This window comes from Epibacterium ulvae, assembly GCF_018678075.1.
Classification (GTDB): Bacteria; Pseudomonadota; Alphaproteobacteria; order Rhodobacterales; family Rhodobacteraceae; genus Epibacterium; species Epibacterium ulvae_A.
Map to the genome: position 1 here is coordinate 115,129 of NZ_JAHHIR010000005.1, position 57,671 is coordinate 172,799.

General features: G+C 58.6%; 48 protein-coding genes and 2 pseudogenes (2 of these 50 only partly in view). 28 read left to right on the plus strand and 22 right to left on the minus strand.

Translation table 11 applies throughout. The annotated features are described in order from the left end of the window. The 3 genes from KMP13_RS00985 to KMP13_RS00995 form a co-directional block, all read right to left on the minus strand. Positions 1-834: the 5' portion of a UDP-N-acetylglucosamine-peptide N-acetylglucosaminyltransferase gene (locus KMP13_RS00985; RefSeq protein WP_215263572.1), read on the minus strand. 465 nt of this gene lie to the left of the window's left edge; 834 of the gene's 1,299 nt are visible here — the first part of the coding sequence; the start codon lies at positions 832-834; the stop codon falls past the left edge of the window. Then, the gene (locus tag KMP13_RS00990; protein WP_215263573.1) at positions 809-1,135 is read right to left on the minus strand and encodes a tetratricopeptide repeat protein; all 327 of its coding nucleotides are present in this window, start codon (positions 1,133-1,135) and stop codon (positions 809-811) included. Before KMP13_RS00990 ends, KMP13_RS00985 begins: the two co-directional genes overlap by 26 nt. A 360-nt stretch (positions 1,136-1,495) precedes the next feature. Next, the gene (locus KMP13_RS00995) at positions 1,496-3,301 is read right to left on the minus strand and encodes a tetratricopeptide repeat protein (RefSeq protein ID WP_215263574.1); all 1,806 of its coding nucleotides are present in this window, start codon (positions 3,299-3,301) and stop codon (positions 1,496-1,498) included. Positions 3,302-3,542: 241 nt separating this feature from the next. Between KMP13_RS00995 and KMP13_RS01000 the strand changes: the two genes are divergently transcribed. The 5 genes from KMP13_RS01000 to KMP13_RS01020 all read left to right on the plus strand — a co-directional run bounded on the left by KMP13_RS01000 (position 3,543) and on the right by KMP13_RS01020 (position 7,616). Beyond that, positions 3,543-4,688: an acyl-CoA dehydrogenase family protein gene (locus KMP13_RS01000; protein ID WP_215263575.1), complete on the plus strand. Its 1,146-nt coding sequence runs from the start codon at positions 3,543-3,545 to the stop codon at positions 4,686-4,688. A gap of 11 nt (positions 4,689-4,699) precedes the next feature. Then, positions 4,700-5,743: an enoyl-CoA hydratase/isomerase family protein gene (locus tag KMP13_RS01005; protein ID WP_215263576.1), complete on the plus strand. Its 1,044-nt coding sequence runs from the start codon at positions 4,700-4,702 to the stop codon at positions 5,741-5,743. A 29-nt stretch (positions 5,744-5,772) separates the two neighbouring features. Then, on the plus strand, positions 5,773-6,645 hold the full coding sequence (gene mmsB / locus KMP13_RS01010) for a 3-hydroxyisobutyrate dehydrogenase (protein ID WP_215263577.1): 873 nt from the start codon (positions 5,773-5,775) through the stop codon (positions 6,643-6,645). Positions 6,646-6,658: 13 nt separating this feature from the next. After that, positions 6,659-7,309: a Crp/Fnr family transcriptional regulator gene (locus KMP13_RS01015; protein ID WP_215263578.1), complete on the plus strand. Its 651-nt coding sequence runs from the start codon at positions 6,659-6,661 to the stop codon at positions 7,307-7,309. A 100-nt stretch (positions 7,310-7,409) separates the two neighbouring features. After that, positions 7,410-7,616: a YgaP family membrane protein gene (locus tag KMP13_RS01020; protein ID WP_215263579.1), complete on the plus strand. Its 207-nt coding sequence runs from the start codon at positions 7,410-7,412 to the stop codon at positions 7,614-7,616. Between the two features lie 49 nt (positions 7,617-7,665). Here the strand turns inward: KMP13_RS01020 and KMP13_RS01025 are convergent, their stop codons facing one another. After that, complete coding sequence (locus KMP13_RS01025; protein WP_215263580.1) at positions 7,666-8,778, minus strand: TauD/TfdA family dioxygenase; 1,113 nt, start codon at positions 8,776-8,778, stop codon at positions 7,666-7,668. A gap of 328 nt (positions 8,779-9,106) precedes the next feature. On the opposite strand from KMP13_RS01025, the gene KMP13_RS01030 reads away from it, so the two are divergent. After that, entirely contained in the window at positions 9,107-9,454 is a 348-nt protein-coding gene (locus KMP13_RS01030; protein ID WP_215263581.1) for a hypothetical protein, read from the plus strand. Positions 9,455-9,762: 308 nt separating this feature from the next. Here the strand turns inward: KMP13_RS01030 and uvrA are convergent, their stop codons facing one another. Beyond that, entirely contained in the window at positions 9,763-12,621 is a 2,859-nt protein-coding gene (uvrA, locus tag KMP13_RS01035) for an excinuclease ABC subunit UvrA (protein ID WP_215263582.1), read from the minus strand. Between the two features lie 118 nt (positions 12,622-12,739). Continuing rightward, a complete protein-coding gene (locus KMP13_RS01040; protein WP_215263583.1) occupies positions 12,740-13,915 on the minus strand; it encodes an MFS transporter in 1,176 nt (391 codons plus the stop codon). Positions 13,916-14,493: 578 nt separating this feature from the next. Between KMP13_RS01040 and KMP13_RS01045 the strand changes: the two genes are divergently transcribed. Next, entirely contained in the window at positions 14,494-15,366 is an 873-nt protein-coding gene (locus KMP13_RS01045; protein WP_215263584.1) for a vWA domain-containing protein, read from the plus strand. A gap of 118 nt (positions 15,367-15,484) precedes the next feature. Here the strand turns inward: KMP13_RS01045 and lpdA are convergent, their stop codons facing one another. From lpdA to KMP13_RS01070, 5 genes are all read right to left on the minus strand, one after another. Then, positions 15,485-16,879 (minus strand): dihydrolipoyl dehydrogenase, encoded by a 1,395-nt coding sequence (lpdA, locus tag KMP13_RS01050; protein ID WP_215263585.1) that lies wholly within the window; start codon positions 16,877-16,879, stop codon positions 15,485-15,487. A 233-nt stretch (positions 16,880-17,112) separates the two neighbouring features. Beyond that, complete coding sequence (locus KMP13_RS01055) at positions 17,113-17,691, minus strand: DUF924 family protein (RefSeq protein ID WP_215263586.1); 579 nt, start codon at positions 17,689-17,691, stop codon at positions 17,113-17,115. A gap of 142 nt (positions 17,692-17,833) precedes the next feature. Beyond that, positions 17,834-19,105 (minus strand): MFS transporter, encoded by a 1,272-nt coding sequence (locus tag KMP13_RS01060; RefSeq protein WP_215263587.1) that lies wholly within the window; start codon positions 19,103-19,105, stop codon positions 17,834-17,836. 181 nt (positions 19,106-19,286) lie between these two features. Further along, positions 19,287-20,336 carry a tRNA preQ1(34) S-adenosylmethionine ribosyltransferase-isomerase QueA gene (gene queA, locus KMP13_RS01065; RefSeq protein ID WP_215263588.1) on the minus strand — a complete coding sequence of 350 codons (1,050 nt, stop codon included), beginning with the start codon at positions 20,334-20,336 and terminating at the stop codon, positions 19,287-19,289. Between the two features lie 27 nt (positions 20,337-20,363). After that, positions 20,364-20,816 (minus strand): winged helix-turn-helix transcriptional regulator, encoded by a 453-nt coding sequence (locus tag KMP13_RS01070; RefSeq protein WP_215263589.1) that lies wholly within the window; start codon positions 20,814-20,816, stop codon positions 20,364-20,366. A 94-nt stretch (positions 20,817-20,910) separates the two neighbouring features. On the opposite strand from KMP13_RS01070, the gene KMP13_RS01075 reads away from it, so the two are divergent. Next, entirely contained in the window at positions 20,911-21,261 is a 351-nt protein-coding gene (locus KMP13_RS01075) for a VOC family protein (RefSeq protein WP_215263590.1), read from the plus strand. Between the two features lie 9 nt (positions 21,262-21,270). Further along, a complete protein-coding gene (locus tag KMP13_RS01080) occupies positions 21,271-21,669 on the plus strand; it encodes a hypothetical protein (protein ID WP_215263591.1) in 399 nt (132 codons plus the stop codon). Positions 21,670-21,704: 35 nt separating this feature from the next. On the opposite strand, the gene KMP13_RS01085 is transcribed toward KMP13_RS01080, so the two are convergent. Continuing rightward, positions 21,705-25,052, minus strand: a complete 3,348-nt coding sequence (locus KMP13_RS01085; protein WP_353055663.1) for a YhdP family protein — start codon at positions 25,050-25,052, stop codon at positions 21,705-21,707. Positions 25,053-25,200: 148 nt separating this feature from the next. On the opposite strand from KMP13_RS01085, the gene KMP13_RS01090 reads away from it, so the two are divergent. The 5 genes from KMP13_RS01090 to KMP13_RS01110 all read left to right on the plus strand — a co-directional run bounded on the left by KMP13_RS01090 (position 25,201) and on the right by KMP13_RS01110 (position 31,006). Further along, a complete protein-coding gene (locus tag KMP13_RS01090) occupies positions 25,201-25,662 on the plus strand; it encodes a peroxiredoxin (protein WP_215263592.1) in 462 nt (153 codons plus the stop codon). 407 nt (positions 25,663-26,069) lie between these two features. Continuing rightward, entirely contained in the window at positions 26,070-26,915 is an 846-nt protein-coding gene (locus KMP13_RS01095) for a ferritin-like domain-containing protein (protein WP_215263593.1), read from the plus strand. 202 nt (positions 26,916-27,117) lie between these two features. Continuing rightward, entirely contained in the window at positions 27,118-28,452 is a 1,335-nt protein-coding gene (locus KMP13_RS01100; protein ID WP_215263594.1) for a M23 family metallopeptidase, read from the plus strand. Further along, the gene (locus KMP13_RS01105; RefSeq protein WP_215263595.1) at positions 28,442-28,948 is read left to right on the plus strand and encodes a bactofilin family protein; all 507 of its coding nucleotides are present in this window, start codon (positions 28,442-28,444) and stop codon (positions 28,946-28,948) included. The genes KMP13_RS01100 and KMP13_RS01105 overlap by 11 nt, the downstream gene beginning before the upstream one ends. 474 nt (positions 28,949-29,422) lie before the next feature. After that, a complete protein-coding gene (locus tag KMP13_RS01110; RefSeq protein ID WP_215263596.1) occupies positions 29,423-31,006 on the plus strand; it encodes a calcium-binding protein in 1,584 nt (527 codons plus the stop codon). Between the two features lie 61 nt (positions 31,007-31,067). Here KMP13_RS01110 and xylB read toward each other — a convergent pair whose 3' ends face one another. From xylB to KMP13_RS01125, 3 genes are all read right to left on the minus strand, one after another. After that, positions 31,068-32,519: a xylulokinase gene (xylB, locus tag KMP13_RS01115; protein ID WP_215263597.1), complete on the minus strand. Its 1,452-nt coding sequence runs from the start codon at positions 32,517-32,519 to the stop codon at positions 31,068-31,070. A 151-nt stretch (positions 32,520-32,670) separates the two neighbouring features. Next, positions 32,671-34,023 carry a VPLPA-CTERM sorting domain-containing protein gene (locus KMP13_RS01120; protein ID WP_215263598.1) on the minus strand — a complete coding sequence of 451 codons (1,353 nt, stop codon included), beginning with the start codon at positions 34,021-34,023 and terminating at the stop codon, positions 32,671-32,673. 331 nt (positions 34,024-34,354) lie between these two features. Then, positions 34,355-34,771, minus strand: coding sequence for a VPLPA-CTERM sorting domain-containing protein (locus tag KMP13_RS01125; RefSeq protein ID WP_215263599.1), 417 nt, complete (start codon positions 34,769-34,771; stop codon positions 34,355-34,357). Between the two features lie 174 nt (positions 34,772-34,945). Here KMP13_RS01125 and KMP13_RS01130 point away from each other — a divergent pair. The 3 genes and pseudogenes from KMP13_RS01130 to KMP13_RS01140 all read left to right on the plus strand — a co-directional run bounded on the left by KMP13_RS01130 (position 34,946) and on the right by KMP13_RS01140 (position 38,142). Then, a pseudogene (locus KMP13_RS01130) lies at positions 34,946-35,860 on the plus strand (tyrosine-type recombinase/integrase). A 10-nt stretch (positions 35,861-35,870) separates the two neighbouring features. After that, a pseudogene (locus tag KMP13_RS01135) lies at positions 35,871-37,184 on the plus strand (IS91 family transposase). Between the two features lie 331 nt (positions 37,185-37,515). Continuing rightward, positions 37,516-38,142 (plus strand): hypothetical protein, encoded by a 627-nt coding sequence (locus tag KMP13_RS01140; RefSeq protein WP_215263600.1) that lies wholly within the window; start codon positions 37,516-37,518, stop codon positions 38,140-38,142. Positions 38,143-38,317: 175 nt separating this feature from the next. On the opposite strand, the gene KMP13_RS01145 is transcribed toward KMP13_RS01140, so the two are convergent. After that, on the minus strand, positions 38,318-38,875 hold the full coding sequence (locus KMP13_RS01145; protein ID WP_215263601.1) for a peptidylprolyl isomerase: 558 nt from the start codon (positions 38,873-38,875) through the stop codon (positions 38,318-38,320). Beyond that, entirely contained in the window at positions 38,868-39,374 is a 507-nt protein-coding gene (locus KMP13_RS01150) for a peptidylprolyl isomerase (protein ID WP_215263602.1), read from the minus strand. The genes KMP13_RS01145 and KMP13_RS01150 overlap by 8 nt, the downstream gene beginning before the upstream one ends. 156 nt (positions 39,375-39,530) lie before the next feature. Between KMP13_RS01150 and KMP13_RS01155 the strand changes: the two genes are divergently transcribed. The 11 genes from KMP13_RS01155 (at position 39,531) to KMP13_RS01190 (ending at position 51,267) form a co-directional block, all read left to right on the plus strand. Then, positions 39,531-40,709: a phosphoglycerate kinase gene (locus KMP13_RS01155; protein ID WP_215263603.1), complete on the plus strand. Its 1,179-nt coding sequence runs from the start codon at positions 39,531-39,533 to the stop codon at positions 40,707-40,709. A gap of 615 nt (positions 40,710-41,324) precedes the next feature. Then, on the plus strand, positions 41,325-42,035 hold the full coding sequence (locus KMP13_RS20295) for an ammonium transporter (RefSeq protein WP_251363626.1): 711 nt from the start codon (positions 41,325-41,327) through the stop codon (positions 42,033-42,035). After that, positions 42,032-42,229: a hypothetical protein gene (locus KMP13_RS20300; RefSeq protein WP_353055664.1), complete on the plus strand. Its 198-nt coding sequence runs from the start codon at positions 42,032-42,034 to the stop codon at positions 42,227-42,229. The genes KMP13_RS20295 and KMP13_RS20300 overlap by 4 nt, the downstream gene beginning before the upstream one ends. Further along, entirely contained in the window at positions 42,184-42,960 is a 777-nt protein-coding gene (locus KMP13_RS20305; protein WP_251363617.1) for a hypothetical protein, read from the plus strand. Before KMP13_RS20300 ends, KMP13_RS20305 begins: the two co-directional genes overlap by 46 nt. Continuing rightward, positions 42,878-43,528, plus strand: coding sequence for a methyl-accepting chemotaxis protein (locus KMP13_RS20310; protein WP_251363628.1), 651 nt, complete (start codon positions 42,878-42,880; stop codon positions 43,526-43,528). Before KMP13_RS20305 ends, KMP13_RS20310 begins: the two co-directional genes overlap by 83 nt. A gap of 170 nt (positions 43,529-43,698) precedes the next feature. Further along, entirely contained in the window at positions 43,699-44,592 is an 894-nt protein-coding gene (locus tag KMP13_RS01165) for an arylamine N-acetyltransferase family protein (RefSeq protein WP_215263604.1), read from the plus strand. A gap of 173 nt (positions 44,593-44,765) precedes the next feature. After that, positions 44,766-45,065: an FtsB family cell division protein gene (locus tag KMP13_RS01170; protein ID WP_215263605.1), complete on the plus strand. Its 300-nt coding sequence runs from the start codon at positions 44,766-44,768 to the stop codon at positions 45,063-45,065. Positions 45,066-45,440: 375 nt separating this feature from the next. Beyond that, a complete protein-coding gene (gene pdhA, locus KMP13_RS01175) occupies positions 45,441-46,430 on the plus strand; it encodes a pyruvate dehydrogenase (acetyl-transferring) E1 component subunit alpha (protein ID WP_215263606.1) in 990 nt (329 codons plus the stop codon). 14 nt (positions 46,431-46,444) lie between these two features. Then, positions 46,445-47,821, plus strand: coding sequence for a pyruvate dehydrogenase complex E1 component subunit beta (locus tag KMP13_RS01180; RefSeq protein WP_215263607.1), 1,377 nt, complete (start codon positions 46,445-46,447; stop codon positions 47,819-47,821). A gap of 165 nt (positions 47,822-47,986) precedes the next feature. Next, a complete protein-coding gene (locus KMP13_RS01185; protein ID WP_215263608.1) occupies positions 47,987-49,294 on the plus strand; it encodes a pyruvate dehydrogenase complex dihydrolipoamide acetyltransferase in 1,308 nt (435 codons plus the stop codon). A 248-nt stretch (positions 49,295-49,542) separates the two neighbouring features. Beyond that, the gene (locus KMP13_RS01190) at positions 49,543-51,267 is read left to right on the plus strand and encodes a methyl-accepting chemotaxis protein (protein ID WP_215263609.1); all 1,725 of its coding nucleotides are present in this window, start codon (positions 49,543-49,545) and stop codon (positions 51,265-51,267) included. Positions 51,268-51,363: 96 nt separating this feature from the next. Here the strand turns inward: KMP13_RS01190 and cysE are convergent, their stop codons facing one another. The 5 genes in view from cysE to KMP13_RS01215 are tightly spaced (at most 28 nt apart) and all read right to left on the minus strand, a layout consistent with a single transcriptional unit that may run on beyond the window. Next, the gene (gene cysE / locus KMP13_RS01195; RefSeq protein ID WP_215263610.1) at positions 51,364-52,182 is read right to left on the minus strand and encodes a serine O-acetyltransferase; all 819 of its coding nucleotides are present in this window, start codon (positions 52,180-52,182) and stop codon (positions 51,364-51,366) included. 28 nt (positions 52,183-52,210) lie between these two features. Beyond that, positions 52,211-52,771 carry a DUF7742 family protein gene (locus tag KMP13_RS20315; RefSeq protein WP_435370324.1) on the minus strand — a complete coding sequence of 187 codons (561 nt, stop codon included), beginning with the start codon at positions 52,769-52,771 and terminating at the stop codon, positions 52,211-52,213. Then, positions 52,771-56,691, minus strand: coding sequence for a baseplate multidomain protein megatron (locus KMP13_RS01205; RefSeq protein ID WP_215263611.1), 3,921 nt, complete (start codon positions 56,689-56,691; stop codon positions 52,771-52,773). The genes KMP13_RS20315 and KMP13_RS01205 overlap by 1 nt, the downstream gene beginning before the upstream one ends. Positions 56,692-56,694: 3 nt before the next feature. Further along, positions 56,695-57,144: an NlpC/P60 family protein gene (locus KMP13_RS01210; RefSeq protein ID WP_215263612.1), complete on the minus strand. Its 450-nt coding sequence runs from the start codon at positions 57,142-57,144 to the stop codon at positions 56,695-56,697. After that, on the minus strand, positions 57,141-57,671 hold the 3' portion of the coding sequence (locus KMP13_RS01215; RefSeq protein WP_215263613.1) for a DUF2163 domain-containing protein. 354 nt of this gene lie beyond the right edge of the window; 531 of the gene's 885 nt are visible here — the last part of the coding sequence; its start codon lies beyond the right edge, outside the window — the gene reads right to left on this strand; the stop codon is at positions 57,141-57,143. Before KMP13_RS01215 ends, KMP13_RS01210 begins: the two co-directional genes overlap by 4 nt.

A 57,671-nucleotide genomic window follows, 5' to 3' on the forward strand; every position in this document is an offset into this window, starting at 1 on the left:
GTCGCGCGCCTCATCATGCAAGTTCCAAAGCCACAGAACGCTGCTTTCAACCTGCGCCATCACGCGCATCCAGATATCAAACTCCTTGGGTGTGATCTTGTAATTTGCGTTGAAACAACAAAACACAACCGCGTCTTTGGGTAGGCCAAGCTCAGCCCGGGTGGGGATCGTGGCGGAGATCTTTCTAGTGTCATCCGTCACCTGATAAGATTCCGGCATATAGATGATTTTCTCGGAATAATGGCGACGCAGGTCTTCCGGAATGACAACGGGATCAGCCACGATATAGTCGATTGTCTTGATGCCAAGCGTTCCCGGATGACCAAGGTAGGACACCGAGGCAGGCGCAGGTTGATACATCAAGATCTGCGGGCGGCCGTTTTTGGTGTGCCCCTTCAGGTCAATGGCGATATCGATTTCCTCTGACCGGGCGAGGTCTGCGATCTCAGTGTTCAACATACCCGCCACGGGATGATGCTTACATGCGGTTGCGTGTATCCTATCTTTCCACGGCTGAACCTGTTCGGCCGTTGTGTAGTCAAACAGATGGACTTGAAACCGGTCCTTGTCGTGCAGTTCCAGCATTCGGATCATCAGACGCATGGTCGCATGACGGTGAAAATCAGAGGAAAAGTAGCCGATGCGGATTTTGTCCGTCTCAGTCCGGTTCCGTGGATATGGACGTTTACTTTTGGGGACATTATAAACCCTGGAGACGTAGCTTTCGCAGACTTTCTTTTGAAGCGACGGATCGTCCGCCAACGCCAGAAAACTGCCTGGTGTAAAGCCGACTTTCAACTTCTTGAAGTCAGGTACGTTTTTTTTCAATGTCATCAAAATCACGCCAGTCACTGCGTGTCAGATCCAGCCGCGCTTTGCGCGCTTTGGCCTCGGTCAAATTCGGTGAAATTTTCAATGCGGTTTCAAACATTGTCGCTGCGTCAGCATGGCGATCCAAAGCTTCCAGCGCGACCCCAATGTTTACAAAGACCTGATAGGCCATGGGACTAAATCGCAAGACATTTTGGTAAGCCGCAATCGCAGCGACATAATCGCCGCGTTGGAATTCGGTCTCGGCGATCAAAGTATCAAATCGGCTGTCGGATTTATAAGTGGCGCGCGCATTGTTGAGCAATTACAGCGACTTCTCAGTTTGCCCTTTTCGGTTTAAGCCCAAGCACTTTATAGACAGGGAGTCCGGCGCTTTGGAGGGTTTGGCTTTTGGCAAAGCGAGGGAGGGTTTGTTTGACTGAAACGAAAAATGCTGCATCGAACATCCATGCAAAGTTTGATGATTGAAGGCCAATCCGAATGTGGAAGGTGCTCTTTAACAGAGGCCACGACTTCTTACCCATTTGCGACGCGTCTGTTGTTTTTCGACCAACACATTTACTTGTTTGCTCTGAACCACCGAATTGACCCACGTCGCGGCAGACCCACGCCGTTGTCCGTTGATACAAAGACGTTACCAACGGACACCAAAAAGGACGTAAATTTACAGCTTCAGATGGGCCGGTTTTAGGCCGTTTTCGCACCGCACCAACGCACGCTCCATGAGCTTTTCCCAATTCCGTGTGAAACGCTCAGTCGCAAACATCGCAGAATTGTATCGTTTGTCTTCGACCTTCGCACGAACCGCCGCAAGTTTGTCCGGATTTTGGGCCAATTCCAGGATAAGAGCTTCGTATTCATCCTTTGAGCGCGTGACCAATTCGGGAAGCTCAGAAGCCTGCAGGATGCTGCTTGCAACGCGTGCCGAAAATTGTTGCCCTTCCATTGTGACCAAGGGAATCCCTGCCCAAATTGCATCCGATGCAGTGGTATGCGCACAATATGCGAAGGTGTCGACAAACAGGTCTGCCTGAGCAATTCTTGCGAGATGTTGCTCTTGTGAGACCGTCGCTGCAAAGATCAGACGGTCTGGCGACACGCCTCTTTCCGCGGCAGCAAGTCGGAGATTTTCACGTATTTTCCCCGATTTACTATAAATCCAAAGAACGCTGTTATCGACTTGTTTTAGAACCCGCATCCAAATCGAGAAGGCATCGGGTGTGATCTTGTGGGTCGCGTTAAACGAGCACAACACCAGCGCATCTTCTGGCAAACCCAATTCCGCGCGGCTCGGTTTTTCAGCAGGAATCGGACGTTTGTCATCCGTTACCTGATAGCAGTCCGGCATGTAGATGATCTTCTCGTTGTAGTGTTTGCGATGCTCTGCCGGGATGACAACTTCGTCTGCCACGATGTAGTCGATATCTTTGGAGCCCAAGGTGCCGGGATAACCAATGTAGGACATATTAACAGGCGCAGGGTTCTTCAGGATGAGACCAACCCGGCTATTTTCTGTATGCCCTTTCAAATCGATCGCAATATCAATTCCATCTGCACGAGCCAAAGCGACGACTTCATCATCCGTCATGTCGGTACAGCGATGGTAGTGATCCACCATCCCTTTGACGCGCTCAGTCATAGCGTCCGGCATAATGGAATAATCGTAAATAGAGATCTCGAATTTATCTCTATCGTGATGTTCGAGCATTCCATTCATCAACCACATGGTGGGATGGAAGTGTATGTCGGACGAGAAGTATCCCAGACGGATCTTGTCCCCCGCACCGCGCACGCGCGGGGTCGGTCGCGCCTGTTTTAAGTCGCCGAATTTATCGTCGTAATATATTTCAGAACGCTTCTTCTGAAGATCAGGATTGTCGAGCATACGTAGAAACAAGCCTACAGAGAAGGACCCATCCGTTTTCTCAGAAATTCCTTCGAAGTCGGCGGTTTCGTCCCAATCTGACCAATCGCACGATTTTAGAGCATGGTCCAAAATATGCGCCTGAGCGGTCCGGTTTGAGGGGTCACATTGCAGCGCTTTCTTAAAGAGTTTTTTAGCCCCTGCGTGGTCGCCCATCTTCTGTAGGATTGCCCCAAAGGTAGAATAGACCGCTGAATTATTGGGATCTTTAGCGAGAATCTGCATGAGCGGCACGAGTGCCTGATCATAGCGGCCTCTCTTAAAATACAGATTCGCTAAAAGTTCTTTGACCACCAAACTGTCGGGAACGAGTTTCTCTGCAGCCTTCATTGCCACTTCTGCACCGTCAAGATCATCGTTTCGGAGCATTTTGTGCGCCAGGACCACAGTCTCATCAAATTTTCTTTGCAAAACCCGGCGATCCAGGTCCGACCACCCTGCATGCAAGGGATTTCCAGGTTGTACGTTCGGCGTCGGGTAGTTTGGCGTCGGGTAGTTTGGCATTGTTGCGCTGGCATTAAAGTTATTGGGTTGAAAATGTGCCACGACGGATTCTCCTGAGACGGTCCAGGCCATTCAGCAGCCCGGTAAGTGCGAATTTGACCCAAGTTTTCCGGCAATCTTCTTAAAATTTCGCCTCTAGGAGTTCGAAAGTTGGCAGTCCCGCACCGTTTGATCTTTCAAAATCGCAAAGCGGTCGTGCAAAACCGCTGCTTGCCTATGCATCGTTGACAGGGTATTAAATAAACGATCGTTCAATTCAACCGAGCCGTCGGGAGGAAAGGCTATGGATTTTGCATTGACCGAGGAGCAAACAGCAATATTTGACCTCGCGTATGATTTTGGCCAAACGCAGATCGCGCCCTTTGCGCGTGATTGGGAGCGTGATGGCACCATTCCGAAATCCCTGTGGCCCGAGCTCGGTGCCTTGGGGTTCGGCGCACTTTATGTCAGCGAAGACAGCGGCGGGTCTGACCTGTCCCGGCTTGATGCGACCCTAGTGTTTGAAGCCTTGTCAATGGCCTGCCCGTCCGTTGCGGCCTTTCTGTCGATCCACAATATGTGTGCCAAGATGATCGACACCTACGGCAGTGCCGCACTGAAACACCGCGTTTTGCCCGGTGTTTTGCAGATGCAAACGGTGCTGTCCTATTGCCTGACGGAACCGGGATCGGGCTCTGATGCCGCCGCGCTCAAGACACGTGCGACCAAGACGCCCCAAGGCTACACCCTCAACGGGACCAAGGCGTTTATCTCGGGCGGTTCCTACTCAGACGCCTATGTCACCATGGTGCGCACCGGCGATGACAGCCCGCGTGGGATTTCATGCGTGCTGGTCGAGGACGGCACGCCCGGCCTGTCCTTTGGTGCGCTGGAGGACAAGATGGGATGGAAAAGCCAGCCTACTGCGCAGGTGCAGTTTGACGATTGCGGCATCGGCGCCAACGCTCTGGTGGGTGAGGAAGGCAAAGGTTTCAAATACGCTATGGCTGGGCTAGATGGCGGACGGCTGAACATCTCGGCCTGCTCCCTTGGCGGCGCACAGCAAGCGCTGACCCAGACTCTACAATATATGTCCGAGCGCAAAGCCTTTGGGCAGACGATAGACCAGTTCCAGGCCCTGCAATTCCGGCTTGCGGATATGGAGATCGAACTGCAGGCGGCGCGGGTCTTCCTGCGACAAGCCGCGTGGAAGCTGGACACCGGTGCCCCCGATGCCAGTAAATTCTGCGCCATGGCCAAGAAATTTGTCACCGAGGCCGGGTCAAATGTTGTGGATCAATGTCTGCAACTGCATGGCGGGTATGGGTATCTGGCCGATTACGGGATCGAGAAGCTGGCCCGCGACTTGCGGGTGCATCAGATCCTTGAAGGCACAAATGAGATTATGCGCGTGATCACCGCCCGCCATTTGTTGGCCGCGAACACCTAAGGGAGCCTGCAATGGCAGACGAACACTGCGATCTTTTGATCCGCGTCATCGGTCACGCTGGCCGCATCACCCTCACCCGGCCTCAGGCGCTGAATGCGCTAACCCATCAGATGTGTCTGGACATAGACGCGGCGCTACAGACTTGGAGCGATGACCCGGCGGTCAAACTGGTGGTGATCGACGCCGAGGGCGACAAGGCGTTTTGTGCAGGCGGCGATGTCGCCGGGATCTATCACGCGGCCAAGGAGGGCGACTTTCAGGCGGCGCGGGACTTTTGGCGCGATGAATACCGGATGAACGCCCGGATCTTTGCCTACCCCAAGCCGGTGATCAGCTTCATGCAGGGGTTTGTTATGGGCGGCGGTGTTGGGCTTGGCTGTCATGGCACCCAACGGGTGGTCTGTGAAAGTTCTCAAGTCACGATGCCCGAGGCGGTAATAGGCCTGATCCCAGACGTCGGCGGCACTCTGTTGCTGGCGCTGGCACCGGGACGGCTGGGCGAATATATCGCCATGACCGCTTACCGGATGACCGCCGCGGACGCGCTTTACGCGGGGTTTGCGGACCACTATATCGCGCATGCCAAATGGCCCGCGCTGATTGCTGCCTTGGAAGAAAGTGGCGACGCGACGCTGTTGGACCAGGGTGCGACCCAACCGGACTTCGCTCCATTAACGGCGTTGAAGGACGATATCGACCGGCTGTTTGACGGCGAAAGCCTGGCCGACATCGTGACCCAGCTTCAGCAAGACAGCAGCGATTTTGCGCGGGACGTGTTGCACCGCATTGCACGACACTCCGGCCTGTCGATGGCCGCAGCGATTGAGATTCTCCACCGTCTGCGCGGCTCGCAACTGTCGATGGAGAAAGCGTTGGAGATGGAATACCGTTTCACCTACCGCGCGCAGGAGATGGCCGATTTCCAAGAAGGGGTGCGGGCCCAGCTGATCGACAAGGACCGCAATCCAAAGTGGAAATACCCCGACCTGCAGGTGCCGCCGGTGGAGGTGTCGAACCTGTTGATGCCTCTGGGCGACAACAAGCTGACGTTTTGAACCACGCGCAAACTTTGGGAGGATAGCAGATGAACATCGCCTTTATCGGATTGGGCAATATGGGTGCGCCGATGGCCGCGAACCTTGTGGCGGCGGGGTACAACATCACTGGGTTTGACCCGGCCGGCGTCGCGATGGATGGCGTGGCTGAGGCCAATACAGCCCTCGCAGCGGTGGCCGGGGCCAAGGTTGTGATCACCATGCTCCCCAATGGCGACATCCTGCGCAGCGTCGCGCAGGAAATTATTCCCGCAATGGACACAGGTGCGCTGTTTCTGGACTGTTCAACGGTGGATGTGGAAAGCGCCCGACAGGTGGCTGAGCACGCAACATCCGCAGGGCTTCTCGCCGTGGATGCGCCGGTGTCGGGTGGCATTGGCGGCGCGGCACAAGGCAGCCTGACCTTCATGGCGGGCGGCAGTGCGCGCGGCTTTGCCCTAGCGAAACCGCTGTTCGACGTCATGGGGCAAAAGGCGGTTCATTGCGGCGATGCGGGCGCAGGCCAAGCGGCCAAGATCTGCAACAATATGATCCTTGGCGTGACCATGGCTGCGACCTGCGAAGCTTTTGCGTTGGCGGATAAACTCGGCTTGGATCGGCAGAAAATGTTCGACGTTGTCTCCACTTCATCCGGTTACAGCTGGTCAATGAACGCCTATTGCCCGGCACCGGGGGTTGGGCCGACCTCTCCGGCGGACAATGATTATTCGCCGGGCTTTGCAGCCGAATTAATGCTCAAAGACCTGCGCTTGTCGCAACAGGCCGCCGAAGGGGCCGACGCCGACACGCCGATGGGGCAATTGGCCACCACGCTTTATACCCAGTTTGTCGAGGACGAAGACGGGCTGGGCCGCGACTTTTCGGCGCTGCTGCCGCGCTTTGAAAACCGCGGTCGGGGTTGATAGCCTTGGCCCCATGTCATGGCTCGATTCCTCAGCGCTGATGCGCGACATGGACGATGCGGCCCGCCGCCGCCTCGCCCAGCTTACGCCCCATAATCTGCCCAACGACCAGGTGCTGTTTCGCCCCGGCGATGCGGTGCAAGGCTATGTGATCGTGCTGGAAGGCTGCGTCGACGTGGGTCTGTCTGGTGTCAACGGACGCGAGATGTTGCTTTATTCGGTCACACCGGGACAAAGCTGCATTCAATCGACACTGGGCCTGTTGGGCGGTGATGACTACTCAGCGGAGGCCCGTACGCGGGGGGCTACCCGCTTGGTTCTGTTGCCAAAATCCGTATTTCTGGAGCTGTTGAACCGATCCGACAGTTTCCGCGCCCTGGTGATGCGTGCCTTTTCTGACCGGATGCAAATGCTGATGCATCTGCTGGAAAAAGTCACCTTTCAACGGGCCGAACATCGTTTGGCCGAACGGTTGTTGGAGCTGGATCACGGCGGTGAGATCACAATCACCCAAGGAGATCTGGCGCGCGAAATCGGCACCGCCCGCGAGGTCGTCTCTCGCCGGCTAGAAGCCTGGGCGAAACGGGGATGGGTTGAAACCGGTCGCGGCCGGTTGCGGGTGCTGGACCGAGCGGCGCTGGTGGCATTCTCCCAGAACGCATAGCCGTGCGAAATCCGCGCGGGCTTTGTGACCCCGTCACAGACCAGCGCGCGCGCCCTGCTCTACGCTCCTCAGCGACATCACAGCAAAAGAGGAGATGACCATGACCAAGAACCTGGCAAGCTGGGACCGTATCGCCCGTATTCTGATCGGGGCCGCGTTGATCGTCGGATATTTCGCAGGCATCGGCGGGGCCTGGATGGTGATCGGTCTGATCGCGGGCGTCGTCTTTGTGGGCACCGCATTTATCAACCACTGCCCGCTTTATCGAATCTTTGGCCTGTCGACCTGCCCGTTGGAACGGAACTAAGACCAGAAAGCGCGTCCACATGAGAACGGGCGCGCCGGTTCTTTAAACATTAGACAGCGCGCGCCAGAACCCGCACGCGACTGTCCAGTTCACCCCGGTCTACATAGCAGCCGTGCAGATGGCGAAAACCGGTTGAAGGGTCAAAGGATCCACGACCGTGCAGCACGCGGCGGTTGTCAAAGACCACCATCTCACCACCGGACAGTTTCAACGCGATGCCATAATCCGCGCTGCGGGTCATCTCCATGAACAGACGATAGGCGCGGTAAAACGGCACCATCTGGTCGGACTCCAAATCCACCAGATCGGCGATATGGGCGTTAAAGCAGACCTCGGACACATTGCCATCGGAATCCAGCGTGATCACTGCCTTGCGAGAGCGAATATCGGTCGTTTCATCCTGGAACCGGAACGGCACGGAGATCGTCGACAGGACCTCAAACGCCTCAGGATCGCGGCTGCGCAGATCTTCGGCCACTGCGGCACCATCGCAGAATGTCGACCCGCCCCCTTGGGCCTCATTGGCCAGACAATGCAGGAATTGGTAGCCCGGCGGCAGCTCCTGGTTGGTCAGATCCGTATGCAGCGGCAACGCTACCGACGTATAGGCCAGATTGTTCGGATCCGGTTTGGAGACCACTTCAAAGGTCAGCCCAAAATTCGTCTCCCGCAGGTGTCCGACCCGCCGGGCCACATCGACGCCAGCGTCCGTGTGATCCGCAAGACCCGTAACAATCGACAGGCCAAAGCGTTTGGTATCCGCCAGCCAATCGGCCAAGGCCGCATCAGATGTCATGATACCACTGCCGTCATGGCGTGGCACCCCGTCGCCGCCCAGCTCACTGCGCCACAGGGTGCGGGCGATATCGGCCGCATCTGCGCGACGTTGACCGGGACGATGAGTTTTCAGCCAGTCCAGATCAAACAGGCTCGGCTCATCCGCGCCGGGCCAGGTGATCAACACATTGGTGCCGCTCTGTTCGACAGAGACCGGCGCAATGTCGAGGGGAACGCTGCTCAGTTCAAAGACCCGTTCACCGGTTTGCGGATGAAACCCGGAAGGATCAGTATCGCGCAGCCAGATATAGGGAAAGGTTCCGCTAGTGCCATCGGCCCAACGCAAGTCGAGGCTGTCCGCCCCGGCAGTAAAAGTGAGTGACATATGTCTCTCCAATAAAATGGTGTGTTTAGACGTTCGAAATCACCCGCCCCGCGGGGGGCGGCCACCATTCCTGGGCCTTTCCATGGGGGTGGCCCTGAGATCTTCCGACAACAACACACATTTCGTTGGATCGTCCTGCGTTCGCGAGGCTGGATTTTGCGGCCAGAGGGCAAGGCTTGTCAATGACCGGTGGTGGTTTGCTGGATCACAGCTCTGCGTTGGCACGTTGGTTGCACAAGGCGTGGCACACAGTTGATGGGTTTTATGCTTCAAAATATGCGCGCTGCGCGTAACATTCCCACCTGCTAAAACGTTTCGGGAGGTCACAATGAAGAATTTCGCCATCGCATCCGCGCTCGCCCTATGTTTGACGAGCCTAAACCCAGCCCCCGGTTTTGCATCCGACGATGCCGCCAAAGCGGCCGTGGCGGGTAAAACCATCACCTCGGGCAAGGCGGTTTTGAAAGTCCGCAAAAATGGCAGGCTCACCGGCAAGGTCGGTCCCAATGGAGATGTGACGTTCGAGGGCGCCTGGGACATCCGCAACGGCAAATGGTGCCGCACCATCACGGAACCCGCCAGTTTTGCCGGGACGGAATGTCAGGCCATGACACTGGGGGATGGGGTCATCACCATCAGCGGTCGCAACGGTCCGGTGGACTGGCAAATCAAGTAAGAAACCGCGCCTCGATCGGCGTGCTCGGGTGACAACAAAGCAGCCAGAAATGGCCGTTTACACTCCGATCCTAAGGAAAACCGTAGCCACCACCGCACTTACGACGCTTAGAAACATGAGTGTTTCAAAGCTTAATCCAAACACCCGTTTTCCTGATCGGAACGGAAGAAGGCAAAGCCACGCAAACGAACACATCACGGAAAGAACGACAAACAAGAGACCAAGCATTCCGCCCACCTTCTCATGCATTTTTGGGAAGCTTCGGCCCCAGCACGAGGCCGCGCTTTGCCGATTTCCAACCGAGTTTGCTACTCCGCCGCGACCTTTTTGGCCTCCAACATCGGCTTCAGATAGTGGCCGGTGTGGCTGCGCGGCTCGGCGGCGACGTCTTCCGGCGTGCCAGCTGCCACGATCTCACCACCGCCGCTGCCGCCTTCGGGGCCGATGTCGATGATCCAGTCGGCGGTTTTGACCACGTCCAGATTGTGTTCGATCACCACCACCGAATTGCCCTGATCGACCAATTCATGCAGCACTTCCAACAGCTTGCGCACGTCTTCAAAATGCAGACCCGTGGTCGGTTCATCCAGGATGTAAAGCGTACGCCCAGTGGAGCGTTTGGCCAGTTCCTTGGACAGCTTCACCCGCTGCGCCTCACCACCCGACAGGGTTGTCGCCTGTTGGCCAACCTTGATATAGCCAAGGCCCACCCGCATCAGCGCGTCCATCTTGTCCCGGATTGTCGGCACCGCCTGGAAGAATTCCTGCGCGTCTTCCACGGTCATATCCAGCACGTCGGCGATGGATTTGCCCTTGAACTTCACCTCCAGCGTTTCGCGATTGTAGCGCGCGCCATTGCAGGTCTCACATGTTACATAGACGTCCGGCAGAAAGTGCATTTCGACTTTTAGAACACCATCACCCTGGCAGGCCTCACAGCGGCCGCCCTTGACGTTGAACGAGAAGCGACCGGGTTTATAGCCGCGCGTTTTGGCTTCGGGCAGACCGGCAAACCATTCGCGGATCGGGGTAAAGGCCCCGGTATAGGTCGCAGGGTTTGACCGCGGCGTCCGTCCGATGGGGCGCTGGTCGATGTCGATCACCTTGTCCAGATGCTCGAGGCCTTTGATGCTCTCGCAGGGCGCCGGGGTCTGGCGGGCACCGTTCAGACGCATCGAGGCCGTTTTGAACAGCGTCTCAATCGTCAGGGTGGATTTTCCGCCCCCCGACACGCCGGTCACACAGACAAATTTGCCCAGCGGGAATTCTGCGGTGACGTCTTTCAGGTTATTGCCAGTCGCCTTGACCACTTTGATCTTTTTCTTGTTGCCCTTGCGCCGGGTTGTCGGCACCGCGATCTCACGGGTGCCGGACAGATATTGCCCGGTCAGCGATTTTTCATCCGCCGTGATCGCATCCGGCGTGCCGTGGCTGACCACCTGCCCGCCGTGCACGCCAGCGCCTGGTCCGATGTCATAGACGTAATCCGCCTGGCGGATCATATCCTCATCATGTTCGACCACGATCACCGTATTGCCCTGATCGCGCAGGTTTTTCAGCGTGGTGATCAGCCGGTCGTTGTCGCGTTGATGCAGGCCAATCGAGGGCTCATCCAACACATATAGAACCCCGGTCAGACCAGAGCCGATCTGGCTCGCCAGACGGATCCGCTGGCTTTCGCCGCCCGACAAGGTGCCGGAATTCCGCGACAGGGTCAGATATTCCAAGCCTACATTGTTCAGGAACCCCAAGCGTTCGCGAATTTCCTTCACGATGGCGCGGGCGATTTCCTGTTTCTGCGGCGTCAGATGGTTGGGAACATCCTCGATCCATTCCAGCGCGCGGCGAATGGATTTCTCCACCACTTGGCCGGCATGCAGGCCGCCGATTTTGACCGCCAGCGCTTCCTCGCGCAGACGATAGCCACCGCAGGCGCCGCAATGGCGGTTGTTCTGATAGTTTTCGAACTCGTCGCGGATCCAATTGCTATCGGTCTCGCGATAGCGGCGCTCCATATTGGGAATGACACCTTCGAACACGCGAGTGACGTTATAGACCCGGCCGCCCTCGTCATAGCGGAACTCGATCTCTTCATCGCCTGACCCATAGAGGAAGACTTTCTGCACTTTCTTCGGCAGATCCTTCCACGGGGTGTTCTTGTCAAACTCGTAATGTTTGGCGATGGCTTCAATGGTCTGCAGGAAATAGGGCGACTTGCCCTTGCGCCAGGGGGCCAACGCGCCGTCGTACACTTTCAGGCTCTGATCCGGGACCACCAGACGTTCGTCAAAGAACAGCTCCACCCCCAGACCATCACAGGACGGGCACGCCCCAAAGGGCGCGTTGAACGAAAACAGCCGCGGCTCGATTTCAGGGATCGTAAATCCGCTTTCGGGACAGGCGAAATTCTCACTAAATGTGATCCGTTCGGGATCCCCCTCACGCGGGGCGGTCTCTAGTACGGCGATGCCATCGGCCAGATCCAGCGCGGTGCGCAGACTGTCGGCAAGCCGGGTTTCCAACCCCTCCTTGACCACCAGACGATCCACGACCACGTCAATGTCGTGGCGGTATTTCTTGTCCAGGGTCGGCGGCGTGTCCAGCTCGTGGAATTCACCGTCTACCTTGACGCGCTGGAAACCCTGCTTGCGCAGCTCCAACATCTCTTTCTTGTATTCACCCTTGCGGTCCCGCACGATCGGGGCCAGCAGATACCCGCGCGTCCCCTCCTCCAGCGTCATGATCCGGTCGACCATATCCTGCACCTGCTGGGCCTCAATCGGCTTGCCGGTGGCCGGGCTATAGGGCGTGCCCGCACGCGCGAACAACAGCCGCAGATAGTCATAGATCTCGGTCACCGTGCCGACGGTGGAACGTGGGTTTTTCGAGGTGGTCTTCTGCTCGATTGAGATCGCAGGCGATAGGCCACTGATGTGATCCACATCGGGCTTTTCCATCATATCGAGGAACTGGCGCGCATAGGCCGACAGGCTCTCCACATAGCGGCGCTGCCCTTCGGCATAGATCGTATCAAACGCCAGCGAGGATTTGCCAGACCCGGACAGCCCCGTGATCACCACCAGCTCGTCGCGCGGAATATCCACGTCGACATTCTTCAGGTTATGCTCGCGCGCGCCGCGCACTTCGATGGTTTTCAACTCAGCCATAGTGCCCTCAGTTCCCGGATCCGCACCCCCCTGGGCACAGTTCTCTTAGAGATAGGCAAAGCGGCGCGAGTCTCCAATAGAAAAAAGTGAACAAAATACGAACAAGCGCCAGATCGCCTCAGCTCTGCGCGTCCGCGCGGCGGCGTGACAGATATTCATGGGCGCCCAGTCCCAACAGATGCAACAGGACCAAAGCGGCGACCATGCCACCCAATCCACCCAGGCTGATCGCAATCACCAACAAGGGCGTGCCGATAAAGTTGCCGAGGTTGCCCGCCTGCGCCATCGCGCCATTGGCCTCAGCCTGCTTGGCAGGCGCGTTGTTCAACTGCGGCACGGCTGCAAAGCTCGCGCCTTGGATCAGGCCCAAGGTCGCCGCCAACAGCAAACACACCGCTGGCGCGGCACCGGTCACCCCCAGCGCCAGGGTACACAGCGCACTCGCGGCAAACCCCAGTTGCACAATCCGGACCGCCGACATCCACCGGGTCAGCCCCACGCCCAAAGTCAGCGAACTTGCAATCGATACAAGCGGAATTGCGACCATCACCGGCTCCCGCCACTGCGGGTCGATGTGGGGCGGCAAGACGGTCAACAGCGCCACAAAGCCCGAGGCATAGAACAACCACCCCACTGCGGGACCCATCTTGAACGGTGAGCGATAGATCTCCCGGTGCAGCGCCACCCACCCCGCCACACTCGGCAAGGGCTGATGCGCTGGCGCAGTGGACCGGCGCAAGAAGGCGGTCAGCGCGAGCGCCAGCGCCCCCAACACCGCCCCATGCGCTGCAAAAAATTGGAAAACCCCAAAGCGCGGTACAATCCCCCCCGCCGCCCAACTGGTCAGAGCAAAGGAGACGCCAAAAAACGTCCCCCAAATCGTCATCGCCAAATTGCGCTGCCGGCTGCCGGCCAACATCGCAATCAACGTTGGTCCCGCCACAACAATCCCCAGATGCGACGCACCTTCAACCGCCCGGCTCACCAAAAAGGCCCAGAACGGCAGGGTCAGCCCCTGCAACATCCCCATCGCCGCACCGATCCACAGCGACAGGATCAGCACCCGCCGATACCCCATCCGCGCCGCCAACAGCCCGGCCACCGTGCCAAGGATGATCCCGCACAGCCCAACCAGCGACACCGTCATGCTGACGCTTGCCCCCACCCCCGGATAGAGCCCGCCGAGCTGGTCAAACACAACCGACACTTTGCCATATTGCGCCGCCGCGCCCAGACCTGCGGCCCAGATCAACAGGATCTCACCCCAAGGTATCGCGCGTTGTGTCGCTTTCATCTGTGCAAACCCTTCTCGGTCCACCGCAGGCAACGGGGCCGTGCGATCGTTTCGGGTTTTATGACCGGGTTTCACTCCGAGCGTAAGCCTCACTTGCCTCAAAGGTGGCCCTTCAAGCGGCACATCTGATTGGCGACAAAAGCCGGTGACGGCTGTGGCGAAAATGAGAAAGATCTCGCGTATTTTAGGAAACAGGCAGCGCTTGGCACCCTCTGCAGACACCCGCAGCTCTGTTTCGTTCATCTCAAAACACTGAACATAAACGAATTTCTTTTGTCCCAGCAGAATCTCTGGCCGCCATCAACCGCGCACACTCTACTTTTGGCTGATTGATTAAACCTTGACCCAACCGGGCGCGAGCAGACCCGTTTCGTGTTACATTCAAGTGGAGCAGCAGGGTGAACGCCAGGTCTGCGAAACCCAACGTCACGTCGTGCGACCAGGCCATGCAAATGGCCCCTAAAGGAACCGAGATTATGTCATATCGCCTGTCTCACCGTTTCAATCTTCGCAAAATGCGGCACGGTCTTTGCGGTCTTGCTGCCTGTCTCTTGTCCGGATTAGTGGCGCCTCAGGCATTGGCAGCCACCTCTGCGGATCTTTCCAACGCTCCGCGCGCAATGCTGGTTGTGGATGGCTCCAATTCCATGTGGGGCCAGATCGATGGCACGGCCAAAATCACCATTGCCCGCGACGTGATCCGCGATCTTCTGGACGATCTGCCAGCCGATATCGCGCTCGGACTCACCGCCTATGGGCACCGCAATACCGGTGACTGTCACGATGTAGAGGTCATGGTGGATCCGGGACAAGGCAATCGCGCGACCATTGCCGAGCAGATCGGTTCAATCAAGCCCACGGGCAAAACCCCCATGGCCGAAGCGGTGCGCCTAGCGGCACAATCGCTGGGCAACAGCCGTGCGCCTGCCACGGTCATTCTGGTCTCTGACGGGGTAGAAACCTGCGCGCCGGATGTCTGCGCGATCGCAGCAGAGCTTGAACGATCCGGTGTGGACTTCACCGCCCATGTCATCGGCTTTGATGTTCACGACGGAGAAGCGCAAAACCAATTTGCCTGCATGGCGCGCGCCACGGGCGGGCGTTACCTTTCGGTCGATACCGCCGAAGAGTTGAGCTCGGCTTTGATCGCCACCACGCAATTCACCACAACCGAAACCAGCCTGCCGTTGATCACGCAGTCCGGACGGCTCTATTTTGTCGCCTCCCACAAGATGCGCGGCAAACTCCAAAACTTGCCCGCCCATTGGCAAGTGGAAGACCAGACCGGTAATCCCGTCATGACCGGTTTTCACAATGCCGGCGGCCATATCGATCTCAAACCCGGCACCTACCGGCTGACGGCCACCGACACCGAAAGCGGCCATACCGAGACACGCCGGATTCAGGTTACCAACGGCGGCAGTATGCAGATCACCTTGATGTTTCCCTAGTGGACAGTCCCGCGCGGCGCCCGTGATAGCCTACACGGCCCGCGCCATCTGAACGAAAACGCCCCAGTCCAGAACGGACCGGGGCGCTTTTTTGTACTTTTGGTGGCTTGGGGCCAGTTTACATGTGGATCACACGATCAAAGGCATCCAGCACGCTTTCGTGCATCATTTCCGACAGGGTTGGGTGCGGGAAGACGGTGTTCATCAGGTCTTCCTCGGTGGTTTCCAGCTGACGCCCCACGACATAGCCCTGGATCATCTCGGTCACCTCGGCACCAACCATATGCGCGCCCAACAGTTCTCCTGTCTTGGCGTCAAAGATGGTCTTGACCATGCCCTCAGGCTCACCCAATGCGATGGCTTTACCGTTGCCGATGAAGGGGAAGCGGCCGACTTTGATGTCAAAGCCCAGCTCTTTGGCCTTGGCTTCGGTGTAGCCGACGCTTGCGACCTGCGGGTGGCAATAGGTGCAGCCTGCGATGCTTTCGGGTTTAACCGGATGGGCGTGTTTGCCTGCGATCAGATCCGCAACCATCACACCTTCATGGGAAGCTTTGTGGGCAAGCCATGGTGCGCCCGCGATGTCACCAATGGCATAAAGACCATCAACACCGGTGCGGCAGAACGCGTCGGTCACAACATGGGTGCGGTCCAGTTTGACACCCAGTGCTTCCAGACCCAGACCTTCTACGTTGCCGACGATGCCCACGGCGGAAATCACGGTATCGAATTCTTGCTTTTCGACCTTGCCGCCAACTTCGATATGGGCGGTGACTTTGCCCTTACCGCGATCCAGCTGTTTGACCATGGCTTTTTCCATGATCTTCATGCCCTGTTTGACAAAGGCTTTCTTGGCAAAGGCCGAGATTTCGGCGTCTTCCACCGGCAACACGCGGTCCATAACTTCGACCACGGTCGTGTCAGCGCCCAGGGTGTTGTAGAAGCTGGCAAATTCGATACCAATCGCGCCGGAGCCGATGACCAGCAGTTTCTTGGGCATGCGCACCGGATCCAGCGCATGCTTGTAGGTCCAGACCAGATCACCGTCGGCCTCAAGACCCGGCAATTCGCGGGCCCGTGCGCCGGTGGCGAGAACGATGTTCTTGGCCGTCAGCTCTTCGGTGCCTTTGGCGGTTTTGACCGAAACCTTGCCCTTGGCTGGGATGGTTGCTTCGCCCATCACCACGGTGACTTTGTTTTTCTTCATCAGATGGCCAATGCCGCCTGACAATTGCTTGGCCACACCGCGGGAGCGTTTGACAACCGCATCCAGATCATAGCCGATTTTGTCGGCTTTCAGACCAAATTCCTTGGCGCGCTCCATCAGATGGAACACTTCCGAGGAGCGCAGCAGCGCCTTGGTTGGGATACAGCCCCAGTTCAAGCAGATGCCGCCCAGGTGCTCACGCTCTACAATACAGGTTTTCAGCCCCAGCTGGGCCGCCCGAATAGCAGCCACATATCCGCCAGGGCCGGCACCAATTACGATCACGTCAAAGTTCTGTCCGGCCATGATGTTTCCTCGCCAAAATCAGGATCCCGAAATTTAGTTTACCATTAAACTACTTTCGAACCCACTGCAACGACAGTGGCACATATCTGCCATGCAGCGATGAAAAATTGCTATACTCCACACGCACAGCAGATTTTTATGTTACAAAGCCACGACTTAAACAAAAAATGGCCGCCCCCTCATCGGGAACGGCCACGCCCCTCATGGGACAATAGATCTGTTTTTGCGAAGATTTATTCCGCCGCCTGCAGGATGCGCACCGTGCTGCCATAGCCGCCGGCCTCGACGTAGTCATGCTCTGCCCCGGTGCTGGGACGCCCCAAAGCGGAGTTGCGATAAGGGAACCGACCAAACAGGCGGATCACTTCGCGATGAGCCCGTGCGTGCAGCAGATTGCTCATCCCGTTCTTGGGCATATGGTCCATGAACATGCGGATACAGCGTTCCTGATCCACCAGGTTCTCAGAATGCATCAACGGCAGGTAAAAGAACTGACGCGCCGGTTCGTCGATCTTCATGTCCCACTTCTTGTCGATCGCCATCTTGGCGACCGCACGCGCCAGATGGTCCGATTCAAATGCGCGCGCATCGCCGCGGAACATGTTGCGCGGCAACTGATCGGTCAGAACGATATAGGCCAAAGCCCCCGTGGGATAGGTCATCCACATGGAAAACTTGCCATCACAGGCGGCCTGCCAGGTGGGAAGAAACTGATCCCTGATCTCCTGATCCAGCGCCTCGTCCTGAATGTACCAACCACTCTCACCGACTTTGTCCAACCAAAATTCCAGGATCTGTTCGGGCCCTTGCATGGGTCTGTCTCCGTATAAATACCTACACTCTAATGTAGGGCTCTTTCACAACACTTTTACAAGACAGACCCGAGTCACGTTTTGCAACGTTGACGGCCCAGGATGAAATAAATGGCATATTTCCTTGAGCTTAGCGCTAGCATTACGCCTCTTGCGCGGTTTCCTGCTCCTCCAGCTCGGTCTCGATAACATATTCCTGCGCCCATTCGGCCGCAACGGCCGTGGATGTTGGCGCCATCACTGCCATTGGCCCGGTGGTTTCCAGATCCACAGTGGGGCGCTGAGTCGCGCGGTAGGCGGCATAAAGCGCGATTGCTGCAAACAAGACGCCCATAAACAGGAAATACCCGGCAGGTCCGAACATCCGGTCCGACATCAACCAACCGGTGATCATCGGCCCGGCGACCGCACCCAATCCATTGATGAACACCAATCCACCAGACGCCGCCGGCATGTCCTCATGCGACAGGAAGTCATTGGAATGCGCGATCAACAGCGAATACAGGGGCGTGGTCAGACCTCCCAGCACGAATCCCGCAACCAACAGCATCGGGTAATATTCCGGCTCCACCATGCCAACAAAGCCCGCCACGGCGGCAACGGCGGCAGTACACACGATGACAAACCGGCGATCCATCCGGTCGGACAACCAGCCGATGGGGAATTGCAAGATGATCGCGCCCACATAAAAGGACGACACAAAGGCCGAGATCTGCACCAGCGACAGCCCCACATTGGCGCCAAAGACCGCCGACATGCCCACCTGCCCCGAGAAAACGCCGCCCAAGAGGAACATCCCAACACAGCCCAAGGGGGAGGCTTTCATCAAATCCCGCAGGCTCATTGGTTTTGCGGTTTCAAACATCGGTGTTGGTGAAATCGACAGCAGGATCGGCGCGAATGAGACTGAAACCGCAATCGAGGCGATCACAAATGGCAAGTAGGATGACGGATCCCCCACCAACAGGAGGGCCTGCGCGCCGACCATGCCCAGCGTCATAACCACCATATAAAGCGACAGCGCTTTGCCTCGGTTTTCATTGTCGGCCGCATCATTCAGCCAGCTTTCCGCCACCACATAAACGCCGGAATAGCAAAAGCCGATGATGACCCGGCCAATGAACCAGACATAGGGGTTCGCCAGTGCCGGATAGACAATCATTACCGCCGAGATCAACGAGCCAAGGGCGGCAAAGACCCGCACATGGCCCACCCGACCGATCATGACCGGAGCCAGACGCGAACCGCCCAGAAATCCGAGAAAGAAGGCGGACATCACCATCGACAAGGCAAAGGGCGTAAACCCTTCCAGCGAGCCGCGCACCCCCAACAATGACCCCTGCAGACCGTTGCCGATCATCAAGAGGCCAACACCCAACAACAGCGCCCAGGCGCTGGACAGCACTTGCAACATCTGCGCAACTCTCCTTCGTGCCCGTTTTAGCAAAAAAACGGGGACCCATCCTGCGGTGAAAATGCCAATTCCTGCCCGGTGTCGGGGTATCCGACTCATACGGAATGGCCCCTTCATCTGGCAGATGACAGAGCTCGCTTGTCTACGTCATTTCACGACATTTCTGTCGGGATTACGGCATTTAGGGAATTAAGAGCGACGCATCGCCATAGGAAAAGAAGCGATACCCTTGCCCGACCGCGTGATCGTAAACCTGTTTCATTCGCTCTTGCCCCACCAGGGCAGAGACCAGCATCAAGAGGGTCGATTTGGGCAGGTGAAAATTGGTCATCAGCGCATCCGTCACGTGGAAGGTGAAACCCGGGTAGATAAAGATATCCGTCTCCCCCTCCCACGGTGCAATGTCGCCGGTGGCGCGCGCGGCACTTTCGATCAGCCGCAGCGCCGTGGTGCCGACGGGAATGATACGTCCGCCTGCGGCTTTGGTCTGCGCGATCTCAGCTGCGGCCTGTGCGCTGACCCGGCCCCATTCGGCGTGCATCTTGTGGGTGGTGACGTCTTCAACCTTCACCGGCAAAAAGGTCCCCGCCCCGACATGTAGGGTCACATGGGTAAAGGTCACGCCTTTTTCACCCAAGGCCGCCAACAGAGCTTTGTCAAAATGGAGCGAGGCCGTGGGGGCGGCAACCGCGCCGCTGTTCTTGGCCCAGACGGTTTGGTAGTCTTCTTTGTCGTGCGCGTCTGCGGGACGTTTTGCAGCGATATAGGGTGGCAATGGCATGGCACCAGCCGCATTCAGCGCCGCATCAAAATCATCACCTGCCAGATTGAACCGCAGATGCCCCTGCCCGTCCTCGACCGCTTCCAATGTGGCGGACAGGTCGTCGGAGAAGTCGATGGTCTCGCCAACCTTCACCTTGCGCAGAGGTTTCAAAAGCCCGGCCCAGCAGCCATCGGCGCGCGGCTCCAACAGGGTGACATCCACCTTGGCCGAAACACGGCCCTGGGCGCTGTCACGAAAGCGCTGACCAAACAGGCGCGCCGGGATGACTTTGGTGTCGTTCAGCACCAGCCGGTCACCGGGGTTCAGCCAGTGCAGCAGATCGCCAACATGCTGGTCATGGGTCACATCCCCCTCAGCCACCAAAAGACGCGCCGAGGAACGCGGGTGCGCCGGACGGGTGGCAATCAGGGTTTCGGGCAGATCAAAATCAAAATCGCTGAGCTTCATGGCCCGCTCTCATAAGGCGGTTTGCCGCTATTGGCCATGGTCAAAACGCGCAAGGATCTCTGCATCGATCCGGTCAATCTCAGCCTCATACCAGTCGATGGCCGCGATGGGGTCTGCCTGATACCCCGCGGCAAAGGACGCCGGTGCCTCAGTGGCCGGGTCGTATTTCGTGGACCAGACCATAATGCTGATGAGGGCGGGCAATACGTCGCGGGCTTTGCGGGTGGGAAAGTAGCAGACACGGCTGGCTTTGCGCGGATCGATTTGGCGATCCAACATATCCGCAGCCTCCAACCGGGCCAGCCGATTGGCTAGGATATTGGTCGATATCCCCTCAGGCCCCTTCAGAAACTCGCTGTAGGTGCGTTTGCCGTGCAGCAGCACATCCCGCAAAATCAGGAAGCACCATTTGTCCCCCACAATCCCTGCGGCATAGCGCGTGGGGCATCCGTCCCAATCTGGTTTTTTGTCCTTGGTCATAGCCATTCAAATACGTCGTCAGAATTTTTCTTGCAATATGCAAGTGATAAATCTAACCATATTTTTACTTGCATTTTAAAAGAGGAATCACCCGATGCCGTCTCCCTTTGTATGGTTTGACAATTTCGCAATCGATCGCAGTGCCACAACTGAATTCCTGCAACGGACTTTTGGCTGGGCCCCCAATGACATCGGCCCGATGACGTTTCTGACGGCAGATGGCCAGGACAAACCCTTTGCCGCCACCACCGAACGGATGGAGGGGCTGTCCGGTTGGGTGCCCTATGTTGAGGTCGACGATCTGCCCAAAGCAGTAGAAGAGGCATGCGCCAACGGGGCCAGTGTGATTGCAGAAAACCTGCAAGGCCCTGCGGGAGATGCCAGCTTTATTCGCGATCCGGGCGGTGCACCGCTCGCCCTGTGGAAACGCGCACCCGGAATGTGAGGTGAGACCATGTTGAAAATACTGCTGTCGGCGATTGCCTATGTCGTCCTTGTGTTTCCACTGGCGCTCGTCTGGCACCTTGGCCTGTTCAAGGAACAATACATGGCTTTTGGCTATTTCAAAGGTGAGCCAAATATTCCAATAGGGCTCGCCACGATGGTTCTGCAAGGGATCGCACTTGCAGTAATCTACCCGCTGTTCATGACCGGCACATCTGGGTTTGGCCGCGCCTTTGCCTTTGCCGGGCTGATGGGCGCCTTCTTCTGGACGTCCCATGTGCTGGCGCTGGTCGCCAAACAGAACGTGCCCAATGCAGGTGCTTTCATTGTGATGGAGACGCTCTATCTGGCGCTGCAATTCGGCCTGTTTGCGGTGGTGCTTGGCCTTCTCTATCGCGCCAAGACCTGACAAGGGCGTGACGACCCGCGTGCAATCACCCTGCCCTAGCGTTCTTCGCGATCCTGGCGGCGGTCTTGAAAACTTTTGCGCGCGGGTTGTTCTTCACCAGGTATGGTTGGCGACTGGCGGCGAAAGATTTCCCGCAGGAACCCAGGCGCCAATCCCGACAACGGGTTCACCGTCACTTTGGGATCATCAGCCGCCCCTTTAAGGTTGAAGGCAAAGCCGATCAACCCCTCACCCTTGCGGGTTAGAACACTGCCAACCACGTTGACCAGATAGATCGGCGACAACACGCCGCGCATATCCAAACGGCCGTTTTCCAGATCGTAGATACCATCCATCGACAGACCTATGGAGGGCCCCACCGCGCTGCTTTTCCATAGTTGCAAATGGGTCGGCCCCAGCTGGAATTGGGCCTCAACCTCGGTGAACAGCACGCCTTGGCCGGCCAGTTCGGTGACCAACCCCACCAGGCTAACAGCGTTGACCAGTGCCAACATGGCCGGGGCTTGCCGGATATAGGTGTTGCGCGCGGTGATCTGGCCGTTGAAATAGCCGGCCTTTTTGGCGGGCACCAATGTCATATCAAAACTGCCGCCAGCGGCATGGCGCAAAATCCCCGAGGACCGAAAGACGCCGCCCGCATCGTCTGAGCGCACCCGGATCCCCATGCCACCGTTTTGCGGCACCAAGACGCCGTTCACCGCGGTCTGCCCATTCAACAAGCCTCGGAATTCACCGTTCACGCCCCCTTGGGTCGAGATCCGACCGCGCATATTGCGCAGCGCGATACTTTCGGTCACCTGAACCCGGTCGAGGGCAAATTCAATCGGTCCAATCCCGCCCGAACTGCCACCAGACCCGGATCCCGTGCCGCCATTGTTGCTGCCAAATGGCGCGGTGCGCAGATCCAGGCTGCCGCCCGACAGCGCCAGCGACGGCGCCGCAGATCCACGCCCGGTAAAGGTCGCGCTGCTGTTCAGCCAATTGCCAATCCGCACCGAGGACAGCACCGCTTGATTGAGGCCACCACCGTCGCGCAAGGACACCCGACCGGTTGCCGTCAACCCCGCCGCCGACACCGACAGCGCATCCACACGGGGGGTCTGAGCCAAAGTCACTTGGGCCTCCAGGCTGCCCGTCGCCGTTTCCCGTTTGCGCCAGCCAAGGGATGCAATGCGCAGCCCGACCCCTTGCAGGTCGGACGTGATTGAAAGTTTCGGAGCCGCGCCCGGCTCAAAACGCAGGTGATATTGGCCACGCCCGGACCCCGAAACCGTGCCTCGGGGCAGTCCGATCTTGAACGTCTCCACCGCTTCGGGCGTCAGCGCCACGGTGCCAATCACCCGATGGGGTTCCGTGTCACGCGCAGCCCCCAACGGCAGACGCCAGTCCACGGTTGCCGCCACGCCGCTCAGCGCGCCATTGCCGGTGACCTGCACATGATCCTGGTCGCCGCTGACCGTCAGCCGGTCCGCCGTCACCACGTGATCGGGCACCAATACGTCGCTTTTTACCCCACGGATGGTGCCGATGTAGTGATAGTCAATCTCGTCCAGCGACAGCTTGTCTTTGAGCGCCAGCGCCATCGTGCCCTGCACCTGCGCGCGCCCCTCCGCCAGTTCGACGGGCAGGTTTGCCTTGTCCATCACGGACAAGGGTTCGCGGTTCAACAGCGACAGCGCCGCCGTGACAGAACCGTCGGCGGCCAATCGGATCACCGCCGGGCTGCCACCTTTGACGCTGGTGTCTGGGATAATGAACGACGTGCCCGCGACATTGAGCGCGCCGCCTGTATCAACCAGCACCTCTCCTTCGGTCGCGGTCGCTACCAAGCGGTTGCCGTGGATCGAAAACTGCCCCGCCGCGCCCTGTAGTTCGGGCATGTGTTTTTGATACCGCAGCTGCATGCCCTCAAACCCGAGCGACAGCGACAGAAATGGTTTTTGCCCAGCCCGACTGCGCAGGGCGATCTGCACATCGCGCCCGATCCCGTCCGAGATATTCTCCCGCACCCATTTGCGCGGTTTGGGCGGCGCGGCGGCCGGCCACAGGGTTTTGACCTGATCAATGGTGACAACATCCGCCGCCCCATCCAGCGCATAGGCCCAGCCCGCGTCATCGGTCCAAACCTCACCTTTCAGATGCACGGTGGTGGCATCCTGGGTCACGGTTGCCTCACCGAGCTTGAGGCGAAACGGGTGCAGCTCCAGTTTAAAATCCGTGGTCACACCGGCAAATTGCTGCACGTCTTCGTATAGGTAAAACGGGTTCAGCTGGAGGTCCGAGAACCGCAATTGCCCGACCAGATCTTGCAGTTGCCCGTTCTCAATCCCGCTGAGCCGTGCAATCCCTTCCATCTGGCCGCTGCCCCAACCGGTGGCAACGCTGAGCCCGTCAAACTGCAACAGCTGTTCGGCCGGGAAATAGGTGAAATAGCTGCTCGCCCCATCAAAGGCTACTGGGCGCGCGGTGTCATCCGGTTGTAGCGCGCCTTCCCCGATCTCAAGGCTGGCGGCAACGGGGAGAAAGCCGCCTTGGCTGTCGACCCCGCCTCGCAAAGTACCAGAGATTGGCGCGCGCAGAATTTCCAACCACCCCAGAGCCGGGTTTTGCACCGCGATGTCCTGACTGTGCAGTTCGGTAAAGGCGATGCCGAACTCCGCCGCCGTATCACCAATGGCGGAGGTATAACTAGCCTCAACAACACCAACCCCATCGCCGCCGCTCAGCACGGAAAACCCGGTCGACAAGGCCACATCTTCGCCGGTCCGGTCCAGCCGGATGTAGCCGCCATCAAAGGTCCAAGCGCGACCAATACGCAGGTCTTCGTATTGAAGCGTGATCGCCTCCACATCAATCGCCGTCAGCGCATCCAGACCCGGCTGATCCAGGTAGAGATCCCATTGTTCGATCAACTCAGGCAGGTTCTGTGCCTGCCGCACGGCATCGGCCCCATCCGCAAGGCTGAGCGCCACGCCGTCACCGCCGCGGCGCAACGTGGCGACCAAGCCGGCAAGGTAGACCGTTTTGGGGCTAATGCGACCATGAAACAGGTTCGACATCGACAGGCTCGCCTGCGCATCGCTGAGCTGCGCGGCAATCGCGCCATCTTCGTAACGCAGCACCACATCGCGCAGCCCCACACGCGGCCGCCAGCCTTGGTTGACAATCACCTGCATGGCGCCGAACTCAATGTCCAGACCGCCCAACTGTGCCTCAATCACGCCTTCAACGCGGTGACGCAACCAGGGTGGCACATCAAACTGTCGCCCCTGGCCAAAATAGACCAAACCGGCCGCCAAAACGCACAACACACTGGTCCAGCGCAGCAAGACCACGCCCATGCGCCGCAGCCCCAAAACCCAAGGGCGCGGCAACACGTCCACCTGCGCATCCGGCACAGGTTCGCCGTCCGGCGCGGGGCCGGTGGTGGCAGAATTATGTGGATCGGGTGCGATGAGTGCTTTTCCCTTGGGAGTTATCGCCTAAGTATAGCGGGAAAACTTTGACACATTCTATCTGGAGACCTGTTCCATGCTCAGCCAATCCGATCTTGCCCCCGACTTCACCCTGCCGCGCGATGGCGGTGATGAGGTCACGCTTTCCGCGCTCAAAGGGCAGACCGTGGTTCTCTTCTTTTATCCTCGTGATGATACGCCAGGCTGCACCAAGGAATCCATCGGATTTTCCGAACATCTGCAAAGCTTTGCCGACGCGGGCGTTCACGTGTTTGGGATCTCCAAAGACACGGTTGCCAAACACGCGAAATTCACAGCCAAACACGCGCTCACCGTGCCGCTGCTGTCAGACGCCGAAAGCGACACCTGCGAACGCTACGGCGTCTGGGTTGAGAAGAACATGTATGGGCGCAAAAGCATGGGCATCCAACGGGCGACTTTTGTGATCGACGCAAAGGGTAAAATCGCCAAGACCTGGCCAAAGGTCAAAGTGCCAGGCCATGTCGACGAAGTGCTTGAAACCATCCGCGCGCTTTAACCCAATCCCTCCCGCCCCTGCAGATGCGCCCCTATCGGGGCACCCCCTGGCAGCGTTGGGCATAGCGCCGCGCAAAGGGGCGCGGCGCACCACCGACCGCCGCGCCCCTCGCGCATCGATCTTTACGCTTTCGCTTCGGAGCCGCCCATCACCTGCCCCCGAAAAGCCGTCGCGCGCACCGTGGTGCAAAGGAAATCGCCGAGGGGCCCCGCCGTGGCGGGGAGACGGTTATTTCCCTTGCGGCGGCGGGGAAGCGGTGGCAGGGGACAGATCAGGTGATGGGTGGGTTTGAAGCTTTCGCTTTGGTGGGCCCTGGATCCGTTGTGCCCGTATCTAGCACTCTTAGACGACCACCCCCAAAGACCCCTCACCCACATACAACAGCCTAAACCGTCCGGAGCACCGCGATGACCGACACGTCCCTCACCCTGGCCCAGATGGCCACCAACGTTCTGACCACTGCGGACGGGCGGGCAAAGACGGCCTTGTCGCATCGCTACGCCGCACAGTGGTTCGCCTATCGCCGCGATGACGCGCCCGAGATCGCGGTTGGCACCGCCGCGCCGCCCCTCCATCCAGCGCGCCCGGACCAGCCGGAACTGCGCAACCCACGCGACGTGCCCAAGCGCAAACCGGGAACCGAGGTCGGCCGTAAGGCGCTACTGCATGCCGTCGCCCATATTGAGCTGAACGCGGTCGATCTTCACTGGGATCTCATCGCCCGGTTTTCCCACGTGCCCATGCCGCTTGGCTTCTTTGATGACTGGGTGCAATCGGCCGACGAGGAGAGCAAGCACTTCAACCTGATGTGCGACTGCCTGGAAAACCTCGGCAGTCATTACGGCGAACTCCCGGCCCATGCGGGCATGTGGCGCGCAGCCGAAGACACAGCCGATGACCTCATGGGACGCCTCGCCGTGGTGCCTATGGTGCTGGAGGCCCGCGGGTTGGATGTGACCCCCGGCATGATCGAAGTTTTCAAAAAAGCAAACCTGACCGAGGCGGTCGAGGCGCTCACCCTCATCTACGCCGAGGAAGTCGGCCACGTGGCTTATGGGGCGAAATGGTTCAACTTCCTTTGTGGGCGCGACGGTCTGGATCCCAAGGAAGAGTTCCACAAACTGGTGCGCAGATATTTCCACGGTGCCCTCAAACCCCCGTTTAACGAGGAAAAACGCGCCGAGGCGGGTATTCCGCCGGACTTCTACTGGCCACTTTCTGACCAGATCAGACCGCTGCCGGGGTGGTCGTAACCGGCTAAAATGCCGTTAATCGGCAAAGAATCGCTCATAAAGCGGTACGAATCCGCGCTGCGACTTTACGTTTGCGTTAGTCGACCCACCAAAAGCTTGCTCAAAGGTTAGCGTCTGGTTAATTCCTTATGGAACTGCCACTTAAACAAGACCCGCGCCCCGACGGCCCGGAGGGCTGAAGGACGAATTGGAACGGAGCGCGATGAAGCGAACACGTCTTGGCATCAAGGTTCACGCCTTTCTAGAGCGCCGCTTTCCCGAGCGCCGCGTCTTTGTAAAGTCTGACAGCGATACACGATTTATTCGTCTGCGCTCGGAAACCCAATTGGTTGCGGCCATCGGTATGACGGCTGTTGTGACATGGTCGATTGTCGCCTCTGCCATCGTTTTGATGGACAGTATTGGCGCCGGCAATTTCCGCGAACAGGCGAAACGCGATCAGGTGACATACCGCGCGCGTCTCAATGCGATCTCGGTCGAGCGTGACGATCGCGCCACCGAGGCGTTGGCCGCACAGCAACGGTTTAACGCCGCCCTGACCCAGATTTCTGCGATGCAGTCCGAGCTTTTGGCTTCGGAAACACGGCGCCGCGAGCTGGAAACGGGGATCGAGGTGATCCAGACCACGCTGCGCAAAACCATGAGCGAACGGGAAAACGCCCGCACCGCACTGGCAGATCTGCGTGCAAGCACCGCCGACAGTGCCGCCAACCAGATCGCCGCTGTCACCCTGCCCGCGCAGATGGATTTTGTCGCCGATGCCTTGGCCGAAACCGCTGAGGAACGCGACCAGATCCTGGCCGATGCCCAAAGCGCGCTGAATGAACGCGATGAGTTGAAGCTGGAAATGCGCCTGATGGAAGAGCGCAACGACCAGATTTTCCGCCAGTTGGAAGAGGCAATGGCCGTCTCAGTTGAACCGCTCGACAAAATGTTCCGCCAGGCCGGCATGCCGCCTGAACGCATTATCGAACAGGTGCGCCGTGGTTATGATGGCCAGGGTGGCCCGCTTGAACCACTTGCCATGTCGACGAGCGGCGAAATCGCCGACCCGGACACATTGCGCGCCAACGAGCTGCTGTCGAAAATGAGCCAGCTGAACCTGTATCGCCTGGCTGCTGAACGCGCGCCCTTTGATGTGCCGGTGAACCTGAACCGCGTGCGTCAAAGCTCTGGCTTTGGGTATCGTCGCGACCCCAAAACTGGCGGTCGGCGTTTGCATAAAGGCGCGGATTTCGCCGGTGCGACCGGCACGGACATCTTTGCGACCGCCGATGGCGTGGTAACCACCGCCGGATGGCAATCCGGCTACGGCCGTCTGGTCGTGATCAAACACGACTTTGGCATCGAAACACGTTACGCCCATAATTCAAACATCCGCGTCAAGGTTGGCCAAAGGGTCTCGCGCGGGGATCATATTGCTGATATGGGTAACACTGGACGGTCAACCGGGACCCACCTCCATTACGAGGTCCGGGTCGATGGCAAACCTGTAAACCCGATGATCTATATCAAGGCTGCAAGAAATGTTTTCTAAAAGCAAAATCAACGAACCCGGCGCAAAGCCCGAAGGTTCTTCACCCGCTCCGGCTGCTCCCTCTTCGGCAGCGCCCGTAGCACCGTCGGCGCCCGCCTCTGATTTCAAGGCAAGCGCCCTCAAGGCGAAACCGCCTGCGTCGATTCTGTCTTCGGATCTACACGTATCCGGCAATATGAAAACCACCGGTGACATCCAGGTCGAAGGCACTGTCGAAGGCGACATCCGCGCCCACCTGCTGACCATCGGCGAAAGCGCCACCATCAAAGGCGAAGTGACCGCCGATGACGTCGTGATCAACGGCCGTATCGTTGGCCGCGTGCGTGGCCTGAAAGTTCGCCTGACCGCCACCGCGCGTGTCGAAGGTGACATCATCCACAAAACAATCGCGATCGAAAGCGGGGCCCATTTCGAAGGCTCAGTACAACGTCAGGACGATCCCCTGAACCCAGGCAAAGCCGCCGCGAAACCAGCTGCTGCGCCCGCGCAGGGCTAACTGCCTTTCCGGTTCAGATCTAAAATTATTTCCAAAACGCTGCGCTATCTCGCAGCGTTTTTTTATTTATGGCACGCCATAAATAACACGAGGAACGAAACGGCAGCTTATTCTGGCAAATTTTGACTCGCATAGCCTTCAATTAACGGCACTCACTGTGCATGTTGTGTGCGCCCACTAGATCACAATCGCGTGCATTTCTACCAAAGATCAGTCACCCATCCTGTTCTTCAAATGAAACAGTCATTCAATACGTTCTGCGCATGTTCGAAAAATTTCATTCTGACATGCACAGGGCATTGAAAAGAAACACTGTTCACTAAATCAACATCACCACACGCCTAATAAATAGATTATACACCCAATATTTAACCAGTATCTTTTTTGTAACACCGTCCAATTTTGGACAAATTGACTTGGTTAAAAACTGGTAACCGCCTTAAAATTAAAAATCCGTTTAACTCAGGACTTAAAATGGCAGACGTAACATTTTCCCCGCCCTTCGATTTGTATGATATTCTGGATGCGGGCACCCCGTTGGAGTTTTTGATCCAAAGCCCCGACGTGACGCTAACCACAACAAACACGACGCTTCGGATAGAGGGCAACAGCAACGGGACCTTCGGTGGGCATTTCTTAACCGCAACGGGCAACTTCACCGCCGAAGACATCTCGAGCTGGACCGTCACAAGCGTGACATATGGTGTAGAGGGCGTCCCCTTCCTTGCTGTTTCCGACATAGACCTGACCGGCGGGCAATTCCTGGAAGCAGCGGACGGCATGGAAATCTTGGAAATACTGTTGGGTGAGGACGACAACATAGTCGTGGATACCAACGCCTCTTTTACAACGGTGGAAGGTTTTCAAGGAAACGACACGATCACATTATCTGATCAGTCAGAAGATGTGTTCGGCGGACAAGGTACAGATCGGGTCATCATCAACGCCTCTTTTGACGACGTGGACTTCGAATCCAGTTTTCCAGGCATCTTAGAAGTCGTTGGGCCCGATGCCGTTTCCGACACATTGGTTAACGTTGAAATCTTGCAGTTTCTGGACCAGACGCTCGCCATCAATGTCAGTGGCAACTCTGATGATGTCCTCGAAGGGAACGCCATTGCCGGAGTTTCAAATGACCTAATCCTGGGGCAGGATGGAGATGACAGTATCAGAGGGTTTTCCGGGAACGATAACCTTGCTGGAGGGAACGGCAACGATATAGTCTTGGGTGACTCCGGAAGAGACCTCATTGCCGGTGGTACAGGCAGCGACCTCATTCAAGGCGGAAATGGCCGTGATACGATATTTGGTCAAGGCGGCAGCGATAGCTTATTCGGTAACTCTGGGAACGATCGCATCTCTGGCGGCGGCGGCGATGATACCGTATTCGGAGGGGCAAACAACGATACTTTACTTGGTGGCTCGGGGGCGGATCAACTTTCGGGAGCACGCGGCAACGACCAAATATTTGGGGGGGGTGGCAATGACCTCTTGTCAGGAGGTGGTGGCAACGATGTTCTGAGAGGCGCACGTGGTCGCGACACGTTGAATGGCGGCAATGGCGACGATGAATTGTCTGGTCAGGCAGGTTCGGACCGCATCCTTGCAGGGAATGGCAACGACGTCGTTAATGGTGGTCAGAACCGTGACGTCTTGTTCGGCGGCAACGGCCAAGACGACGTCTCAGGCGGTAGCGGAAATGACCGACTGTTTGGCGGCCGCGGCGACGACACACTTTCGGGAAACCTGGGCAACGACAACCTGCGTGGCGCAGGTGGCGACGACAGTATCGTAGGCGGCAGAGGCAATGACACTCTGACGGGCGGCAACGGCAACGATACCTTTGCCTTTAACTCGCGTCGGGACGGCGATAACCTGATTACCGACTTTGAGGTTGGTGAGGATCAATTCGACATCAACGCAGGCGCATCTCAACTGTCCGATCTGAGTTTCGCAAACGAGAACGGCGGGACGTTGATTACCTATGCCAACACCTCTATTTTTGTCGAAGGCGTCACATCCTCCGACCTGAATGATTCCGACAACTTCTTGTTCTAAGGTCGCTTTTCCTGCACGCTTAAGCACATCGGCTTTCGCGTGCAGGCACGAATGTATCGCTCTACCTCAAAGTTTTGATCGCGGGGTAAAGCGTGCGAAAATTTTGATAGGCCGCGTCGTACTGCGCGGCCTTTTCTGCGTCCGGGTCAATCACCGCGCGCGCTTTTGGTGGGGTCATCACAGCCTCGGGGTTTGCGCCAGTATCGGCGGCAATTGCCAGTCGCGCGGCCCCCAACGCAGCGCCAAAGGCTCCGCCTTCGGGCAGGGTCAGTGGCACATCCAGGCAGGTGGCAATCAACCGCAACCAATAGGGTGACGCCACGCCGCCCCCCACGGCCATGACCTGATCCAGCTGGGCCCCAGTGGATTGCAGCGCTTCCAGACTGTCGCGCAGACCAAAGGCTACGCCCTCCAGGATCGCCTGTGTCATGTCCAGACGGGTGCTTGCGGCCTCTAACCCCAGAAAACCGCCACGGATATTGGCGTCATTGTGCGGTGTGCGTTCACCGCTGAGGTATGGCAGGAACTGCACGCGAGCGGGATCGCGCAATGTCTCGGGCAGCGCGCCTGTCAACTCCGCCGGTGTGGCACCACAGATACCTGCAAACCAGCCGAGGCTGCTGGCCGCCGACAGCATAACCCCCATTTGATACCACCGCCCCGGCACCGCATGGCAAAATGTATGCAGCGCGGTGTCCGGCGCTGGAAAATAGCCATCCCGCGCGGCCATCAAAACGCCGGACGTACCAAGGGAGACAAACCCCTGCCCCTCACCCAAGGCGCCAATCCCACAGGCGGCGGCCGCATTGTCACCGGCACCGCCAGCCACAACCACAGGACCCGCCAGCCCCCAGTCCCGGCGCAAAATCTCGCGCAATTGGCCGCCCGGCGCGCTGCCCTCAACCACCTCCGCCATCTGATCGCGCCGCATGCCACCTGCGGCCAGCAGATCGGAGGACCAGCATCGCGCGCCCACATCCAACCAGGAGGTGCCGGATGCATCCGACAGGTCCGAGACATAGCCGCCGGTCAGATAGAAATTCAGGTAGGCGGCCGGCAACAAAACCTTGGCCACTTTGGTAAAAGTCTCGGGCTCATGGCGTTCCACCCAGCGCAGCTTGGGCGCGGTAAAACCGGGAAAGACGATATTGCCGGACAATTCGCGCACCCCGGCGGTCTGATCCAGGATTGCAGCCTCAGCCTCAGATCGGGTGTCGTTCCACATGATGCAGGGGCGCAAAACCGCGCCGTCTTGATCCAGCAAAACCGCGCCATGCATATGGCCGGACACCGCAATCCCGCGCAGGCTTTGAAAGGCCGGATGCTTCGCGCGCAGCTCTGCAACCGCGTCCTCAAGCGCTGTGATCCAGTCCTTGGGGTCCTGTTCGGACCAGCCGCGATGGGGATGGGAAAACCCGTAGGCCCGCTCGGTCGTGGCGATCACCGCGCCATCGGCGCCAACCAGCAAGACGCGCAGGCCTGAGCTGCCAAGATCAATCCCCAAATAGGCCATGCCGCCTTCCCCCTTTTGAACTTGGGCGACGCTAGCGCCATGCTGGCCCCAGCCTCAAGCGGGAAAATCAGCCACATGGAAAAAACCGCGCCGGATCTCTCCCACGCGGTCTTGGTCTCATTCTCGCAGGACTTGGGTCACAAACCGCCTTTTAAGCGCGGCGACGACGGCGCAGGACCGTCAGGCCACCCAATCCGCCCAACAACAGCAGACCACCGGCCGGCAACGGCACCGGCGCGATTGCGGCAAAATCGCTAAAGGCAAAAGTGCCATCGTTCAAAAGAATGTTGTCGAAGTCTTCAAAGAACACCCGCGCTCCAAATCCGGCGTCCAGTGAAAATAGATCTTCGGACACGAAATTGATATCGAACAGTTTCGTGAAATCATCCGAAGTAAAGGGATCCGGGTTGAACAGGCTCAGCGTGTCCACCCCAGTGCCGCCGACAAAGGTCGCGCCATTGGTCTGGAACCAGTCGCCGCTGAAAATATTCACCCCATCGCCAAGCAGCGCCAGCGTGTTGTCGCCTTCGCCGAAATAGACATCGCCACCCAGAACCACCTCGGAGGAACGCACCTCAAAAATGTCGTTCATATCGCCAAGGAATACGTCGCCAAAAATACTGGCGCGGTCGTTCAACTGCAGCAGATCCTCACCATCGCCCAAATTGGCCGCTACCCCGGAATGCCCCAGCAAAGACGAGGTATCGTGCAGCGTAACAAATTGCGACGATGTATTGGCCGCATCGGTTTCAATCCCAATCTGGCCCTGGATGATCCCGCTGCCCCGGTTCTGAACAAAGCTGATCTCGGCGGTGTCATCATCCCCGTCCAGCTCAATCGCGTCAAAATCGATGCCATCGCCCAGGTTGGAGAAGATCAATCCGTCCTGGTTGATGATGGTGCCGGAATCCAGGTCAATTGCATCCTGAGGGTCGCCGACGTCAGTACCGGTGTTTTGCAGGAAACCTTCGTTAAAAATCGTGGCCCGACGTCCCGCCTTTACCGCATCGTCACCGGCAAAAATCGATGCGCCCGCGCGGTTGATCACTTCGGCATCGTCGTCTGCATTGATGCCTTCGTCGGTGGCTTGGATCCAGCCGCGGTTGTCAACCAACAGGCCATTGCCGGCCTGGATCGCGTCATCATCTGCTGAGATGAAATGCGAGTTGAAGACTTGCCCGTCATTATCCAGATGAATGGCATCTTCACCCAAAAGACCCAGAACCGAGCCGCCGGCGTTGACCTCGATCACCGCGTCATCATCCAGCTCGATGGTATGCTCACCACTGCTGAGGTTGCTGACAATCGTGCCTGCGTTGACCGTGACGGTCACATCGTCCAGATTGCCTGTGCCCAGAAACTCCTGGCTCACACCGTCGGTATCTATGCCGCTGCAGGTGACCACGTCTCCGTCATCGGGAACGCCTGGCAGGCATTGCGCAAACGCCGGTCCGGACAACATGATCAAGGTAACCGCCGTGCTGGCCCTGAAATACACAGACATCATTCAATTCCTTACAGTCAAATGAATTACTAACGTGGTGGCACGCACATGAAGTGCCAGATATTCGTCACAAATTTATGTCGCATTTTAGAAATTGAGTTGCACAACTAAAAGTGGCAAACGTAGTGAATTCACTATGAATTGATCGCACGACGCCCCTTTGATGGGCATCACCGCCGTAACACAGGGAAACCGCGCCGCGAACCTCTCGACGCGGCTGCTGACAATGCCGGCGTTTTGGTTGCGTGTGTCGGAGTTGCAAGAGGTTACAGCCCCCAACAACCGGCCGTTCAGACGCGCAAACCTGTCCCCCGCGCGCCTGTGGTTTGCTTCAGTCGGCTGTGATCACGCGGCTTGCGTGCGGCGGCGGCGACGTCGCGGAGCCCCCAATCCCGCTAACCAGCATAACGCCTCCTGCCGGCAACGGAACCGGAGCCTCATCCACAAAGTCGCTGACTGTAAAAGCGCCATCGGCAAACAGGAATTGCTCAAACCCGCCAAAAGCGAACTGCTTTTCCCCGTCGATATTCAGGCTGAGGGTATCTTGCGAGAACAGCGTCACACAGCCAAAGGTCGAGAATTCAGCCGCAGTGAAATCCACCAGCTCGAGCGCATCCTCACCATCATCACCCCAAAAGGTGGCCAGATCATCGCTCAACCAACCGCCTTCCGACAGATCAACCAGGTTGTTTCGGTCGAAAACCTGCAAAAGGTCATTGCCTTCGCCAAAAAACACATCGCTGGTCATGGCAACCGGCCCGTACTGAGTTGCGTCCGTGACACTGGGCTCTTGGACGAAGCCGCTCGCGCGGCACTGGCGTTTGTGGCAGTTGTTGATTTCCCCTGATAGACCTGCGGGTTTTGCGATTTGGCTGACCTGTTTGACGATTGAGGTTTCTCAATCGTCAAACAGGAGGATTTCATGGTCAACGAGAGAACTACACCGCTTCGCGAGCGGATGATCGAGGACATGCGCATTTGGGTTCTGGGGCACTAATCCCAGAGATCGCATATCCGGGCGGTAGAGGATTTTGCTTCGTTTCTGGGGCATTCACCGGATACGGCCACGCGTGAGGAACTTCGCGCCTATCAACTTCACATGACGAACACCCAGGTCACTCCCTCAGCCTGCAACGCCCGCTTCACTGCTTTGCGTTTCTTTTTCTCGATGCCCTGCGGGCGTGATGAGGTGAAGACGTACATGCAATTTCGCACCGAGCCGCGCAAGCTACCAACAGTGCTGAGTTTCGAGGAGGTCTCCGAACTTCTGACCCTAGCTCCGGGTCCCGGGCTCAAGTATCGCGCGGCACTCAGTATCTCTTATGGCGCGGGACTGCGCGCCTCCGAGGTTTGCAACCTCACGACTGGCGATATCGACAGCAATCGGATGTTGATCCACGTCGACCAGGGCAAGGGGCGCAAGGATCGCAAGGTCATGCTGTCACCGGGCTCGCTCGACCTGTTGCGTGACTACTGGTGTGAGGCACGGCCCAAAGGGTGGATGTTCCCAGGTAAACCCAAGATCAATCCGATCTCACCGCGTCAATGCAACCGGGCATTTACATCAGCCAAGCACCCTCTCACCGCTGCAAGCAGCGACTACTGGGCAGGGATCACCAAGCCCGCAACACTTCACACGTTGCGGCACAGCTTTGCCACCCATCTGCTGGAAGCAGGGACGGATGTGCGGGCCATTCAGGTGCTGCTTGGCCATGCCAAGCTGACGACCACAGCCCAATACACCAAAGTCGCCACAAAGATGATCCGGGGTACGACCAGCCCGTTTGAAGCCCTCAAACAGTTGAACCTCCAGACCCGCAAAAAGCGACCGGAGTGACGGACAGGGATTGCCGCGCGCAAGGCTGGAGGTCGCTGACATATTTCGCAAGCATGGTCCCGCGTGGCGGCAGGCCAATGAAGGGCATATCAGCCTGTCCCAGCTCAAAGTGATGTCCGCGATAGAAGCCTGCCGGACCGAGGCGCTCGGCGGGCATGTGGCAGCCTGCACCAAATGCGACCACCAGCACATCGCGTACAATTCCTGCAAGAAACGGCATTGCCCGAAATGTCAGGGACCTGCGGCGCGCGACTGGATGGCGGCGCGGGCCAAAGGCTTGCTGCCCGTGGAGTATTTCCATGTGGTCTTAACCCTGCCAGCCGTCCCTCTCATCGTTTGCAATCAAACGACTGCCAGTCAGTGAATTGCCCGCATCGCCCTCTGGAATAAGCGGGCGGTCTACGGCCTGCTGTTTAGGGCGTCCGCCGAGAACCGTGATCACCATCGCCGCTGATCCCAAGCGCATGGGTGCTCGTATCGGCATGACCAGCGTGCTGCAGACTTGGGGATCTGCGCTGACGCACCATCCCCACATTCACATGATCGTCCCGGGCGGCGGCCTGTCACCGGGTGGCATTCGGTGGATCGCCGGCCAGCCGGGCTTCTTCCTGCATGTGCGGGTGCTGTCACGGCTGTTCCGCCGCCTGTTCATCGAAGGGTTGATGGCGTTGCATTGCTCGGGTGATCTGGCGTTCTATAGTGACCCAAAAGGGCTGGCTGAGACCTGTGAATGTGCAAACTGGTTGGCCCCGTTACGCAAAATTGAATGGGTGGTCTATGCCAAACCACCGTTCGGCGGACCCGAGGCAGTTCTAGCCTACCTCAGTCGTGACACGCACCGTGTCGCGATCTCGAACCTGCGCCTCTTCAGCGCCAATGCAAACACCGTAGCCTTCCGATGGAAGGACTATCGCATCAAGAGCGGTGCACCACTGCCTAGCAGTGGTTTGCGCAGCACAACCACGAGAGGGCGGCAAAAAGGTGATGCACCTGACAAAGGACGAATTCATCCGCCGTTTCCTGATGCATGTTCGACCCCCTTCTCGGGCATCTAAACATGCCCTGCCAGACAATGGGCGGATTCCACCGGATCCGGCACTATGGCCTGCTGGCGTCCGCGCAACGCAAGGTCAATATTGCCAAGGTCCGAGCCCTGATTGGGGCGAGCGCACCAGAGCAAAAAACTCTGCCCGAGGATGATCCCACATCACTCACATTGCGGTAACCATGTCCCTGTTGTGGTGGCTCGATGCTGATCATCGAAACGTTCAAGCGCGGCCAGGCTTCCCGATCCCGCGCTCAACCAAGGAAACAGGCCGCATGACAAAACACCTGATCATACTGCATATTCCTGACCGGTTGGCTCAGCCACACCGGCCAAAGTCCCTTGTACTTAGCGATCCGGGAGGTCGCGCAAAAGCAGCAAATCGACAGCGACCCCGGCCAATTCTAGGGCAAGCCCGCTTGCCGAATGCCGAAACAGCCACCTTCCTATCTAAAGAACAACGCATCCGCAGCAGCTTCAAACCCAGCCCACAGTGCTCTTTCCCCATAGATACCGCCCAGCCCCAGCGGCTTCCAACTTGGGAGACTTTCCAACACGAGCCACAGTCGAGCAAAGAAGAGAAGCTGCGCGCTGGCCCAGGTTTGCAGCAATGCCACCTGTTCCGGTCAGCGTCCCAAGCGTCGAAACGTCGACGTTCCGGTTGCCCGCATTGTCCGATCCGACATGGACACCGACCACACCTTTGATCAACGCGGTCGCACCAGTGGTACTGAGGTCGGTTGAAGCGGCAGATCCGCCGCTGATAAATACGCCGGCACGGGCAATGCGCCCGAACCGTCCCGGTGTTCACAAACCTGTCGCCGGACGTCTCAACCGCATTGCCCGTGCCGCCCGCGACGGTGCCCAGGCTTTCGATATGGCCATCTCCGTTGAAAATGAACGCATTCTCACCGGTGCGAAGGGCGACATCCCCCGCCGTCACCGACTCCGCGCCCGGCGCGCCGCCGTTTTCCAGCGCAACAAATGCATCCGCGCTGAGGTCAAGACCCACGCCACTGGCGGCGATATGTCCTTCGCTGTCGACTGCGATGAAATGGCCGTCGACAGCGACAATGGCATCTCCATCTACGATCACATCATCCGTAAAGGTAAAGTCATCCCCATTGCCCAATGTCAGCGTGCCGCTGTTGGGCACCGCACAGGTATCGGTTCCCGAAATATAGACCTCTCCCGCAGCGCAGGCCGCATGTGCGGCGCGCGACAAAAAAGGCGCTGACAGAACCAATGCTGACAGCGCCGTTGTTGTTATGAAACTCTTTGACATCCCAACATCTTCTGGTGGTTTTATTAACGCACCACAACCACTCAAGGCATAGTTGAGAAGGCGTAAATACACGAAAAAAGCGCGACCTAAATCGCGCTTCTTCCTAACATTTCAAGTTCTTAATAGGTTATTCCGTCACAGAAACCTTGGACATTTGATCAGGCTGGCCGATCACTGCGCCATTGGGGCCATCGCCGCGTTTGATGGCGTCGACTACATCCATGCCCTCGGTCACTTTGCCCACAACGGTATATTGCCCGTTCAGGAAATAGCCCGCGTCGAACATGATGAAGAACTGCGAATTGGCGCTGTTGGGGTTTTGCGACCGCGCCATACCAACAACACCGCGATCAAAGGGCACGTCCGAGAATTCGGCAGGCAGATCCGGGCGATCCGAACCACCGGTGCCCGCCCGGCGCAGATCTTCGCCGAACTTGCCGAACTGAACATCACCGGTCTGGGCCATGAAGCCTTCGATCACGCGGTGAAACACCACGCCGTCGTATTTTCCTTCGCCTGCCAATGTGGTGATCTGTTCGACGTGACCCGGCGCCACATCTTCGAACAGGTCGATGGTGATGGTGCCATTGGCGCCTTCACCGGCCACATCGATGGTCAGACCTGTGGCCAGCGCCGGGCTTGCACCCAGGGCCGCCAGTGCCGCCGCTGCGACCAGCTTACGCATCTGCTGCCACCTTGACGCTGATCATCCGGTCGGGGTTTGCGGGCGGCTCACCTTTGGTGATCGCATCCACATGTTCCATACCTTCGATGACACGACCGTAAACGGTGTATTGACCGTTCAGGAAGTGGTTGTCTTTGAAGTTGATAAAAAACTGAGAGTTCGCAGAGTTCGGGTTGGCCGAACGCGCCGCGCCCAATGTGCCACGGTCATGCGGCAGTTTGGAGAATTCCGCAGGCACATCAGGCATGCTGGAGCCACCGGTGCCCGCCATACGCAGGTTGAACCCGTCTTCCATATCACCATTGGCCACGTCGCCGGTCTGCGCCATGAAACCATCGATCACCCGGTGAAAGCACACGTTGTCATATTCGCCACCACGGGCCAGTTCCTTCATACGCTCAGCGTGTTTTGGAGCCACGTCGGGCAGGAGTTCGATCACCACGTTGCCGTCTTTCAGCTCTACGATGATTGTGTTTTCGGGATCCTTGATCTCGGCCATCTGGCCCTCCTCAAATGCAGTAAAATTCCAAGCGATTGTTAAGGCGGTTGGCCAGGAAAGCCAAGGGAGCATCGTGCCAAGCATTGACGGATCGGCAAAAAGGCCCGAAACAGGCCCCGTTAGATGAGACTGCCGATTTAACCAAAGGAGTTGGGCATGGGTTGGAATTCACTGGACGACATGGATCTGAACGGAAAACGCGTCCTGGTACGTGTGGACATCAACGTCCCTGTCGAAGATGGCCGCGTGACCGATGACACCCGCATCCAACGGATCGCCCCCACCATTGCCGATATTGTCGCCAAAGGCGGCTCGCCCATCATGCTGGCGCATTTCGGCCGTCCCAAGGGCAAAATGGTGCCCGAGATGTCGTTGAAACCGCTGGTGCCTGCGTTAGAAGCGGCCTTTGGCACATCGGTGACCTTCATCGAAAAACCCAGCCGCGAGGCGATCGACGCCCTGCCTGCAGATGCGGTTGTGCTGGTGGAAAACACACGTTTCACCCCGATGGAAGAGGCCAATGACCCCCAAATGGCAGGTTTCCTGGCCACACTGGGCGACATCTACTGCAACGATGCGTTCTCAGCCGCGCACCGGGCGCATGCCTCCACCGAAGGGGTTGCCAAGCTGCTGCCCAATTGTGCCGGCCGTTTGATGCAGGCGGAACTGACTGCTCTGCAAAGCGCGCTGGGTCAGCCGGAACGCCCGGTGACTGCGGTTGTGGGCGGCGCAAAAGTGTCGACCAAGCTGGAACTGCTCGGCAATCTGGTGGCCAAGGTCGACAATCTGGTGATCGGCGGCGGCATGGCCAATACGTTCCTGGCAGCCCAAGGCATCGATGTGGGCAAATCGCTGTGCGAACACGACATGACCGACACGGCACTGGCGATCCTGGACAAGGCCAAGGCCGAGGGCTGCACCATTGTCCTGCCCACCGATGTTGTCGTGGCGCGGGAATTCAAAGCCAATGCCGACAATGAAACCGTTGCAGCCAACGCCTGCCCAGCGGATGCGATGATCCTGGACGCAGGCCCTGCAACTGTGGAGGCCGTGGCAGAGGTTCTGGCCGCGTCCAAGACCTTGATCTGGAACGGCCCGATGGGCGCGTTTGAAATCACCCCGTTTGACATGGCAACCAACGCAGCCGCCGCCAAAGCGGCTGAGATGACCAAAGCGGGCACGTTGATTTCCGTGGCCGGTGGCGGTGATACCGTTGCGGCCCTGAATCAAGCCGGCGCGGCGGAGAGCTTTACCTATATCTCCACCGCAGGCGGTGCGTTCCTGGAATGGATGGAAGGCAAAACCCTGCCCGGCGTTGCAGCCCTGGAACAGTAAAACGCCCGGGAACCACTAAAACAAAGAGGCGCGCACTCCCGCGTCCTTATGGACCGCCCCAAGGGGGCGTCCCACCAGACTTGGGCCCGGCGCCGCGCTGATGCGCGGCGCCGGTTGCGTTTGGGGCAGATGGCGCGCACAACACATACAAGCCTGGAGCATGTGTTTCGCCACACGCGGTATGTGGCGCGACATGGTCTACCGCGCTGTATCAAAGAGCCAAAACTGCAACTTGATGCATGCAATCCGACAAAGGGGCGAGACAACGTCACGCGATGCGCCTTTCGCGCGCACCATTTCCAAGTTTTAAATATCAAACGCACCCCAGCAAGCCCGACGCGCGGCGCAGGATGTGGTTAATCTTCAGGAAAATAGCACGTAAACTACTCTAAAAACACAATTTTGCCTGTGGATCCCTGACGGAAAATGCACCCCGCCGTTGAGAATAAACTTCCTATTAAAACTGCGATTCCAATTATATTTTTACAAATTTAAAAACTGCACGGGTGAACTATGCAAGACGTTACCCTGCAAACTCTGCACGCCACCGTCGACAGCCTTCAGATTTCTGCCAACCACATGTGGACAATGATCGCGCCCGCTCTTGTCCTATTAATGCAAGCAGGATTTCTGTTGTTGGAAGCTGGCATGGCACGATCAAAAAACTCCATCAACGTAGCCCAAGAGAACGTCATCGACTTCATCGTCTCGGTCAGTGCTTTCTATCTGCTCGGCTTTGGGCTGATGTTTGGCACCTCCTGGGCCGGTCTGATCGGCACTGATGGCTTTGCCTTCGCCGAAGCCGACGACTGGCACTATACTTTCTTTGTGTTTCAAGCGGTCTTTGCGGGCACCGCTGCCACAATCCTGTCCGGCGCGGTGACCGAACGGATGAAATTCTCAGCCTATTTTCTCGTAGCCATTTTTGTGGTGATTGTGATCTATCCCACCAGCGGCCACTGGTCCTGGGGTAATCTTTTGCACGGGGACAATCCGGCCTGTCTCGCGGACAAAGGGTTTATCGACTTTGCGGGTTCTACCGTTGTCCATTCAGTTGGCGCTTGGGTCGCCTTTGCCGGTATTGTCGTCCTTGGCGCGCGCCATGGTAAGTTTGCGCCAGACGGCAGCGCCAATACGTTGCAGGGGCACAGCTATGTGCTGGCCACAGTGGGTGCCATTATCCTTTGGGTCGGCTGGATCGGCTTTAACGGAGGCTCCACCACCACGGCGGATCCGGCTTTTGCCCATATCGTCCTCAACACCATCTTGGCGGCCTATTTTGGCGGCGTTTCGGACTGTTCTCGGGACGGACCCTTGACTCGGTGAACACGCCGCACCGGCCCATCAATGGCAGCCTTGGCGGCTTGGTTGCCATTACCGCGGGCTGCGATGTGGTCACGGTTCAGGGTGCTGTGATCAGGCCTGTGTGTTGTGCTGTCCGAATGGGTGATCGAACGGGTCCTGAAACTGGACGATGTGGTTGGCGCGGGCTGTGGTGCAGATGGAGGGCGTTGCGGTGACGTTCCTCTGGGCCTTTGGCACCAAATTCGTCTTCTTCAAAATTCTTGGTATGACGCTCGGCATCCGAGTTCCGCAAAAGGACGAAATCGCGGGCCTCAACGCCACCGAACATGGCGCCTCCCTTGGCATCGGTGTGTTGCAGTCCCAACTACAGGCGATGACCGCAAACCGTGTGGATCTGAGCCGTCGACTGGACGAGACCACCGGCGATGAAGCGGCGGAACTTGCCGCCCTGTTCAGCCCTTCTATTGCGCAGGTGTATCACCTGGTTTCGGGCATCCAAGGCCACGCGCTGCAGATGCAACGGTCCTCAAACTGGTTGGAACAGATCTTCCACCGGTTTCGCGACGAGGCCGCTGCGACCAAGCAGTTGTCCTCTGAGATGAGGCAAACTGCCGCCGTCGTGGCGACATCGGCGCAGGGCAACCGCCAGACTGCGGATCAGATCCTCGGCCAGGTCACCCGCATCACAGACAGCGCCGAAGGCATGTCCGGTGAAGTCTCCGCCGTGTCCGACGCCATCAACGGGCTGATGCAATCGGTGCAGCAGATCTCACAAAATGCGGATGCGACCAGCGCGGTCACGAAAAAAGGCAAACCTTCTGTCCGGCGAAGCGGTGATCGCCATGGAAACCCTGTCACAAGCGATGGAAGACATCGAAGCTGTGGTCGAATTGGTCAAGGAAATCACCATGCAATCCAACATGCTGGCGGTGAATGCCGCGGTTGAGGCCTCCCGCGCAGGCGAAGCTGGCAAAGGCTTCTCCCTGGTGGCCTCTGAATTGCGCGGCCTCGCCCAGGAGACGGACAATGCGGCCGAAGAAATCAAAAACACCATCGGCAAAATGCGCAGCCAGTCCGACAGCGCCACATCGGTCATCACCCAAGTGACCGAGTTGATGTCCGGCATTCACACAGCGGTTGCCGGGATCACCAAAGCGGTGAACTCCCAACGCCAAGCCACGCATCTCACCTCATCCCGCATCGAAAGCGCGTCACGGCAAGCAGCAACAGTGGCCGAAGCCATCCGACAGGTGCGCGATCAGGCGGGTTCGGTCAATTCCAATGCGGAGCAGAACGCGCAATGTCTGGCCGACAGCGTGCAATCGGCACGCAACCTCGAAGGTCAGGCGCAAAGCAGCGCCCATGATGCCGACACTCTGGCAGATGCGGCGCAGTCGATCTCGCATCTGTCAGACAACCTCAGCAATTCGGTGGGTAAACTCGCGCTTTATGGGCGGGGGTCTGCAAATGGCAGCGCGGCCGCCTTACAGACGCGGGGGTTAAAAGCGTCCTGATCCACTCACTGCGCGCAAAACCCGCTGGGATCAGCAGGCTGTGCCCAACTTGAATGCCTCAGACAGCCCCCCAAACAGCGATCGTTTTGGGGGGCTGTTATCCCTTGACCTCAACTTGGCTTGAGGAATTACAACGTATCAGATCCCGCGAAAACCCAGGCGCTCTGACGATGAATATTCACACCTACCTAGACCGGATCAACCGCCCGGTCCCCACTCACGCAGATCGTACAACGCTGAACAGTCTGATGCGCGCGCAGCTAGAGACTGTGCCGTTTGAGAACCTTGATCAGCAATTGGGGCGTCCAGTTTCCACCGATCTAAATGCGGCTTACCACAAAATCGTCGAGGCCCGTCGCGGCGGCTGGTGTTTTGAATTGAACGGCCTGTTTGCCTGGTTGCTGCAAACCCTCGGATATGGTGTCACCCGGCTTGCGGGCCACGTCGGCCCCGATACGCCAGCTGATGGTGCGACCGGCGATCACATGCTTTTGTTGGTCGACTGCGGCGGACCGCTTGTGGTGGACCGCTTGTGGTGGACCGCTTGTGGTGGACCGCTTGTGGTGGACCGCTTGTGGTGGACCGCTTGTGGTGGACCGCTTGTGGTGGACGTGGGATTTGGCGGCGGCAACAACGGGCCAGTGCCGTTGGGAGCGACGCAGGTTTCACAGCCGCCCTACGACATCTCAATCACTGCGCAGCCGAGCGGGTTTTATACCTACACCGAGTGCCACGCCGACAGTAAAAGCAGCTATTGGTTCACTTTGGATCCCGTGGACACCGACCATTTTGAACCGGCGAACCACCGCTTGCAAACCGACAGCAGCTCTCCTTTTCGCCGCACACTGACCGCACAGCGGCGCACGCCCGACACCCATACCGTCCTGCGCGGCCTGGTCAAAACAACCCAATGCCCCGATGGCGTCCAGACTAAGACCCTAGGCGACGTGAACGCGCTGCGCGCCTGTTTGCAGTCCGAATTCAACCTCGACGTCCCTGAGGTCGCCAGCCTTTGGCCCCAGCTTGTTCAGCGCCACACCGAGCTGTTCGGCCCCTTGTCATAAATCTGGCCTCCGGAAACGCGTGGGTCCCTAAATTAGCGTTTCACAAACGACCTGCCCTGTGCCATAGTTTGGTCAGACGCCGGAAAACGGTGCGATAACACAACGTTAACACAGGTTAATCCGCCGGGCAGTATTGGCGGCGTTGGCCCGAGCAGACAGACAGGCGATCCTACGTGACACGCATGAACCGTCCCAATTTGGGTGTATTCTTCTTTTTTGCGGTGGCCTTTGGGCTCAGCGCTTATTTCACTTTTGCCGCCATTCAGGGCGACTTTGGCCTGTTTCGCCGGGTGGAAATCGAAGCGGAAAGCGCCACATTACACGCCGATCTTAGCCGCCTGACGTCCGAGATCCGCCAGATGGAAAACCTGACCCATCGCCTGTCCGACGATTATCTCGATCTGGATTTGCTGGACGAACAGGCGCGCTCGGTTCTGGGTGTGGTACGCTCGGATGAGCTGGTTATTCGCTAATACCCCGATCTAAAGTCATCGATCACATCCAATAAAGTTGTGCCCGTGGGCTGTGCAACAAGCCATCCTTGACGGCAGCGGACGGCGTCCAGCCCGGACGACGATGACCGCTCCAAAATCTGCGGCTCTGGCTTTATTGGTTTCTTCACGCATCTTCGCCAAACACGGTGGCACAGGCTGAAATTGCCTGTGCTGTGGCAGCGGCATTTTCTTGCACAGGGCTAAGCGTTTGATTCCGATAGGCTTCCGCCCATCACCCTGGCGCAAAAGGCACAACCCTGAATTGCGATAACTTAGCGCTCGCCTCAGCAAGAAAAATGCTTTATCGGTTAGTTTAACACTAAACTATCTTGCCAAAAGGGGGAGCCCGCCACCATGGCCGCAAGAAAATCCACAGCGAAATCAAACGTCTCCGCTGACGAATTGAAAACCTACTATCGCGAAATGCTGTTGATCCGCCGATTCGAAGAAAAGGCCGGACAGCTTTATGGCATGGGTCTGATCGGTGGTTTCTGTCACCTCTATATCGGCCAGGAAGCCGTTGTTGTTGGTCTCGAAGCTGCTGCCGAAGAAGGCGATAAGCGAATTACCTCCTACCGCGATCACGGCCACATGCTGGCCTGTGGCATGGAACCAGGCGGCGTGATGGCCGAGCTGACCGGCCGCGAAGGTGGTCTGTCCAAAGGTAAAGGCGGCTCCATGCATATGTTCTCGAAAGAGAAGCATTTCTATGGCGGCCACGGCATCGTTGGCGCGCAGGTGCCGCTGGGTGCAGGTCTGGCTTTTGCCGACAAGTACAAAGGCAACGGTCGCGTGACGTTCACCTATTTTGGTGACGGTGCTGCAAACCAAGGCCAGGTTTATGAGACATACAATATGGCACAGCTCTGGGAGCTGCCGGTTGTCTTTGTGATCGAGAACAACCAATACGCCATGGGCACAAGTGTTCAGCGTTCGACCAAATCCCCCTCCCTGTGGGAGCGCGGCGCCGCTTATGGCATCGCAGGTGAAGCGGTCGACGGTATGAATGTTCTGACCGTCAAGGAAGCAGGCGAGCGCGCCGTGGCACACTGCCGCGCGGGCAAAGGGCCGTATATCCTTGAGGTGAACACCTATCGCTATCGTGGCCACTCCATGTCAGATCCGGCAAAATACCGGACCCGCGAAGAAGTGCAAAAGATGCGGTCCGAGCGTGACCCGATCGAGCAGGTGCGTGACATGCTGCTGACCGGCAAACATGCGTCCGAGGACGATCTGAAAGCGATCGACAAAGAAATCAAAGACATCGTCAACCAGGCGGCAGATTTTTCCAAGGAGAGCCCGGAACCGGCTCTGGAAGAACTGTGGACCGACATCTACGCCTGAGGAGAGAATAAGACATGGCAACTGAAATCCTGATGCCCGCCCTGTCGCCCACGATGGAAGAGGGCACATTGGCCAAATGGTTGGTCAAAGAAGGCGATACTGTAAACTCCGGCGACGTGATGGCGGAGATTGAAACCGACAAAGCGACGATGGAATTCGAAGCGGTTGACGAGGGCGTTGTTGGCGCCATCCTGATCGCCGAAGGGTCCGAGGGTGTAAAAGTGAACACGCCCATCGCAGTTCTGGTAGAAGACGGCGAAACCTACGATGCCTCGGCCGCACCTGCGCCTGCGGCGCGCGTAGAAGCACCGGTCGCAGAGGCACCTGCGGTGCCCGCAGCGCCCGTCGCTGCTGCCGCGGCTCCGGTTGCAGTGGTTGAGCTGACGCCTGACTATCCGGAAGGCACCGAGATGGTCAGCACCACCGTACGCGAAGCCCTGCGCGACGCGATGGCCGAAGAGATGCGCGGCGACGAAGACGTTTTCCTGATGGGCGAAGAAGTCGCCGAATATCAGGGCGCGTACAAGATCTCGCAAGGGATGCTGGACGAGTTCGGCCCCAAACGGGTGATCGACACGCCAATCACCGAGCATGGTTTTGCCGGGATCGCTACCGGTGCCGCCTTTGGTGGACTGCGCCCTATTGTTGAGTTCATGACGTTCAACTTTGCCATGCAGGCGATCGACCACCTGATCAACTCTGCCGCCAAGACATTGTATATGTCCGGTGGTCAGATGGGTGCGCCGATGGTCTTTCGTGGTCCAAACGGTGCCGCAGCCCGTGTGGGCGCACAGCACAGCCAGGACTATGCCGCATGGTACATGCAGGTTCCCGGCCTCAAAGTTGTGATGCCCTACTCTGCAGCGGATGCCAAAGGTCTGATGAAGACCGCCATCCGCGACAACAACCCGGTCATCTTCCTGGAAAACGAGATCCTCTATGGTAAGTCTTTTGACGTGCCAAAACTGGATGATTTCACCATTCCATTCGGCAAGGCCCGCATCTGGCGCGAAGGCACCGATGTGACCATCGTCTCCTTTGGCATCGGCATGACTTATGCTCTGGAAGCGGCGGATAAACTGGCCGAAGACGGTATCTCGGCTGAGGTGATCGACCTGCGGACCCTGCGTCCAATGGATCTGCCCACCGTGATCCAATCGGTCAAGAAAACCAACCGTCTGGTCACCGTCGAAGAAGGCTGGCCGCAGGGTTCTGTCGGCTCCTATATCGCCTCGGAAGTGATGCAGCAGGCGTTTGACTATCTGGACGCACCGGTTGTGACCTGCACCGGCAAGGACGTGCCTATGCCCTATGCCGCGAACCTCGAAAAACACGCGCTGATCACCACAGACGAAGTGGTCGCAGCGGTGAAACAAGTCACCTATCGGTAAAGCTCTATGAAAAAGCGTTGGCTGTTTCTCTTGGTTCCTTGTGTGTTCGGGGTTGGCTTTGCATCAGCAGAAGTCAAAGACGCGATGCACGGCGCAATGATGAATTCATACATCTCGGACCTAGAGAAACAGGCTGCTCGCTGCTCCGAAAAGGGAGAAAATTAAATGCCTATTGAAGTCCTCATGCCCGCCCTCTCTCCAACCATGGAAGAAGGCACCCTGGCGAAATGGCTCGTAAAGGAAGGCGACACTGTCGCCTCCGGCGACCTGATTGCCGAGATTGAAACCGACAAAGCCACCATGGAATTCGAAGCCGTGGACGAAGGCACCATCGGCAAGATCCTCGTCGCAGAAGGCGCGGAAGGGGTGAAAGTAAACACCCTGATCGCGGTCCTTCTGGAAGACGGTGAAAGCGCGGATGACATTGCCGCCGCCGGAACCGCGGCCCCTGCCGCAGCGGCTGCCGAGGAGGCACCTGTTGCCGCCGAGAAAGCCGCCGCACCGGCAGGTGCAACTCCTGCGCCAGCCGCACCTGCCGCCGCTGATGGCACGCGGATCTTTGCGTCGCCTCTGGCGCGTCGCATTGCGGCTGACAAAGGTCTCGACCTCAGCGCAATTGCAGGCTCCGGACCCCGCGGTCGTATCGTCAAAGCGGATGTTGAAAACGCAACCGCCGCGCCGAAACCAGCTGCTGCGCCCGCCGCTGCTGCACCGGCTCCGGCTGCTGCCGCCGCACCCACCGGCCCCTCGGCCGAGATGGTTGCCAAGATGTATGCCGATCGCGAGTTTGAGGAAATCAAGCTCGACGGTATGCGCAAAACCATCGCCGCACGTCTCTCTGAGGCCAAACAGACCATCCCGCATTTCTACCTGCGCCGTGACATCCAACTGGATGCGTTGCTCAAGTTCCGCTCCCAGCTGAACAAACAGCTCGAGGGCCGCGGTGTGAAGCTCTCGGTCAATGACTTCATCATCAAAGCGCTGGCCAATGCGCTGCAGGCCGTGCCTGCGGCAAATGCGGTCTGGGCCGGTGATCGGGTTCTGCAACTGAAACCGTCTGATGTGGCCGTCGCGGTCGCCATCGAAGGTGGCCTGTTCACCCCGGTTCTGCAGGACGCGGACATGAAGTCCCTGTCGGCCCTGTCGGTTGAGATGAAAGATCTGGCCAAACGTGCCCGTGATCGCAAACTGGCGCCCCATGAATACCAGGGCGGCTCCTTCGCGATTTCCAACCTCGGCATGTTTGGCATCGACAATTTCGACGCCATCGTGAACCCGCCCCACGCCGGTATTCTGGCCGTTGGTGCAGGCGTCAAAAAGCCGGTTGTTGGCGCGGATGGCGAATTGTCCGTGGCCACCGTCATGAGCGTCACCATGTCCGTTGACCACCGTGTCATCGACGGCGCCGTTGGTGCGGATCTGTTGAAAGCGATTGTCGACAACCTCGAAAACCCGATGGTCATGCTGGCGTAAAGCCTGCGCGAAATTGTCGCAAACATTCAAAAAACAAAAGTAAGGCCGGGCACAGTCCCGGCCTTTTTTGTGGCTAAACGTGGGGAAAACGCACCTGCCCCCACATTTTCACAAGCCGGGTTTTGGCTTTGTAACGGCCCCATGACAGTCCCTTCAAATTGAATAATGTTTTTATTTTGGAGTTTAGAAACTCTCAAGCACCGCAAATTTACAAGGGCCGCGGGAACCGAAACACAGCAGAGCGCATTATGAAACCGAAATCCCCTCCTCCACACAAACGTCGTCTGTTTCAGTCGATGAATTTTCGCATCGCGATCCTTGTCTCCACCTTCTCGATTATCGTCGCCTTGCCGGTGGCTATATTTGCAGAAATGGAAATGATCCGTATTTCGATGACCGCCACCCGCGACATGGAACGCGAACTCACCCAAATGGTCGCCAAAGAAGTCGCCCAACCCGTGCAGCTGGGTTTTTCCGGCACCGTCGATGACCGCGTCAACTACGTGGCGGAACGTGCCGGCAAAAGCTTTCAATACGCCCGCGTCACCAAATCAAATGGCGTCGTTATGAGCGAGAAAGGCGACAACACCGCCTTTGACTTTGCCGAACTCGAAGCCATGGAGCAGCGGGTCGCCGGTGATCTGACCCCTTGGATATCCGACGACGGGTTTCGCATGGTTTTTCCGGTCCTGTCTAAGAAAGGCGCGCTGCGCGGCACGTTGATCATGGTCTGGGATCCGGCTGCGACCTTTGCCGCGCTCAAAGAGGGGTTGATCAAGGAAACCGTGATTGGCCTCACCCTGCTTTTGGCCTCTTGTACTGTCTGCTTCCTGCTGCTGCGCCGCCTGCTGGGCCGCCCGCTGGAAGAGATTGGCGACAGCCTGCGTGCGATCACCGATGGCAATTACAACACGGAACTGGCCGCCAGCCGCCGCAAGGATGAGCTGGGCGAAATCGCCCATCGGGTGCAAAGCCTGCAGGTCACACTTAAACAGGGCCAGGACGCCGCCCGCGCCCGCGCCGCCGAGCAGAACCAACAAACCAAAGCCGTGGACGAGCTGCGCCAGGGTCTGGCGGCGCTGGCCAATCAGGACCTCGCCTACCGGATGGAGGCACCGCTGTCGGGCACCTATGAGCCGCTGCGGCAGGATTTCAATTCGGCCCTCGCCGCCATCGCTCAGATGATGACCCAGGTTCTGGGCACCGCCTCCGGTATCCTCAACCGCACGACCGAGATCCGCCAGGGCTCCGGCGATCTGTCGTCGCGCATTCACAGCCAATCGGACACGCTCGGCGATATTGCCGAGGGCATGGGACAGCTCACCCAATCGGTGGCAAACGCCGCCGACGGCGCGCGCGATGTGAATGGGATCGTGGGTGAAGCCGTGCAAGAAGCGCAGCACAATGCCGCCGTGGTCGAACTTGCAGTCTCCGCGATGGAAAGTATTGAGAACAGCGCCAGCCAGATTGCGACCATTATTGGCACCATCGATGACATTGCCTTCCAGACAAATCTGCTGGCGCTCAACGCCGGTGTCGAAGCCGCGCGCGCCGGTGAAGCAGGGGCCGGATTTGCGGTTGTCGCCTCGGAAGTGCGCGCGCTGGCCATGCGCACTTCACACGCCGCGGCCGAGATCAAGACCTTGATCACCGATGCCACCGCCCATATCGAAAACGGCGTCAGCGAGGTCAACAACACTGGCGCGGTTCTGCAGGATATCATTGCCCGGATGAGTGAGATCTCAACCCGTGTCAGCGCCTCAGCCGAAGGGTTTGTCAGCGACAGCACCGCACTGCAAGAACTCTCCGGTCGCATCAACGAGTTGGGCGCGCTCAGCCAGCAAAATGATGAGATCGTCTCGCAGAACACCCAATCGGTCGAGGTTCTGCGCAATGAGGCCGCGCGCCTTGATACGCTGGCCGGAGCGTTTCACCTGCCGGATGGCGCAGACACAGATCTCCGCGCGGCCTGAGCCAGGTCCGCCTAGTGTAAACTGACGCACAAAATGAAAAAGCCCCGCGCAAGCGAGGCTTGTTTTGCGTAACCTGATCGCCGCAAGGGCGTAAAATCAGCCGCCAGTACAGTCCGAGCTGACAACATGGTTCATGCTCACCGCTGGCTGACTGCAACCCGCCTCACCGACGATCTTGGCCGGAACGCCGGCCACGGTCTTGCACTCAGGCACTTCGGACAGAACCACCGAACCGGCAGCAATGCGCGAACAGTGACCTACTTTGATATTGCCCAGAACCTTGGCCCCAGCACCGATCAACACACCGTCGCCGATCTTGGGATGGCGGTCTTCTTCCTCTTTGCCGGTGCCACCCAGAGTGACCGAATGCAGCATCGAGACATTGTCGCCCACCACGGCCGTCTCACCGATAACAATCGAATGGGCGTGGTCGATCATAATGCCACGGCCGATTTTTGCCGCCGGGTGAATGTCGACACCAAAGATTTCCGAGATCCGCATCTGGAAGAAATAGGCCAGGTCATAATCGCCCTTCACCCACAGATGATGCGCCACCCGGTAGGCCTGCACGGCTTGGTAGCCTTTGAAATACAGGACCGGCTGCAACAGACGATGACAGGCCGGGTCGCGCTCATAGACTGCGCTCAGGTCTGCACGGGCGGCTTCCACCAGGGCGGGCTCGTCACGGTAGGCCTGGTCGACGACTTCCCGCAAGATCACCATTGACATCTCGTTGGAGCACAGCTTGGCCGCAATGCGGTAAGACAGCGCCTTGTTCAATGTGGTGTGGTGCAGGATACAGGCATGGATCAAGCCACCCATCAAAGGCTGCTTGCGAACGGCTTCCTCGGCCTCGGCGGTGATCTGATCCCAGACGGGATCAACAGTGCTCAGGGCGGTGCGCGTTTGGGACATCTCGGGCTCTCCTGCTGATGCGCTCATGCTAGCGATCTAACCCAAATACTACCAAACGCAATCCCGTGATGCGATCTATTTCACATATTGATGGGTCCTTGGGAGATTTTTCTCTTTTCACCTCAAAGGCTTTGAATTTTTGACCGGTCCAAGCGGGAGGGATTTCGCTTTGGGCTTTGCCCAAAGCGACCGGCGTGGCGCGCGCCACGCTTGGCCCAACGGCCCCCAAGCAGCTTGTCTGCGACCGGGGGTGGGCGGGAGCGCATGGCGAGATATCTGCGCGCACATCCGCCGATGTGTGTTGCTGTAAATTCTGTGCCAAAACCGCCAAAACCAATTGTGTCGCGGCAAGGTAGTCCGGGTCATCATAACTCGGCTCATCTGCCAGCTTGAACCGACGTGCAGCCGCACTGAGGGTGCCATCGCCCCATTTCGGATGCAGCTTGCGGGTTTGATCCACATGAGCGCGGGCCATCGCCGCGCCTGTAAAAATCTCACCACAACGCGCCCACCACCCGCCGCGATCGGTGGCGAGAAGCGCGCGCGCCACTGCACTGATATCGCCAGGTAGAACCGGACAACGCACCATCAGACCAAAGTGATCCGTGCCGTTGCACCAACGCCGACAAATGCAGAGATCTGCGCCGCCTCGACCACATCGCCAGCCGTCGCACCATCGACAACCTGCGCGGCGACCTCATAAGACCAAAGGGGCGTCGCGACCTCAGCCTCTCTCAGGATCTGATTGCCGCGCAGCAGGCGGATACGATAGGCCTCGCGCTCTTCGCCCACGGGCACCTCCGGCAGCTCCCAGTCATCGCCGCCAATGCGGGTGCGCCGGATCCAGCTGAATTCCAAATCCGATCCCAACACCCCACTGCAGCGCAGATGCACCGGAGCCAGCGGACGCAGGCCACGCCCCTCAAAGGCCTCGACCACATGCACGTACGATGGATCTTCATATCCCCGCCGGGCCGAGCCAATGCGAAAATGGCGCGCGATGCGGCGTTGATCGGGCGACAGTTCAATCTGCCCCGGAACCCCGTCTAATAGCACAACCCGACTGCCCACCGGCCACTCTGACGCCATCTCGGCCTCGCTCCCCGCCTGCCCGCGCAACCGCCCCCGCAACAGATAGGTCTGCGGCGCGATCAGCTCGGCCTCAGCGAATTGCAGAACCTCCCAGCCCCCCGGCGTGCCATCGCCAATCGCCAGCACATTTCCCCCGTTCAAGGCGGCAAGCGGGTCAATGCTTTGCACCCCACCGGAAAAGAACCGCACCTGCAGCGCAGGCCCCAGATCCCAGCGTCCGGGACGGGCGGCGGGCAGGATGCTCTCGGTCTCGCCCACGGTTGAGGCCGCCGCCAACACCTCTTGCAACGCGTAATCACTGTCCTGCGCCGCGCCGTATACCGCCACGGATCCGGGCCAAGGCGTGGCGGTGACCGCCAGATGCGGCGCATGTGGCACCTCGTCTCCGCGCAACAGGGGCAGATCCAGAAACAGCGGCAGCACAGGCACGGGCGGCGCAAAGCGGTTGATGCCCGGCAGATCCTCGGCCACTTGCGCGGGCGCATAGACCTCGGGCGCGATGCGCACCGCCTCAATCTCTTGCGCGGTGCCGATGGAGACGCGATCGATCCGGTAGAGCCCCGGCGCAGCACTTCCGGCATCCAGATCCAGCACATCCCCGGCGCCGAGATGCAGCAGCGACGGCGGTAGGCTGAGGGTCACGGTATCGCGCGCCACCCGAGCCTCTGCCAACCAACGTTCGACAGTCTGGCGCGCCTCGGCCCGGGTCAGCGCCAAGGGCAGCTCATTCTGGCTGACCGCATGGGTTGCCTCATCCGGCAGGACGGCTTCCTCGGACAAAAGCGCATGATCGCCGCCCCATTCGGAAAACCGCAACCGCACCCTGCCCGTCAGCTCTGCCTCACCATCGCGGCTGTCGGCGCGAACAGGCGTTCCATTCTCACCCAAGGCCATTTGGTCCTGCAAAACAACTGCGACTCCCTCACCCTGACGGCTGCGAAACTGCAAAACCCCGTCACGTTCAATCGCGTCAAACCCGTGCCGCAGCATCAAGGGTTGCAGCGCCGCGCGCGCCGGTCCCACATCGCGCAGCCCATAGCCACGCACCACCCCATAAAGATCGCGCGTATCCAGATCCGTCACCCCCGATGCGGTGCAGATCTCGCGCACCACCTCGGCCAGGGGACGCTGCCCGATACGCCCGTTCAGCCAATGCCCACGTGGGTAATTCTCCCCATCGCCCCAGACATCCACCGCATTGGGGAAGGCTGGAAAGGGTCGCGCATCCCAGGCCCAGACAAAGGCGCGGCTCATATCCAGCATTGCGTCGCCATAAATTGCTGAGGTCGGATTATGCTCGTCGGCGTTCCAATAGGAATACATGGCGCGCAGATATTGGATCTGGATCAGATCATCACGCTGCCCGTTGGAGAATTTGGGCAGCTGACTTTCCGAGCTTTTAGGATCCAGAAACTTGTTCGGTTGATTGGTGCCCTTGTCGATCGCCGCACAACCAAGTTCGGTGAACCAGATCGGTTTGGACTGTGGCACCCAATCGGTGGCCGCGGCTTGCCGCACACCGTCGATGCGATTGTGATGGCCGTTTTCCCACCAGCTGCGAATGTCCTTGTAGCGCCAGATCCAGGGTTCGTCATAGGCACCATCGGTAATGGGCGTGCGGCTTTGCGCCTCTGCTGCCGTGTCGGAATGATAGAACCAATCATAGCCCTCACCCCCGGCAACATTGCTGCGCAGATATTCCAGATCATAGATCGACGGCGCGCCCGCTGTGGCATCCAGATGCTGCGAACCCTCTCGCCAATCGGACAGGGGCATGTAATTGTCGATGCCGATAAAGTCGATCTCAGGATGGGCCCAAAGCGGGTCCAGGTGGAAACACCGGTCGCCCTCGGGGCTGGTATAGCCCCAGTATTCGCTCCAATCGGCGGCATAGCCCAGTTTGACATCCGCGCCGAGCAGGCTGCGCACATCCGCCACCAGATCGCGCAAGGCATCGACAAAGGGAAAGCCCGCAGCGCCCCGGATCTGGGTCAACGCCCGCAGTTCCGAGCCGATGCAGAAACTGTCCACCCCGCCAGCCGCCGCACAGAGCGCTGCGTAATGCAGGATAAACCGGCTAAAGCTCCACTCAGCAGGGCCGGTGTATGTGACCTCTCCGTCGCCAATGGTGAAATCACTGGCCCGCACGGTGCCGACAAAGGCTGCAACTTCAGCATCGGCCTGCGCCGTATGATCGGGCGAGCCCGCACGACCCGGTGCCACCGACAGGGTGATCCGCCCACGCCAGGGCAAATGCGCCTGGGTGTCAGCGTCACTCCAGGGATCGGGCAGCGGGTTGCCAAGGGTCTGATCCATCAGGATAAACGGATAAAACATCACCGCCTTGCCCTGCCCGTTCAGATGGCGGATCGCCTCGACCACCGCCGCATCAGCCGGGGTGCCGCCATAGATCGGTCGACCGCCGGCCTGTCCAATCACCGGTGCCGCCGCACGCATCATGCCCGACACCGACCAGGCCATGGAGCCGTCGACGTCACCTTGTTCCACCTTCGGCTCCAGACGACAGTCCGCACAACGCAGATCGCCGCCAAACCAACTGACCACCAGCGACACCGCATTGCACTGCGGCAGCTCTGCCGAAAGCGACGCGATTGAGGTCACAAGGTCGGTTTCCCCACTGTGAGAATGGCTGTTCACCGCCGCGTTTTCCCCGGCGGAATGTTGCAACCACACAGGTGAGGTCGCCAGCGCATATTCCCCGGTGCCCGGCACCAGTGCGACGCCCTGCACCAGTTGTGGCAGGTCCATATCAAAGGTTTCGCTGTCCCGTTGCGCGGCGCGCACCACCTCAAACGAGAACTGAGGGACGCGATTGCCGAACCGTTCCAGCTGCAGATCTTCAATCACCACATAGGCGGTGCCGCGATAGGCGGGCACTTGGTCTGCGCCCTCGACCGCCTCGATCAGCGGATCGGGCAGTTGGTCGCGGCTGCCGGGATACCAGCGCAGGTTCAGATCTTTGGGCGCAACCTCTTCGCCGTCGGCCCAGACGCGGGGGATGTCCAGCACCTCCCCCTCGCAGACTGCGATCGCCAGCGACACCGCATAGCTGTATTGGGTGACCGTTGGCTGTTTTGGCGCGCCTTTGCCGCTGCCGCCGCCGCTGGTGGTTGTGGTCTCCACAAAATCCGAGGCCCAGATCACCTGCCCGCCAACCCGCATCCGCCCATGCACATTTGAGATCGGGGTGCCCTCGCTCGCCTCGCTCAGGCGAAAGCGATCAACGCGGCCGGTTTCCACCGCCGCGCCGCCCCGCCCCAACAGGCGTTCGTCAATGGCCCGCCCAAGGGTTGCGCCCACCGCGCGGCCAATTACAGCCGTCGACAGGCCCAGAACCATGCCACCTGCCGCACCACCAATGGCCGCACCCGCCGCCGAAAGAAGGATCGTCGCCATCTGTCACTCCTGTTCTGTCTTGTGCTCGGGAAAGGCAAAGCGCGCCACGATGCGCCGTTGCCAAGGCGCGCTGAGCGCGCTTTCGACCACACCGTGGCCCTGATAGGCATGGATGAACCGCGCCTGCGCGCCGCAGTGTGTTTGCAGGCCCAGATGTTTGGCCACCGCACCGCTGCGCATCCGAAACAGGATCACATCGCCCGGTGCCGCTTGCCCCAACGGTTTGTCCAGCAGATGGCGGGTGGCCGCCTGCCACAGACGTTCCTCGCCCTGGGGTTCGGACCAGTCGCGGCTATAGGCAGGCGGAGCCTCGGGCGCGGCACCGTACAACGCGGTATAGACGCCGCGGATCAGGCCGAGGCAATCACAGCCCGCGCCACGCAGCGCGCTTTGATGCACATAGGGCGTGCCAAGCCAGCGGCGGGCTTCTTGGGCCGCGCGCACGCCGCTCATCTGCGGCTCCCGCCGGTATTGGCATGTTCGCGCCGGGGCACCGCAACCATCCAGTCTTCGCCGGGAATATCCGGGAACCCTTGGTAGTTGAGGATATTGTTGAACTTCAGCCGACAGGTTTCAAACCGCTTGTCACAGCCCGCCTCCAGACGCAGCAGATCACCGGGTTCAAGGGCCGCGCGCAGGGGTTCCCACAGGGTGACCTCGCGCGTTTTCTCGCGGGACAGATCGCGTTTGATCGCCCCCCATAACCCTGCGCCCACGCCCGTCACCACCCGCAAAACGCCACGGGTGAACCATTCGGGTTCAAACCCCGAAAGCGGCGCAAGGGTCACGGTCTGTGCGTTTTTAACAGCGACGACCGCCGCCTCAACCGCATAGCCCGGAGTGGTCAGATCAAACCCACAGGCGCTGTCGCCCAACACAGCTGTGCAGGGTTTTTGATAGATCCGCCCTTGGGGTTGGTTCAGTCGGTCGGTCAACCCGCGCAGCTCGGCCCGGAACTGGCCATCTTCGCGCGCGATCTC

What these genes read in the sequence shown, in the direction of transcription:
- KMP13_RS01000 (WP_215263575.1), top strand. Translation starts at nt 3,543, where the DNA reads ATGGATTTTGCATTGACCGAGGAGCAAACAGCAATATTTGACCTCGCG.
- KMP13_RS01005 (WP_215263576.1), top strand. Translation starts at nt 4,700, where the DNA reads ATGGCAGACGAACACTGCGATCTTTTGATCCGCGTCATCGGTCACGCT.
- mmsB (WP_215263577.1), top strand. Translation starts at nt 5,773, where the DNA reads ATGAACATCGCCTTTATCGGATTGGGCAATATGGGTGCGCCGATGGCC.
- KMP13_RS01015 (WP_215263578.1), top strand. Translation starts at nt 6,659, where the DNA reads ATGTCATGGCTCGATTCCTCAGCGCTGATGCGCGACATGGACGATGCG.
- KMP13_RS01020 (WP_215263579.1), top strand. Translation starts at nt 7,410, where the DNA reads ATGACCAAGAACCTGGCAAGCTGGGACCGTATCGCCCGTATTCTGATC.
- KMP13_RS01025 (WP_215263580.1), bottom strand. Translation starts at nt 8,778, where the DNA reads ATGTCACTCACTTTTACTGCCGGGGCGGACAGCCTCGACTTGCGTTGG.
- KMP13_RS01030 (WP_215263581.1), top strand. Translation starts at nt 9,107, where the DNA reads ATGAAGAATTTCGCCATCGCATCCGCGCTCGCCCTATGTTTGACGAGC.
- uvrA (WP_215263582.1), bottom strand. Translation starts at nt 12,621, where the DNA reads ATGGCTGAGTTGAAAACCATCGAAGTGCGCGGCGCGCGCGAGCATAAC.
- KMP13_RS01040 (WP_215263583.1), bottom strand. Translation starts at nt 13,915, where the DNA reads ATGAAAGCGACACAACGCGCGATACCTTGGGGTGAGATCCTGTTGATC.
- lpdA (WP_215263585.1), bottom strand. Translation starts at nt 16,879, where the DNA reads ATGGCCGGACAGAACTTTGACGTGATCGTAATTGGTGCCGGCCCTGGC.
- KMP13_RS01055 (WP_215263586.1), bottom strand. Translation starts at nt 17,691, where the DNA reads ATGCAAGGGCCCGAACAGATCCTGGAATTTTGGTTGGACAAAGTCGGT.
- KMP13_RS01060 (WP_215263587.1), bottom strand. Translation starts at nt 19,105, where the DNA reads ATGTTGCAAGTGCTGTCCAGCGCCTGGGCGCTGTTGTTGGGTGTTGGC.
- queA (WP_215263588.1), bottom strand. Translation starts at nt 20,336, where the DNA reads ATGAAGCTCAGCGATTTTGATTTTGATCTGCCCGAAACCCTGATTGCC.
- KMP13_RS01070 (WP_215263589.1), bottom strand. Translation starts at nt 20,816, where the DNA reads ATGACCAAGGACAAAAAACCAGATTGGGACGGATGCCCCACGCGCTAT.
- KMP13_RS01075 (WP_215263590.1), top strand. Translation starts at nt 20,911, where the DNA reads ATGCCGTCTCCCTTTGTATGGTTTGACAATTTCGCAATCGATCGCAGT.
- KMP13_RS01080 (WP_215263591.1), top strand. Translation starts at nt 21,271, where the DNA reads ATGTTGAAAATACTGCTGTCGGCGATTGCCTATGTCGTCCTTGTGTTT.
- KMP13_RS01090 (WP_215263592.1), top strand. Translation starts at nt 25,201, where the DNA reads ATGCTCAGCCAATCCGATCTTGCCCCCGACTTCACCCTGCCGCGCGAT.
- KMP13_RS01095 (WP_215263593.1), top strand. Translation starts at nt 26,070, where the DNA reads ATGACCGACACGTCCCTCACCCTGGCCCAGATGGCCACCAACGTTCTG.
- KMP13_RS01100 (WP_215263594.1), top strand. Translation starts at nt 27,118, where the DNA reads ATGAAGCGAACACGTCTTGGCATCAAGGTTCACGCCTTTCTAGAGCGC.
- KMP13_RS01105 (WP_215263595.1), top strand. Translation starts at nt 28,442, where the DNA reads ATGTTTTCTAAAAGCAAAATCAACGAACCCGGCGCAAAGCCCGAAGGT.
- KMP13_RS01110 (WP_215263596.1), top strand. Translation starts at nt 29,423, where the DNA reads ATGGCAGACGTAACATTTTCCCCGCCCTTCGATTTGTATGATATTCTG.
- xylB (WP_215263597.1), bottom strand. Translation starts at nt 32,519, where the DNA reads ATGGCCTATTTGGGGATTGATCTTGGCAGCTCAGGCCTGCGCGTCTTG.
- KMP13_RS01120 (WP_215263598.1), bottom strand. Translation starts at nt 34,023, where the DNA reads ATGTCTGTGTATTTCAGGGCCAGCACGGCGGTTACCTTGATCATGTTG.
- KMP13_RS01125 (WP_215263599.1), bottom strand. Translation starts at nt 34,771, where the DNA reads ATGACCAGCGATGTGTTTTTTGGCGAAGGCAATGACCTTTTGCAGGTT.
- KMP13_RS01140 (WP_215263600.1), top strand. Translation starts at nt 37,516, where the DNA reads ATGCCACCTGTTCCGGTCAGCGTCCCAAGCGTCGAAACGTCGACGTTC.
- KMP13_RS01145 (WP_215263601.1), bottom strand. Translation starts at nt 38,875, where the DNA reads ATGCGTAAGCTGGTCGCAGCGGCGGCACTGGCGGCCCTGGGTGCAAGC.
- KMP13_RS01150 (WP_215263602.1), bottom strand. Translation starts at nt 39,374, where the DNA reads ATGGCCGAGATCAAGGATCCCGAAAACACAATCATCGTAGAGCTGAAA.
- KMP13_RS01155 (WP_215263603.1), top strand. Translation starts at nt 39,531, where the DNA reads ATGGGTTGGAATTCACTGGACGACATGGATCTGAACGGAAAACGCGTC.
- KMP13_RS20295 (WP_251363626.1), top strand. Translation starts at nt 41,325, where the DNA reads ATGCAAGCAGGATTTCTGTTGTTGGAAGCTGGCATGGCACGATCAAAA.
- KMP13_RS20305 (WP_251363617.1), top strand. Translation starts at nt 42,184, where the DNA reads ATGTGGTTGGCGCGGGCTGTGGTGCAGATGGAGGGCGTTGCGGTGACG.
- KMP13_RS20310 (WP_251363628.1), top strand. Translation starts at nt 42,878, where the DNA reads ATGGAAGACATCGAAGCTGTGGTCGAATTGGTCAAGGAAATCACCATG.
- KMP13_RS01165 (WP_215263604.1), top strand. Translation starts at nt 43,699, where the DNA reads ATGAATATTCACACCTACCTAGACCGGATCAACCGCCCGGTCCCCACT.
- pdhA (WP_215263606.1), top strand. Translation starts at nt 45,441, where the DNA reads ATGGCCGCAAGAAAATCCACAGCGAAATCAAACGTCTCCGCTGACGAA.
- KMP13_RS01180 (WP_215263607.1), top strand. Translation starts at nt 46,445, where the DNA reads ATGGCAACTGAAATCCTGATGCCCGCCCTGTCGCCCACGATGGAAGAG.
- KMP13_RS01185 (WP_215263608.1), top strand. Translation starts at nt 47,987, where the DNA reads ATGCCTATTGAAGTCCTCATGCCCGCCCTCTCTCCAACCATGGAAGAA.
- KMP13_RS01190 (WP_215263609.1), top strand. Translation starts at nt 49,543, where the DNA reads ATGAAACCGAAATCCCCTCCTCCACACAAACGTCGTCTGTTTCAGTCG.
- cysE (WP_215263610.1), bottom strand. Translation starts at nt 52,182, where the DNA reads ATGTCCCAAACGCGCACCGCCCTGAGCACTGTTGATCCCGTCTGGGAT.
- KMP13_RS20315 (WP_435370324.1), bottom strand. Translation starts at nt 52,771, where the DNA reads ATGGTGCGTTGTCCGGTTCTACCTGGCGATATCAGTGCAGTGGCGCGC.
- KMP13_RS01205 (WP_215263611.1), bottom strand. Translation starts at nt 56,691, where the DNA reads ATGGCGACGATCCTTCTTTCGGCGGCGGGTGCGGCCATTGGTGGTGCG.
- KMP13_RS01210 (WP_215263612.1), bottom strand. Translation starts at nt 57,144, where the DNA reads ATGAGCGGCGTGCGCGCGGCCCAAGAAGCCCGCCGCTGGCTTGGCACG.